Genomic DNA, 56,855 nt, shown 5'->3' on the forward strand with positions numbered 1-56,855 from the left:
ATGAATATGGCACCCACAATTGGTAAAGCAATTTCTGATGTCGATCAGCTGATCATCGGCCAGGCACAGGAACTGTCCGACAAATTGAAGCAGCATCGCCTGGAAATGTTTCCGCCCCGTGCGATGAAAAGCCTGCGCGAATTCCAGCTTGCCGAGGTGGCGCGTTTCCTTGGCGTCACGAGCGGCTATCTTCGCAATCTTTCGCTGGAGGGCAAGGGGCCCCTGCCGCAGGTGACGCCATCCGGGCGCAGATCCTATACCGCCAGGCAGATGGATGAAATGCGGCTGTTCCTGGATCAGAATGCCAGAGGCAGCACGCGTTACGTCCCGCACCGCACGGGCAATGAACACCTGCAGGTCATCGCCGTCGTGAATTTCAAGGGCGGCAGCGGCAAAACCACGAGTGCTGCCCATCTCGCCCAGCATCTGGCGCTGACTGGCCACCGCGTTCTTGCCGTCGACCTCGACCCGCAAGCCTCGCTTTCGGCGATCCACGGCTTCCAGCCGGAATTCGACGTCGACGAAAACGAGACGCTTTATGCGGCAATCCGTTACGACGACGAGCGGCGACCGCTTAAGGAAATCATTCGCAAGACCAATTTTCCCAATCTCGACCTGGTTCCAGGCAATCTCGAATTGATGGAATTCGAGCATGATACGCCGCGCGTGCTTGCCCAGGGCAAAGCGAGCGACTACGGCCGCATCTTCTTTGCCCGCCTTGACGAGGCGCTGTCTTCCGTCGCCGACGACTATGATGTCGTCGTCATCGACTGCCCTCCCCAGCTCGGCTTCCTGACGATGAGCGCCATCTGCAGCGCAACCGCCGTGCTCATCACCGTTCATCCGCAAATGCTCGACGTGATGTCCATGTGCCAGTTCCTGCAGATGCTGGGCGAGGTGTTGAACACGCTGAAAGGCGCCGGCGGCAACATGAATCTCGACTGGTTGCGCTATCTCGTGACGCGCTACGACCCGCAGGATGGGCCACAGACGCAGATGGTCGCCTTCATGCGCTCGATGTTCCGCAATCACGTGCTCACAAATCCCATGCTGCGAAGCGTGGCGATTTCGGATGCTGCCATGACGAACCAGACCCTCTACGAGGTGGAGCGCAATCAGTTTACCCGCGCGACCTATGACCGCGCCATGGAGGCCATGAGCGCCGTAAATGGCGAAATCGCCGAGCTCATCCATAAGGCATGGGGGCGCAGATGACGGCGCACCGATTGACAGCAACCAACCGTTCAACCGCCAGGAGGAGAAAGAATGGCACGTAAGAATATCCTCTCGGGCCTGATGGACGATTCCAAGAAGTTTACTGCCGTAAACAGCGAGCCCGTAAACGACCCCGATAAGCAGCAGATGAACTTCAAGGGAATTGGCGCGCTCGGTGCCGTTACCCGCAGTATCGATGCCCTTGCTGCAAGGGCTGACGCTGCGCGCGAAATCGAAGAAAGGCTCGCCCATGGCGAAACCGTGATTGATCTCGACACGGCACTCATTGAAGATTCCTTCGTCAGCGATCGCCTCGGGCACAATGATGAGCAGTTTCTGGAATTGGTGGAAGCCATCCGCCTGCGAGGGCAGGATTCGCCCATTCTTGTCCGCCCGCATCCGGAAAAGGATGGAAAGTACCAGATTGCCTTCGGCCATCGCCGCGCACGCGCTGCCAAGGAACTTGGGCGGCCGGTTCGCGCCGTCGTCAAGAAGCTTGCCGATCGCGACCATGTGATTGCCCAGGGACAGGAAAACTCCGCACGCGCGGATCTCTCCTTCATCGAGCGGACGATGTTTGCCGACAAACTCGACAAGCTCGGCTTCGATCGAGAGACGATCATGGCAGCGCTCAACGCTGACAAGACGACCATCTCCAAGATGCTATCCGTCACCCGGCGCATTCCGGCCGAGATTCTTTCGGCAATTGGCGCAGCCCGCGCAACCGGCCGCGACCGTTGGCATGACCTTTCGGCGAAATTCGAAGAAGACAACGCTGCCGAGCGGGCGATGCTGTTTATCGAAACGCCAGCCTTCGAAGCTGCCGAGCCGGATGCCCGGTTCGACATGCTTGGCGCATTCCTCAGCAAGAAGCCGGCATCAGCCGTCCAGACCGCAACGCCGTCTTCGGCCGTGACCCAGTGGCAGCGCAGGGACGGCTCCGTCAAGGCGAAGATCAAGGATGACGGGAAGCAATTCACCATCGCGCTGAGGGCAGGGAAGGCGTCGGCCTTCGGCACCTATATCGCGGATAATCTCGATCGTCTCTACGAGGCGTTCGAGGATGGCGGGACGACAGGAAAGAACGGAGATCAATAGCAAAAGAAAAGGCCCCCGAACGTTGCCGTAGCGGAAGCCCTCTCTGATCTAGACACCCAGAGAATCACATTTCCGCACAACATAGTCAAGAGTCTCCGGCACCTATTTTCGGTGAGCTGATATCTTTTGCCTTGAAGAAGGCGAAGAAAATGGAAAGCGGAAGTGTGACGACGCCTTTTGGGCGGCGGCCGATGACACTTGGCATGCTCGCAAGTCAGGTCACCAGCCAAAAAATTGAGCCAGGCGCCTCAATCGATAAATGGAAAGTCTATCGTGCGCTTTGTGAAGCCAAGCCTCTGCTCGATATATCCGACAGAGCGCTCACGGTATTGAACGCGCTTTTGAGCTTCTACCCGAAAGGTGAGCTTGCTGCAGATGACAGTCTTGTCGTCTTTCCCTCCAACACCCAGCTCTCGCTTCGCTGCCATGGCATGGCCGAGCAAACGATCCGGCGGCATATGGCCGTCCTCGTCGCTGCCGGCCTCGTGATCCGCAAGGACAGCCCCAACGGAAAGCGCTACGCTCGCAAGAACCGCAATGGCGGGATCCACGAAGCTTTTGGCTTCTCACTCGCCCCTTTGCTTGCGCGCGCCTGCGAAATCGAACGCCTGGCCGCGAAAGTCTCTGCCGACCGCCTCTACATCCAAACGCTCAAGGAACGTCTCACGCTCACCCGCCGCGACATCTCAAAGCTTGTCCACGCAGCGATCAGTGAAGAGCTTCCCGGAGACTGGCAAGCGGTCAACACACGCTTTCACGATATCCTGAACCAATTGCCGCGCGGAGCTGGTGCCCATGCGGTTGCATCCACCTTGGATCTCCTCGACGCATTGCGCGATGAAATCGTCAAGCGACTGGAAATACAAATTAAAACGGACAATCTGAGCGCCAATGACTCACAAAATGAGCGGCACATACAGATAACAGAATCCGAATCTAATCTTGATTCTGAAGCCGATGTTGAAACTGGAACCCCTGAGTTGACTGCAGTAAACTCGCCAATGATCGATCCGGCAAACGACAGCGACGCTGAGCTCCCTCAACCACAGGCAAGAACCAACACCGTATCGACGATATTTCCGCTCTCCCTCGTCCTGCAGGCATGCCCGGAAGTGCGTAGCTATGGTCCTGCCGGAACTGTCAGAACTTGGCAGGACCTCATTGCCGCAGGAGCTATCGTCAGTTCAATGCTTCATATCAGTCCCTCAGCATACAGGGACGCCTGCAGGGTCATGGGTCCGCAAGCTGCCTCAGCCGTGCTGGCCTGCATTTTCGAACGGTCGGGGACGATAAATTCAGCCGGCGGTTATTTGCGCGACCTCACGCGGCGCGCCCAACGCGGCGAGTTTGCGATCGGATCGATGTTGATGGCGCTTGCAAGGACACGGGAACATCATGACGCCCATCATTGAGTTGACTGCAGTAAACTCACACTTGACCGGCCCCAAAACGATAGCCCCGCAACCTTTGTCGGCCGACGCCGCATCCACGTTACTTCGGCTCTTCCTCGTTTGCCGGCACGCCCAACGCTGCGAGTTCCGGCCCGGTCGGAACGATCAAAGCCTCGTAGGACATAATGCCCGCCGACGCGCTGATCGTCCAGACGCTGCAATCAATACTTCAGATCCAACCATGCTGCTTCCTCGGGTCTGCAATAGGCAAAGTGTTCCCGCCTCCTTGATGCGGCAGGAGCGATCAACGGAGCCGACGGTGCGACCCTAAACAGCCTGAGGCAACTGATGGAGTTGCGATAGGATCGAAATTCGGAAGTCCTGCAGGGGTGGAGAAGCCGCAGGAGGCGCGTCACTCGTTCAAGCCCGAGAAATCAAGGCATCGCAAGGCCTGAAACAGGGGCCGCAGTGACCGAACGAAATGTCGTGATTGTTTCCGTTAGATGTTGAATAGTCTGTGATAACAAACTGTTAGAGATCGACTAAACTTAATCTGATCTCCCGGAAATCATGCTGCTATGGTACCTAAACGGGGCCTTATGGTCAAGGAAAGCATGTCGTCCAGCGCCGGAGATCGGCAAGATGCGACATCGAAGCATCCTTGCGGCAAAACCGGCGGGATGGACAGGTCGGCGCCAGCCTGGAAGCGGACATCGCTCCAGACGAGGGCCGTCCTTAACGGGTGAGATATTGGATGTAATGCCTGCCGTGAACCGCCGACTTCTCGATATGAGCCCGAACCCCGAATACATCCCGAACGAGCTCTTCGGTCAGAACCGCTTCGGGCGGCCCGGCAGCAACCACGCGGCCGCTATGCAGGACGGCCAGGCTATCGCAGAACATTGCCGCCAGATTGAGATCATGCAATGCGATGACGCTGGTGACCGGAAGCGTCGTGACGAGATCCAGCAGTTCCAACTGATGCTGGATGTCGAGATGATTGGTTGGTTCATCAAGCAGCAGTTCGGTCGGCGTCTGCGCAAGGGCGCGAGCGATGTGCGTGCGTTGACGCTCCCCACCTGACAGTGTGCGCCACAGCTGTAAAGCCTTGGCCGTCATGCCGACCTGTTCCAGTGCCGCATTGACGGCGTCTTCGTCCGTCCTATCCCAGGGGGAGAGCGCGCCTCGATGCGGTGTTCGCCCGAGGCGGACAACATCCTTTACCGAAAGGTCCGCATCGGTTGTCGCTTGCTGTTCGATACGCTGGGCAATCTCGCGACGCGCCATTGTGCTGATATCGCTCTCGCCCAGTCTGATGACGCCGCTCTCAACCTGCCGCAGCCGGCAGATGAGACGCAGCAGGCTCGACTTGCCAGAGCCATTGGGTCCGAGCAGACCAAGCGTCTTGCCCGGCGCAACATCAAGGCTGACGCCATCGACGATCACTGTGCTGCCGGCGCACCAGGCGACGTTGCGCATCGATATGCTCATACCGGCCTCCTTGCCTTGTAGAGAATGAGGGCGAAGACAGGAGCGCCGAAAAGTGCCGTGACCACGCCAATTGGAAGCACCTGCTGCGGGATGATCGTGCGCGAGACGATATCGGCAAGTACCATGAAGATCGCCCCGATCAACGCTGTTGCCGGCAGTAACCGCTCGTGAGCCGGACCGACCAGAAAGCGCGCCGCGTGCGGAATGACAAGACCAACGAAGCCGATCGAACCGACGATGCTGACGACGGCAGCGGTCATCACCGCCGTCAGTCCAAGAAGGGTAAGACGCACGCGCCGCACCGGTACGCCGAGCGCCGCGGCAGAGTCCGTACCGAAGGCAAAGGCATCCAGCACACGTGCGTGAAGCATGCAGATAACAAAGCCGCCGCCGGCAATGGGGGTAACGAGTAAAACATCCGTCCAGCGCACGCCGCTGAGGCTCCCGAGCAACCAAAACATGATACCCCTTGCCTGCTCGGCATTGGCCGAGGTCGTGACGATGTAGGACGTCAACGCATTGAAGAGCTGCGAACCAGCAACGCCTGCCAGGATGATCCGATCGGCGCCGCCGCCTGCGCCTGCGGCCAAAAGGGAGACGAGACCGAAGGCTGCCACCGCACCGAAAAAAGCACCGGTGGAAAGCGTCAGCACGCCGGACCCGATGCCGAGGATCATGATGGCGACCGCGCCGGTCGAGGCGCCCGCCGAAATGCCAAGCACATAAGGTTCGGCAAGCGGATTGCGAAGCAGGGCCTGCAGCATGGCGCCCGTCATCGCAAGAGCCGCGCCGGAACTTGCAGAGACCAGGGCGCGGCTCAGCCGATAGTCCCAGATGATACCCTCATGGATCGGCTTGATTGCGAAGGAGGTGCCGAACATTCGATTTGCAATAGCTTGCGCAATCGTCCGCAGCGGTATGACGATCTCGCCGATCGACACGGCGAGGCCTATCGCCAATGTCAGTGCAGCCATTGAAAGCAGGGACAAGGCGGCAAAGCCGCCCCATCCGTTACGTTGCCCGGCGTCTTTGCTCACTTCGCCAGTCCAAACTGCCGTATGGCTACTGCAAGCGTCTCGATGCCGTCGACAAGGCGGATCGATGGGCTCATTGCCTGCGAGTCCATGACGACCACCTGCTTCTTTTCCACAGCGCTGATCCTGCTTGCCACAGGATCGGTGTTCAGAAACGTAAGCTTGATGGCCGGATCGTCGGCAACGTAGCGGCGACGATCCATCCCGGCGATGACGATGATTGCGGGATTGAGGCCGGCGACCGTTTCCCAGCCGACCAACGGCCATTCCTCGTTCGTGGCAATCACGTTCTTTGCCCCAAGGGCCTGCATGATATAGGCGGGCGCGCCGTTGCGGCCGGCCATGAAGGCTTCCCCGTCGACTTCCTTGCTGGAGAACCAGAATACGACCGGGATATCCCTTACCCTTGCCCCGGCAACGGATGCAATCGCCTTATCCTCACGTTCCTTCAGCCTCGCGACCAATGCCTCGCCGCGGTCCTGAACGTCAAAGATCGCGGCAAGTTCGGTGATCTCCTGATAGATGACCTCGGTCTTCAGCATTTCCTTGCGGACACCATCACCACCCGTCGCATTATCCTTGGCGGCGCAATCGGCCGGCGCGACATAGGTGTTGATGCCAAGCTTCGAAAACTGATCGTAGGTTCCAACCGAGCCGTTCGGGCCGACATGCCACTCGAACTCGGCAGCAACCAGGTCGGGGCCGGTTCCGACCACCGCCTCGAAGCTCGGATCATTGTCGGCGAGCCGCTTGATTTTGCTGTTTTCCGCATCGAATTGTTTGAGCACTGGGCTGAACCAGACAGCCGTGCCTGTGATGCGATCCGCAAGGCCGAGCGACAGTAGGATTTCGGTCATCGCCTGGCCGATCGATACCACCTTGTCCGGCACCCTATTGAAGGTGATGGATCGGCCGCAATTGGCAATTGTCAGGGGGTAGGTGGTCGAAGCGGCAAAAGCAGGTGCAGAAATCGCTGAGGTTGCCAATACCGCGAAGGCAAGGCGCAGAATGAACCGCCGAAGTTTTGGATCGGATGACATGGAAACACTCATAGGGAATTGAGGATGCGTCGGCACGGCGGCCTGATCGCTCCGATGTTGATGGGAAACGCGTAAGGTGGTCGCCGGCCATACGGGCGGGCGAGCCGTCCGGCACGACGGGCTTACCTGCAGCGACTATGGTTTATTGAAAAGAGCGATCCGTTCCGTCTCACGCGGAAGGGGTCTGCGCCGATTAGGGGCGGCAAAAGAAATCATCTCGTCTCCTGTTCCGGGCAACCCCGCCCGTTCAATTGGATCTCTCTTTGACGGCAGGTCTCCTGGCTCGCGGATATACACCGGACCATCTGCCTTCCCGTGAGAACGAGCTCACAGTGGCATGGCGCTTGGCGCCACGAGGATGATCGGCAATCCGCTTACAGTTGCGGGGGCAGCCACGGTCTTGGTCCCTTTTGGGTCGTCCGCACCGTGTTCCCTATTAATCCCCTCGGAGTCTACTTCGGGGAACCGTCGCGCTCAGTTATGCCGAGCGCAGCCGTCTCGTCAAGCCGTTGAGACAAGAGCGATCAATGGACGGCGCCTGATCCCCCGACGGCGACGATGCCGAAAGGCAGTCCCTCAACTGGAAGGGTTCGAACCTCTTTCATGGTCTCAATATCGATCATCCGCACAACGCTATGGCGAGGATCGGTGATGGCAATCTGATCGCCTGCAACTGCGAGCCGGGGGCGCGGATCGCGCCAGTGACCATCCTTGCTGTAAGGCTCGGTGACGCTTGCCGACGTCGTGATCTGACCGCTTAGAATGTCGATAAGATGCAGTTGCCCGTCTTCGGTCAGTACATAGGCATTCTTGACCCGAGTAGGATCGAGCGCGAAATCGATACGGCGGGTCGGCAGGTCGACCAAGCGATACGGTTCGGTGCCGTCTGGGTCGATCAGGGCAATCTTGTCCTCGCCGTAGTTGCCCAGGAAAAATTGCATCACCTTACTGCCGAGCAAGGTCGTCACTTTTCCCTTCGGCAGCTTGTCGCCGTATTCCAGCATTTTAAGTTGCACGGTCTGCTCCTTGCCAGGACGGGCAATCAGGACACCTTCCTCGCAGCCGAAGGCAACGAGCTTTGCCGAGAAGGCTTCTCCGTGCAGCGCCGTGCAGGGCGTGACGTCGCCGACCTGTCTTCCGTTTGCGCTTAGAACCCGTAAACCCAGACGTGGCGGCAGTTCATCCGGTTTGGTTTCCGCCTTGGTATCGGGAACCGAGACCAGCATATTCCGCCCCATGGGCACGGCGACGCCATGGTGAGGTGCCGTCGCGTCTATGAGCTTTTCGGATGCTGTGCCTTCCAGAAGACCTTCTTCGGAAACGAGCTTGGCTTTGCCTTCCCGATCGTAAAACAATACCACGTCGTCGCCATGCATGACGGCGTGGACCGGCCGTTTCCCGTCGAGTGTGGCTTGCAGCAGCAAAGGTGCGGATGTTTCCAGATCGCGATGCTCGCCATGGTCGGAAAGCGTCACACCGGTTTTGATCACCTGGACGGTATTGGCTTCTGATTGAACGGCAAAAACAGTCTGGCCGGAATGACTGGCGGCCAGCGCCGCATAACCCTTTAGCCCAAACTCGCCGATCTGCTCACCGGTCTTGACGTCGAATGAACGAACCATGGGAGCCGTGTGGTCGGCGATGAACAGGCGCCATGTCTGCTTTTCCTCTTCAGCGGAGGCCGGATTCACCAAGAGGCTTGCTGCAAACGCTGCGGCCATCGTCAATCTGGGTATCATCGGAAATCCCTTTTCTGATATGTAATAACATTACATTCTCTAGCGGAGTTCCAAAAACATGTCCAGGCCGTCGGGGCCGAAGGCGATGTAGCGCTCGAGCTGCCCCCCACAAGCCTGCTGCGACCTATGTCCGACGCCGGCCGCGCGTTGGCTCGGCTCGACGAGCGCATCGCCCGCTCGCCAGTCGGGCAGGGTTTTGTCGAACGCTCGCATTTCGCCGACGCCTGCGCCTCGCTTTGGATCGACGGCGAGCTGGTTCATCTGGAAGACCTGGTGCTGCATGATGCCAGTCATGACATCCGCACGCCGACCCATGAACTGACCATCGCCCGCGACGTTCTGAAAACCCGCCGGCGGATTGCGGCCCAGCCGCATGGTTGGGCGCTTCAGTCCCGAGGGACTGCGAAACCTGCGCGGCCAGGGTCACATCGTCGCCGACGGCGGTGCCAGCGAACAATTACCGTCGAAGGTGCTGCCGTGGCCGATGGCGAGCCGATACCCTCTGATGAGGCAGTGAACGGAGGAGGGGAGCGGAGCGATGCTTCTGATCCGCTCGCCACAGAGCTGGCGGCGATCGACGCGGTGCTCGCTCGCTCCGAGGCGGCGCTCACACAGGCTAGTGCGCCCAGCCGCCGGCGGCCGCGAAAAGGATCTGTTCGCTTATGATCTGGATTGGGACGAGGACGAACGGCTCGGCGAATGGCGAGCCGTCCTGCGCGAGCTCGACAGTTCTCCACGCGTGCTGCAGGCGATTGTCGCCCTCGATGCCTGGAATGGTTTGGAGGTCCTGCAGCATGCGCCTTGGCTCGCGGCCGCGGGCAGCGTCATTGCTACGTCAGGCCGGCCTGACGACTGGAGGGCATCTGGCCTCGATCAATCTCGGCCTGAAATCCATTCCGGTCGATCGCCGCCGGCATCGCGACCGCGAAACCCGTTTGCTGGCGCTGCTCGCCGGCATCATCGCCGCGGCCGAGCTTGACCTCAATGAACACGATCGGCTGACCCTTGCCCGGCAGTCGATGGAGCGGAGGCTCACCGGACGGCGGACGTCGTCAAAACTGCCGCAGCTGATCGAGCTGGTGATGTCGAGGCCGCTCCTGTCAACCGGCATGGTCGCAAAGGCGATCGACGTCACGCCGCAAACAGCGGTCAGAATCGTCGGCGAGCTGGGCTTGAAGAGATTGACGGGGAGGGGGAAGTTTCGGGCGTGGGGAGTGGTCTGAGTGGTCGGCATAGGGGCGTGGGCAACGCTGTGACAACCGTGAACAGTGAGTTATCGAGCTGCAGGCTGAACATGCGTAGCAGTACCAGCGCACCCTAAACTTCTAAAAAGAAAGGGCATTGATTCTGGACCAAGATATGGTCTAGATATCTTACGTTATTGGACCTTTAAGTGGTCCGGAATAGGGAGCAGGCGATGCAGGTGTCCGTTACTGAAGCGAAAGGTCAATTGACAGAGTTGGTTCGGCGTGCCGAAGCGGGAGATGAGGTTATCTTGACCCGGCATGGCCATGCGGCAGTTCGTCTTGTTCCCGTAAAGACGGGGCCTGACAGAAGATCTCGTCGGGCGCTACTCGAGGCGGTTCGTACCGCCGCGTCCATGAAGGCGACGACCGGACCCAACGCAGCGCGTAGCCAGGATTTTCTCTACGGTGCTGATGGCCTTCCGGAATGATCGCCGTAGATACGTCGGCGCTGATGGCGATCGTGCTAGATGAACCTGAAGCGAATTTCTGCATCGGTGCGCTCGAAACCGAAGCCGACCTTCTAATCTCCGCGGGCACAGTCGCGGAAGCTCTCATCGTGTCTGCTCGGCGGAATGTTGGGGAGGAGATGGCACGCCTTATCGACGGGCTGGGCTTCGAAATTGTATCTCTTACGCCCGCTTCTGCGAGGCGGGTCGCCCATGCATATGAAATGTGGGGTAAGGGCGTCCATCCAGCGGGGCTGAATTTCGGGGACTGTTTCGCCTACGAAGTGGCGAAGGAACATGCTTGCCGCCTGCTCTTTGTCGGCGATGATTTTACGAAGACCGATATTGAAAGAGTTATCTGAGGGGCGATGGTGACAGAAGCGATGATATTGCCAGAAGGGTGGGTGATGACTACCGTCGCCAAGATTTGGGCGGTGCGTCTGGGCCGACAGCGTTCGCCGGACCAACACACCGGACAATTTGCCACGAAGTACGTTCGTGCGGCCAACATCACGGCTAACGGAATAGATGTTACCGACGTATTGGAAATGGATTTTTCGCCAGCGGAGCGTCAGGTATTTCAGTTTCAAGTCGGCGACATCTTGCTTGGCAGAGGCGGCCGGCAGCCCCAAGCAGGTAGGGCGCGCGGCAATCTGGCAGGGCGAAATACCCGACGGCTGTTTTCAAAACACCGTTATTCGCGTTCGTCCTCACGCCGTTGTCCCTGAATTCGCCCTGCTCGTTTTTCGGCGTATGGCGGAAGTGGTGCCTTTGCGGAAGTGGCCCCGTGGGGTAGCCGACGGCTCCTCATCATAGACTCAGACCTTTGGCGACGCCGAAGGAAGCCGAAGTCGACATTCATCCAACATTTGTAGGCGTCAATAGATCGTGTCCCGGCACGTGGTGTAGGTTTTGAGGAGTAAGGTGGCCATCAGTGTTTTCCGGTAGGGTCGGGTTGTTCAAGACCAACCTGACGGAAAGACCACCGATGACCAATGACATGATGAACGTGCGCTCGCTTGTTGAGAAGAGCGCCGATGCCGATTTATTGCGCGAGATGATTGGCTTTGCAGCCGAGCGGCTGATGGAGCTGGAGGTTGGCGGAGCCACCGGCGCTGACTTCGGCGAGAAGAACCCGATGCGGCTCGCTCAACGCAATGGCTACCGTGATCGGGATTGGGAGACGCGAGCCGGAACGGTCGAGCTTCGCATTCCCAAGCTGCGCAAGGGCAGCTACTTTCCGAGCTTCCTCGAACCACGTCGGATGGCGGAGAAGGCTCTGACGGCTGTTATCCAGGAGGCTTATATCCAAGGCATCTCGACGCGCTCAGTCGATGATCTGGTCAAGGCGATGGGTATGAGCGGCATCTCCAAGAGCCAGGTGAGCCGCCTGTGCGAAGAGATCGACGTCAAGGTGAAGGCGTTCCTCGATCGTCCCATCGAAGGCGATTGGCCATACCTGTGGATCGACGCGACTTACCTCAAAGTCCGGCGTGGTGGTCGCATCGTCTCCGTCGCCGTCATCATCGCCGTCGGTGTCAACAGCGACGGGCGGCGTGAGGTTCTGGGTATGGAAGTCGGCACGTCCGAAGCTGAGCCGATCTGGACGGAATTCCTGCGCAGGCTGACACGCCGGGGTCTGCGTGGCGTCAAGCTCGTCGTCTCCGATGCGCATGAAGGGCTCAAGGCCGCGGTCACCAAGGTTCTCAGCGCCACCTGGCAGAGGTGCCGGGTTCACTTCATGAGAAACGTCCTGGCACATGCCGGAAAGAGCGGCAGGCGGGTCGTATCCGCTTTCATCGCAACGGCCTTTGCCCAGGAGACCCCGGAGGCAGCAAGCGCTCAATGGCGCAGCGTCGCCGATCAGATCAGGCCGAAAGTGCCGAAGCTCGCCACCATCATGGACGATGCCGAAGAGGACGTGCTCGCCTACATGACCTTCCCGAAAGAGCACCGGGCAAAGCTGCATTCGACGAATCCAATCGAGCGTCTCAATGGCGAGATCAAGCGACGCACCGAGGTCGTCGGCATCTTTCCGAACGACGAAGCCATCGTCCGTCTCGTCGGCGCACTGCTGCTCGAACAGAATGATGAATGGGCCGTCCAACGCGCCAGATACCTGACACTTGAGACCATGGCGCAAATGAGCGATGATCCCCAAATCAGTCTGCCCGCTGTGGCACGCTGATATCCCTCCGGCCCTATGTCGGAAAGCACGGCCATCAGCCGCGAGCTACACCACTTCCATGGACACGATCGCGTCAATAACAGCAAGCGCGGCAAAACCATCTTTGAGCGATGGTCCCCAGTCACGCGGCTCGATCAAATTGTCCTGTAGAACATCCTCCTGCTGGAAGACCAGAGAGGTGTAGCTAAAGTTCTGATTTGAGGAGCTCGACGAGCTCTGCTGTTTTCCGTCTTGGTCTCATGCTCGCAATTATGGATATATGATCCACAATTGCAAGGTTAACTAGGGTGAGGTGCCTTGCAAATCCAGAAGATATGGATAACTGATCGTTTTGAAAACGTCTCTTATGAACCCACCGAAAGGTCAAGAACTCCAAGTCCGACGACTGGATTTTGCTGTTTTCTCGTCCGGGAAACTGACGCCCCTTGCCTTGCAGGCGCGTGCCGATATTGCCCGTCGCTGGAAAGGATGGCAGACACGCCTCGATCCGGCACGACTGGTCTTTATTGACGCGACTTGGATCAAGACGAACATGGCCCACTCGATGGTTGGGCCCGAAAGGCATGCGTTTGCGCGGCTTTTTGCTGGGCACTTTGACTCTGGCCGCCGCCGCTCCATTGTTCCATTCATGATCTACTTTACGAGTGACACCCATTTCGCCGACCCACGTGTGCTGCGGATCGATCGCAGGCCGTTCCCCGATATGGCAGAGCACGACGTTGCGCTGATCAGGAACTGGAATGCCATTGTCGGAGAAGACGACGACATCTGGCATCTCGGCGACTTCATGTCGGCGAAAGGGGGCGACTGCGATCAGCTTCTTTCGATGCTGAACGGCCGCAAGCACTTGATTATTGGCAACTGTGATCCCGAGACGACAACGAAGGCTGAGAACTGGACCAGCGTTCAGCATTATGCCGAGCTCGTTACAGACGAGCATCTTCTCGTGCTATGTCATTTTCCGTTCCGGACTTGGCATAAGATGGGCAAGAACTCGATCAACCTTCATGGGCATTCGCATGGCCGGCTGAAGCCGATGCCCCGGCAATATGATGTCGGCGTTGATGCGCGGGCTCTCCGACCGGTCACACTTGCGCAGCTGCTGTCATTGCCGTGACACTTGCGGTCTCGATCATTCGATGGCGACTGACAATGCCGAAAGGCGCTGCGTTCCCTCATCCCTGTTGCGGCCGCGTGACACGGATTGCGTTTGGACAGAGCAAATGGTCGTAGCGCATAAATGTCCCGCCCGGGCCTGGTCGAATGAAAGAGCAATCTCCAGCCCGACGCGGGGGCATGCTGGAAGGCCGCGGGAATGGCGGCCCTCCAAGCAATCAGAAATAATGACTCATGCAGCCTTCGTTGCCTTCACATTTGCCGAGGTTTGCGCAAGCTGGGTGAGCTTCTTGTCGGTGGCTTCCTCTTCCGCGAGGCTTGCCTGAAGGAGAGGGATCGCGTCCTTCAGACCCAGCTGCTTGGCCCAGGCGATCAGCGTGCCGTAGCGGGCGATTTCATAATGTTCGACAGCCTGGGCCGCAGAGATTAATCCTGCGTCGAGTGCAACAGAGCCCTTGAACTCTTCGATGATCTCTTCGCTTTCGGCGATGATGCCCTGGATCGCCTCGCAGGTCTTGCCACGAGCGGGCTTGCCGATGATCTCGAACACTTGCACGAGCCGCTCGATCTGACTTTCGGTCTCGTCACGGTGTTTCAGGAAACCCGCTTTGCCTTCCTCGGATTGCGCCGCGCGCGCCATCTTCGGCAAGGCTTTGAGGATTTGCTTCTCGGCGAAGTAAATGTCCTTCAGCGTGTCGACGAACAGGTCGTTTAGCGTCTTTGCAGCCATTCTGCTCTCCTATGGTAGGGGGTAAGTGACCAACCTGAACGCGACGCAGCGCGTGATGTTCCGATCAGCTGACAACAAGCCCATTGCGCACCGACATTCGAAACGCAAAACCTCTGCGAGATGACCCGGCTGCCCGTCGTCCTCGGAATGATTGTCCAAGGGCATCGCGTTTCCACGCGGAACCAGCGCTCACGCAAAGTGTTTCACTGACAACCCATGGAGAGCTCAGATGAAATACTTTTACAGGGTCGTCGGCGCGAAAGGGGAATTGGCAGAGACGAGCTGCGAGTTTGACGGGGTGCAGGCTGCAAAGGCTGAAGCCCGCAACGCTCTTACCGAGACTGCCGCCGGCGGATTGCCTGAAACCCCCGTCCACATGTTGTCGGTCGAACTGTTCGACGAAAACCGCCTGCCAATCACTGAGCTGCGATTAATCCTAGAGGAAATTAGCAAGGAATGACGCCGCTGAGCGAGCATATGCACAGTCTTGGCGAATGGCGTCACTTGTGCGTGGACATGCAGTGCCTGTTCTTCGAGGCGACGCCATGGCACGTCGAATGGATGAAGGGCGTCTTGCCGCTGGTTGAGGAGGTCGCAGGCCATCATGCCGAGCGGACGGTCTTTACGCGATTTATTCCACCGGAAAACGCAGCCGACATGCCAGGCACGTGGCAACACTATTATGAGAAATGGTGGATGATGACGCGCAAGCAGCTGCCGTCCGGTCTGATAGAACTTGTCCCTTCGCTTGCCCGCCTTGTGCCGCCTGCTCGGGTGTTCGACAAGCCCACTTACTCACCTTGGATCTGTGGACGGCTCCATGCGACGCTTGCCGAAGAGGGCGTGTCGACCCTTGTTATCAGCGGTGGCGAGACGGACGTCTGCGTATTGGCTGCGGTCCTGGGCGCAATCGATCTCGGCTGCCGGGTTATTCTATTGACGGATGCTGTCTGTAGCGGTGCAGATGAATCGCATGAGGCGTCATTGGAACTCCTGGGCGAGCGATTTTCAGTGCAGCTTGAGCTGACGGAAACAGATCGATTTCTGCAGTGCATCTAGTCGACGCTCCTCGCGCCCCGGCCGTACATGCACAGGAACACGCAAAGGCTGACGTCGATGCCACGGCTTCTCGTCAGGGGGTTTCGTCGTTCTTTCGGAGAATGGCGCATCAGTTCCGGGATAATGCATTGCCATGCTGCCGCACCTCCTTCAACGGTGGGGCTTAGGGAGGGGGAAACTTGGCCTTTTCGGCTCGTCGGTCGTTCTGGCGCGGTCAAATTTCTTCCCGCCATTGGGTCGTTTCGCGAAGTTGTGCGTTTACCATCGTAGAAACAGAGCCCGCCAGGAGAGAATTATGACCAAGACCTTTGACCTGTCCGACTTGTCCGATGAGGAACTGGCCTCCCTCATCGACGAGGCAACAACCCTGCGAGACACCAGACGTGCCAGCCGTGAAGGTGAGCGTCGAGTAGGTTCGGATGGTTCGATGGGGCAGGATGTGAGGGCCCCGGATCATGGCGTTATTCCCACGCCCACGCCGCGGGAAGTCAAGGATGAAGGTCAGGCACATGGCGTACCCAAATAATGGCGCCGGGAGCCAGTTAGGTCTCGGCACCCACGTCCACGATGCTGGATTTGCATTGCTTGCGCATCGCATCGGCTGACTGACGAACGATTTCAGAAACCTTCAAGAACTGTTGGGCTAAGGGGCTCGTCTTGCGCCAGATCATGCCAATCGTTCGTGAGGGTTGAACGCTCTGAAAGTGAGCGACAGAGACTGACGCCGAGCGCGTCTCTACTCTAACGGCCATTTCGGGGATCAAAGTGACGCCAATGCCGGCGCTGACCATTTGGACCAGCGTCGACAAAGAGCTGCCGTCCAGCAGTTCTCGCGGCAGTGCCGAATGAATGTTGCAGAATGACAAAGCCTGATCGCGAAAACAGTGCCCCTCTTCCAGTAGAAGCAGCCGCATTTCACGCAGGGCCTCGCGGTTGGGTACAGGCTTACCTTCATCCTCGCTTGGTCGGACCAGCACGAAATTCTCCGAAAACAATGGAACCTCGGTCAACGAAGGTTCGGATACCGGCAACGCGACAATTGCAGTGTCGAGCCTGCCTTCCGCCAGTTCATGAACCAGCTTGGAGGTCAATGTCTCGCGTACGTGGATCTCAAGCCCGTCATTAATGCGGGTGAGATTGCCGATGATCGCAGGCAGCAGGTAGGGCGCGACCGTCGGGATCACGCCTATCCGCAACCGCCCCACCAGCCGGTCCTGCGAAGCGCGTGCTAGGTCTGCCAGTTCATCAACAGAACGCAGGATGTCGCGCACGCGAAGCGCAAAGGCTTCCCCGAAGCTGGTCAGCCGGACTTGACGCGCGCCTCTTTCGAAGAGCTCTGTCCCCAGCGTTTCTTCGAGTTCCTTGATCTGCATGGACAAGGCGGGCTGGGAAATCGCACAGACATCTGCCGCGCGTCCAAAATGGCCTTGTCGGGCCAGCGCCTCAAAATAGCGAAGCTGCTTGAGCGTCAAATTTGTCATAACTTCACCTTATCGCTGCAATCAGAAAATCCAACTTATATTAATGAAGCAGCTTGGATATAGTGCCCAAAGCAGAGAGGAGATGCGGCCGCTGTCTGACCCGTTTGTGACCGACGGCGGTCTGCAGCGTGTTGATGTCCAAATATCCGCAACGCCTAACGCCGTAAGCTCTTTTCCTGCAGGGACCGTCTTCCGCTGGGTCACCCAGTACAAGTTATCGCAAGGGATAAAAACATGGATTCAAAAGTCGAGACCGCGGGCAAGTGTCCGGTTGTCCATACGCATACGGCCCATGGCGGTCGGTCGAACCGGGACTGGTGGCCGAACCAGTTGAATCTCAAAATTCTTCATCAGAGTTCCTCGCTGTCCGACCCTATGGGCAAAGGGTTCAACTATGCCGAGGAGTTCAAGAAGCTCGATCTGGAAGCCCTGAAAAAGGATCTCTTCGCGCTGATGACTGATTCGCAGGACTGGTGGCCGGCGGACTTCGGTCACTATGGCCCGCTTTTCATACGCATGGCATGGCACAGCGCGGGCACCTACCGTACCGGTGACGGGCGCGGCGGCGCGGGAGCCGGTCAGCAGCGATTTGCACCGCTCAACAGCTGGCCGGACAATGTCAACCTCGACAAGGCGCGCCGGCTGCTATGGCCGATCAAGCAGAAATACGGCAACAAGATCTCCTGGGCCGACCTCATGATCCTCACTGGCAACGTTGCGCTGGAGTCGATGGGCTTCAAAACGTTCGGCTTTGCCGGCGGTCGCGCGGATGTGTGGGAGCCCGAGGAGGACGTCTATTGGGGCGCCGAGGACACTTGGCTTGCCGACAAGCGCTATTCTGGCGAACGAGACCTCGAGAACCCTCTCGCCGCCGTGCAAATGGGCCTCATCTACGTCAATCCGGAAGGACCGAACGGCAATCCCGATCCGCTTGCCGCCGCCAGGGACATTCGTGAGACCTTCGCGCGCATGGCCATGAACGATGAGGAGACCGTTGCGCTCATCGCAGGCGGACATACCTTCGGCAAGACACATGGCGCAGGCGACGCCTCACATGTCGGTGTAGAGCCCGAGGGGGCTGGCATCGAGGAGCAGGGCCTCGGCTGGACAAGCAGCTTCGGAACGGGCAAGGGCGGTGACACCATCGGCAGCGGCCTGGAAGTCATCTGGACCACGACACCGACGAAGTGGAGCAACAACTTCTTCTGGAACCTGTTCGGTTACGAATGGGAACTGACGAAGAGCCCGGCCGGTGCGCATCAGTGGACACCGAAGCACGGTGCCGGTGCTGCTACCGTACCGGACGCGCACGACAAGTCCAAGCGTCATGCGCCCTCCATGCTGACCACGGACCTTGCCTTGCGCTTCGACCCTGCCTACGAAAAGATTTCGAGGCGCTTCTTCGAAAACCCGGATCAGTTCGCCGATGCATTTGCCCGTGCATGGTTCAAGCTGACCCACCGCGACATGGGCCCCCGGGCACGCTATCTCGGCCCGGAGGTTCCGGCAGAAGAACTGATCTGGCAAGATCCTGTTCCCGCCGTTGATCACGTCCTGATCGATACACAGGATATCGCCGATCTCAAGGACAAGATCCTCGCATCGGGACTGCCCATCTCCCAGCTGGTCTCAACCGCCTGGGCTTCGGCGTCGACCTTCCGCGGCTCCGACAAGCGCGGCGGCGCGAATGGCGCGCGCATCCGTCTTGCGCCTCAAAAGGACTGGGAGGTCAATCAGCCGGCCCAGCTGGCAGCCGTGCTCGACACACTTGAAGGCATCCAGAAGGCGTTCAACGATGCCCAGCCTGGCGGCAAGAAGGTGTCGCTTGCAGATCTCATCGTGCTCGGTGGCGCAGCGGCCGTCGAGAAGGCGGCGGCGAACGGCGGTCATCACATCGAGGTTCCGTTTACACCCGGCCGCACCGACGCGACGCAGGAGCAGACCGATGTGGCCTCCTTTGCCGTTCTCGAACCGATCGCCGATGGGTTCCGCAACTATCAGAAGGGCGAATATTCCATTTCGCCCGAGGAGTTGCTGATCGACAAGGCGCAATTGCTGACGCTGACCGCGCCGGAAATGACGGTTCTCGTCGGCGGCCTGCGTGTGTTGAACGCCAATGCGGGACAGTCCCAGAACGGCGTCTTCACCACGCGCCCTGAAGCGCTCACCAACGACTTCTTCATCAACCTGCTCGACATGGGCACGGTTTGGAAGGCGGCTCCAGGATCAAAGTATGTGTTCGAGGGACGCGACCGCAATACGGATGAGCTGAAGTGGACCGGTACCCGTATCGACCTCGTCTTCGGCTCGAATTCTCAGCTTAGGGCGCTTGCCGAGGTTTACGGTCAGAGCGACACGCAAGAGAAGTTCGTGCACGACTTCGTGGCGGCCTGGACGAAGGTTATGAACGCCGATCGCTTCGATCTCGTCGCTTGAGATGAAACGCGCTCGGGCGCGGCTGAAGTCCAGCCCGCGCCCGAGCGCTAAACAGGGGCAAATTGCCTCCGTGCAAATCTGCGCGCCGGCGTGCACCGACACAGACCGGGACCTGGTCACGATTTTGCTGCCGCGGTCGATCGTTATTGTCGCATGAACGCCTGCATCTCCTCGGGTATGACCTTGCCGTCCTTGTTTGCATCGACCTTGGCGACGATCCGCTTGTGGATCGCGGTTAACTCCTCGAAGGAAAGTGCGCCATCTCCATCGGCGTCAGCGATGGCGAACATGATCTTCATCATATGACCACGCATTGGCCGCATCGTTATTCCACCCATCATCAAACGGCACCATGTCTCGACCCATCATCCCGCGAGGCATCGTCCCTGGCCCTCTCCGGCTGGATTGAAATGGTGGCCTGGTGACAGGAGCTTAGGACGATGGCGGAGGGAAACTATGATATTCGTCAAACTGCAACGGCGGAGTTTCAAACGCCGTATACTCGGATCTTGTAGAGTAGGAGCTATTCGTTCCTGCCTCCCAAGGAGGCTCTTGTCATGCCGAAACGTAGCGCAGGCCTTTTGATATTCCGGCAGACCGCCGGATATCTGGAAGTGTTTCTGGTCCATCCGGGTGGGCCGTTCTGGGCGCAGAAGGACGAAGGCGCCTGGTCGATCCCGAAGGGCCTTATGGACCAAGGTGAGGATGCGCTGGAGGCTGCGAAACGGGAGGTGTTCGAGGAGGTGGGGTCCAAAATCGAAGGCAACTTCAACTGGCTCGGCGAATACCGGCAGCCCGGAGGTAAAGTCGTGCTTGTATGGTCAATAGAGGCCGATATCGCCGCCGACGCAATCGTCAGCAACACATTTCAGATCGAATGGCCTCCGAGATCAGGGAAAATGAGGGCGTTTCCAGAGGTTGATCGAGCCGGATGGTTCCGTCTTGACGAAGCCGAACACAAGATATTGAAAGGTCAGCAACAGGTGCTTCTCGCTTTTGCAGCACGCCGGCAACCCTAGCTGGGCGGCTTTCCACCGGCTCGAGCCAACAGGGACAAGGCGAGCATTGTGCGTGACCATTTGGCGAACGGCAGAAGCGCACCCCTCGCTCGCACTTCGCACGCCTTGTCCCGTCCGTGGCGCGGAGCGAACGGACGGCGTCGATTTCTTTCTCGTCTTCGCTGCGGCGTTGAAGGCCCTATGCTTCAATTGGCATGGCTCTTCACTGCATCTTCAGCAAACAGGAGCTTAATCCGGTCAATCAATGTTCAACGGCTCTTCAAACAGACTGCGCCGGTGCAAACCAAAAGCGCGGCCCTTTGGAGCAGCCGGGACCTCATGTTCCAGGATTTCAGACAGCTTCTTTCACCTTGATTGCGTCCGGATTGTAGACCTGCCCGAAACGGTTGTTCAGGAGAGTTGTAAGATCGACTTCCTCTTGGCGGACGAAGCCCTTGGTGGGCAACTTACCATGCGACAAAAGGTCGAGAACGGTGGCAATGCCGGCTGCGGTGGTGATCTGGATGGCACTCATCTTCTTCCCTCCAACGGTCCCAGCATAGACCTTGTTGGCATAAGTCTCCTGCATGTAGCGGCCCTCGCGCCAGCCGCAGACAGTGACGAAAATAACCACGACGTCTTGCATGGTAGCCGGCAGGGCGTTCTCGAACAGATCCTTCAACACGTCACGCCGGTTCTTTAGATTGAGGTCGTTGAGCAACGCCTTGATGATCGCCTGATGCCCGGGATACCGAATCGTGCGGTAATTCATCGTGCGTACCTTCCCTTCCAGCGTCTTGGCGAGGGTTCCCAAACCTCCGGAGGTGTTGAAGGCTTCATAGGTTACACCGTCGAGCGAAAACTCTTCCCGCTCCTCCAGCGCCGGCACGCTCACCAGCTTTCCTTCGACGATTGCCTCGCAAGGCTCGATATATTCATTGATCAGCCCATCGGTGCTCCAAGTCAGATTGTAGTTCAGCGCGTTGGAAGGATATTGCGGAAGCGCTCCAACCCGCATGCGAACACTGTCCAGACTGTCGAAGCGCTTTGCCAGATCGTTGGCGACGATGGAGATGAAACCGGGCGCCAATCCGCATTGTGGGATGAAAGCCGTCCGTGCGCCTTTGGCCAACGCCTCCACCTTTTTAGTCGTTGCCACGTCCTCCGTCAGGTCGAGATAATGTACGCCGGCTTCGAGGGCAGCCTCAGCCACCAATCCCGTAAGATCAAAGGGTGCAGCGGAAAGCACGGCGAACTTTCCCTTAAGAACAGTGACAAGACTCTCGCGGTCTGAAATGTCGAGGACGACCGTGCAAATCCCGAGGTGACGATCGATCTTTGAAAACTGCGTCTCGCTACGGTCGGCCACCGTAACGCGATAATCGCCTGTCGCTGCAAGCATTGCGGCGACCGCGCCACCTATCTTGCCTGCTCCGATGATCACGATTTCCTTCATTGACGTCCCCTGGTCGTTTGCCTTCGATGAACGTAGATGATGTCAACGCAAGGTCGAATCATAGCTATGAAACGAGCATTTCGCTGTATAATACTAGGCGAAATGACGACTCAGTTGAGCGAAATGTAGGGTGGGAACGATGCAAATCACAGAGAAGGATCGCGACCTGCTGGCTTTGCTGGCGGAGAATGCCCGCCTGCCGGTGGCGACGCTTGCCAAGCGGCTATCGCTGTCTCGGACGACGGTCCAAGCACGGCTTGAACGATTGGAGCGGGAAGGTGTGATCGCGGGCTATGGATTGAGGTTGTCGGAGCGCTACACGGCCGGTCTGGTGCGGGCGCATGTCCTGATTACCATCGCTCCTAAAGCGCTTTCGCAGGTCACCTCGTCCCTTGACAAGATCCAGGAGGTGACGACGCTTCATTCAGTAAGTGGTTCGTTTGACCTGATCGCAATCATTACAGCGCCATCGATCGCCGAACTCGATCAGTTGATCGACCAGATCGGAACAATTGACGGCGTTGAACGAACGCTCTCCTCCATTATTCTCTCGACCCGCATCGCACGATGAAAATGCCAGAGCGTCGCCTTTATTCGCCAGCGCCCGGAAAATATCGAAAGTAGGGACGTCTTCGCCGCGTGGCGGGCAAAGGTTTCGCCGTCGTCGCACAGGAAGTCCGCGAGCTTGAACGTCTTGAGCTCCCGCTCTGATGATCGCTGAGCACAGCAGATCTGCTCAAAACATTTGCGGCGGATCTTCGGTTCGAACTCCCCTTAAAGGGTGTCCGGCCCGGAGACATCTGCAACAGTTTGGCCCTAAGACATGAGCGACAACCTCATGCGGAGCGGGTTGTCGATGATGGAGACCAACCTAGACGAGGTGGTCTCGCGCTTTCGCAACTTTCTCGGCCGAGTTCACCCATCCAACGAGCCGGCATTTCTTGTTGCTGGGCGAACGTAGTCATCTTTTGAGCGCGAGTGAGGGCGCGCAGGAAGGGCAGGGGCTCGTGGCAAGTGCCGGTCATCGACGCAACCGTGAGCCCACTGCCAACCACATTCTTCGGGTGTTTCGCGCGAAGACCAAGACGAAATCCAGACGAGAAGGTTTGGCAACGATTACCGGCAGCAGTCGTGCTTTCCGCCACTTGATGCTTACTCGGCGGCCTGCGCTAGAGAAATGATATCGGCCTTCGGCAAGGCAATCCGGACCAGATATTCGTAATCGTCCACCATGTGGTGGACATCCGATCCGGTTCTGGCGACGGTCCAATAGTCGCGGCCGGCGCCGAACACCGTTGAAAATTGCACGACCTCCCAGGCGCCACCCGCCCCTTTTCGTCTCGGAGAAGGAACGACAGGTTTTTTCGGGATAGCCTGTTGAAATGGTCCGGGCCTTCGTTTTCACCCCCGATTTTGGCCCGTCTCGGAGCGAGTCGCAGGGCAAACGATAGCGCCGTATATTCTCCGTGGAAGCAGGCTGACGACTTGGCGCAATATGCATCGTCGTCGCGACCTGAAAGGGGTCTTAGGCGTCACTGACTTTTACTAATGACTTTTGAATTTTAGCACAAACTGATATTATCGCAGCGCGGCTACTATACGACGAGGCTCAACATGCGGCGTGGCCTGATATATGGTGTCTTTTTGGCATGGGCCGCGATCTGTGTTTTGGCGGGCTTTGTTGTTGCCGACGAAGATGACATCACTACAGGTGAACGGCTCGCTACATTATTGCGCGCCAGCCGGACTGTCATCTCGGGTCATCAAAAGCTTATCAACGACGAATCCCTAGGAAAAAAGGATCTCACGGGCCAGCGTGTCGTCAACGAAGCGTTGCAGATCTTTGCCCAGCGCAAGGGCGATTCCGTATCGGATCAGAATTTCAACCCTCTCGATAAGCAATTGTTCGATGCGCAGGTCGCCGCGATAAAGGAAGTTGTCGACGAACATCAAAGCATGATCGATATGAAGGGTGTAGGCTTCAAGGGGTTCATTCCCTCGACCTTCGGCCGGTTGGTCAATGAACGTTTCGAGGAAAAGGTCGGCGACAAGGCGAAGATGAAGGTGACGGCGCCGGAAGAGCTGATCCGCAATCGCAAGGCGCGGCCGGATGATTGGGAGCAGCGCGTCATAGAGAGCAATTTTCTGTCTCCCGATTGGCCAAAAGGCAAATCGTTTACCGAGGAGGTGGAGGTGGACAGCCGCCAGTCTTTTCGCATGCTGATCCCTGAATATTACTCGGCATCCTGCCTGACGTGTCACGGAGGACCCAAAGGCGAGGTCGATGTAACGGGCTACCCGAAGGAGGGTAAAGCTGAAGGCGATTTGGCCGGTGCGATCAGCATCACGCTGTTCAAATGAGAGCCTCCGTTACCATTCCAATGCGGATCGGCCGCTTGATGGATCGAAAGATTCCGCTTCGCCTTATCTGCCTTTCGGCCGCGCTTTTGGGCGCGCTGCTCCTTAGCGTCGCCTTCATGGCGCATGATTTGCGTGAAAATCAGGGGCGTGTTGAGGAGGCGAATGCGCGCTTCCATATGTTCGACGATGCTGCCAAGGCGCATCGCCATTTTGGCGAGGTCCGCTATTGGCTGACGGATCTATCGGTCAGCCTGTTGACCCTCTCGGAACGGCGCGCGCAAGAAGCCCGCAAAGCGCTGGAACAAGATCTGGCCCGCATCAAGGTCTTCGCGCCCGATGAAGCGAACACGATCCTACAAGGTTCGAACGCCTACTTTGAAAAGGCGATGGAGGCCGTTGACGCCTACACCAATGACAACAGGGTCATAGGCAACTCCCGGCTGGCGGCCGCCAGAAGCTATAGCGATCAAATCGATTCCGTGCTTATGTCACTCGAACAGCGTCTCGAGAACGAAGCCGATCTGGCGCGCGACGCTGCCGATGCGACGGCGCGCAACACCTATATACGAGCTCTGATCGCAGCCGGCGTGACGACATTGGCCTGCATTCTGATGACCTGGCTGGTGCTGCGCTCCATCCTGGTGCCGCTCGGCCGGATCGACAGGGCGATGACGCAGTTGACGAGGGGGCAGGAGGATGTCGAACTGCCGCCAGAAGGCAGCGATGAATTCGGAAAACTTTCAAAGACGTTGCGATTGCTGCGTGACAGCCAGGCCGAGCGTCGAGAGCTTGAAGCGGTTGCCGAGCGCCAGCGCAATACGGTGATGACAGCGATCGAGACCATTCCCGATGGGTTCGCGTTTTTTGACGCGGACGACCGGCTGGTTTTGGTCAACCAACGCTATCTTCAACTGTTTCCGGAGACTGCGGACCTGATGACGCCTGGAAGGGCCTTTGAAGATATCGTTCGTGCGCAGGCAGAACGCGGCACGACCGATATCGGAAGCGGCAGCATTGAGAGTTGGGTCGCTGAGGCCATGCAGCGTCACCGCCAGCCGCAGGGCATGATCGAGCGGCAATTCGCCAATGGAACATGGCTGCGCATTGCCAAGCGAAAGACGCCGGAGGGCGGCACCGTGGCGGTCTACACGGATATTTCGGATTTGAAGAACCGACAGGCGGAGCTGGAGGAGGCAAGGCGTGGCGCAGAGGTCGCCAGCGAAGAAAAGAGCCGTTTCCTCGCCTCCATGAGCCACGAGCTGCGCACTCCGTTGAATGCGATAATCGGTTATAGCGAAATGCTCATCGAGGATGCCAGCGATCTCGGACAGACCGGATTCATTGAGGATCTCAATAAGATCGAGGGCTCGGGACGCCATCTCCTGGCGCTCATCAACGACGTTCTCGATCTCTCCAAGATTGAGGCGGGCAAGATGGAGCTTTACATCGAGCGCCTCAGTCTAAGACAGCTTCTTGCCGACGTTCAAAATACCGTAGCGCCGTTGATCGCAAAGAAGGGCAACCGTCTGATGGTGAGTGCCTCCGTCGAGCAGGATCAGATCGAGACCGATAAGACCAAGTTGCGGCAAAATCTGTTTAATCTTCTCTCAAATGCCGCCAAATTTACGGAGAACGGCGAGATTAAGCTTGCGGTGCGGCGTTACGAGGACGGAGTTGGTGAATGGCTCGAATTTGCCGTCAGTGATAGTGGAATCGGCATGACGAAGGAGCAGCAGCAAAAGCTGTTCCATGCATTCGTACAGGTGGATTCGTCGACGACGCGCAATTACGGCGGGACCGGCCTCGGTCTGACCATCACGCAGCATTTCGTCAAGATGATGGGTGGTGCCATTTCCGTCGAGAGCGAATTCGGAAAGGGCTCGACCTTCCGCTTCACAATCCCTGCGATCACCAAAACAGATATCGCCCAGGAAAATGCGCCGCAAATCGATACCTTGGACAGTGCGAGCGCGCATCCAACAGTTCTCGTGATTGATGATGAGGCGCGGGCTCGCAATTTCGTCTCCGACGCCGTTCGCGGCGCAGGCTTTACCGTGATCGAGGCGACGGGTGGAGAGGAGGGCTTGGCAAAAATCCGTAGATTGCACCCGGACGCAATCGTCCTTGACGTGATCATGCCGGGTCAAGACGGTTGGTCCGTTCTGCGTGAAATCAAGTCGGACAAGGCGATCTGCGATATTCCCGTCATCCTCGCGACGGTTGTCGCCGATCGCGAGATGGGCCTGGCCTTCGGTGCCGTGGACCATCTGATCAAGCCGATCGACCCTCAGCAACTCGTCGATACCCTAAACGCAGTCGCCGGCGAAGCACGCCATGATGTGCTTATCGTTGATGACGACCCCGCAACCCGCGATCTTTTCCGCAGGGTGCTCGTCCGCGAGGGTTGGCGGGTTCGGGAGGCGGCCGACGGTCGCCATGGTCTTGAACAACTCGAGGCCGGACGGCCGACGATTATGGTTCTCGACCTGATGATGCCGAACATGGACGGTTTCACGCTACTTCAGGCGATCAAAGACAGGCGCGACTTGGCAGATATCCCAGTCGTTATCGTCACTTCGAAAGATTTGACGCGAGAAGAGCTGGATTGGTTGGGCGTTCGCGCGAATGAAGTAGTCAGAAAAGGAACCAAAGGTCGCACCGATCTAATTGCAGCTTTAAAGCGGCATCTTCCGCAAAAGGAAGAGGCGTGAGGAGAGATGTTCGGATGGTCAAGATTCTTCTTGTCGAGGACAATGAGATGAACCGCGATATGCTCACCCGCCGCTTGGAGAAACGTGGTTACGAAGTTGTCAGCGCAACGGACGGGCTCGCCGGCGTCGAGGCGGCCGTGACCACGAAGCCGGACTTGGTTCTGATGGATATGAGCCTTCCTGTCATCGACGGCTGGGAAGCAACGAAGCGGATCAAAAGAAATCCCAACACTGCTGCCATACCGGTGATCGCACTTACCGCCCATGCCATGGCCGGCGATCGTGAAAAGGCAATCGAGGCCGGTTGTGACGACTACGACACCAAACCGATCGAACTACCGGGTCTGCTCGACAAGATCGCCCGTTTGACCGGAGGGTAACGATCGTGGCTCAATCTCGGGACATCGGGCATCGGATGTATATCGCCAGAATCGCCCAAAACATCGTCGATCCGGCCCAGGCCATTCTGGGCTATCAGGAACTGATTACGGAAGAGGTGCGTGAAGCGGGACCCAGTGATGCTTTGCCGGACCTTGAAAGGATATTGAGCGCCGCCCGGGAGCTGAATACATTGATCAAGCGGCTTCTCGACATCGAAACGCTGGAGAGTGGGAATGCCCCCTCGCTCGATAGGCTTTTACGGCATGATCTCAGAACGCCCCTGAATGCCATCCTCGGCTATTCCGAGATGTTGATCGAGGACTTCGCCGATACCTTGCCGGCGCGTCTGCTGGAGGATGTGTCGAAGGTCATTCGTGAAAGCCGCAATTTGCTTGCGCAGATTGACGAAACACTTGATGGGTCGCCTCCTGATGCGGATCAGGAATTTCAGCCTAAATTCGATGGAACGATTGCCGCCGATCTGGCTAGGACAATGGCGACCCGCTCTTCGGCCGTCACGGAACGCGCAGGACGTATCCTCATCGTCGACGACACGGCGTCAAATCGCGATCTCCTGTCCAGACGGCTCCGCCGCGATGGACACACCGTCGTAGCGGCAAGCTCCGGCGAAGAGGCGATTCGTATCTTCGATCAGCAGGAATTCGACCTCGTATTGGCCGATATCCTGATGCCGGACATGAACGGTATAGAGCTTCTCGGCCAGCTTAAATCGGACCGACACTTTCGCGAGATCCCGGTCGTGATGATTTCCGGCCTGAAGGATGACGACGCCGTTGCCCGTTGCATTGAGGCGGGGGCCGAGGACTATCTCCGCAAACCAATCAATCCCGTCCTGTTCAAAGCCCGCATTGCCGCCTGCCTCGAGCGTCGTCGTTGGCGAACGCGCGAAAAGCAATATCTGGCGCAGATAGAATTCGAGAAGGAGCGGGCAAACGCCCTGCTTCATGCGATTCTTCCGAAGCAGGTGGTGAAGCGGCTTGCGGACGGAGAGGAAGTGATCGCCGATCGCATCGATATGGTGACTATTATTTTCGCCGACATCGTCAACTTCACGGAATTTGCAGCGCGAACGCCGGCTGCAGCGCTAGTCCGGAGACTGGGAGACCTGTTTAGTCGTTTCGACGAACTTGCTGATCAATATGGCATCGAAAAGATCAAGACGATCGGTGATGCCTATATGGCCGCGTCGGGACTACTGGACCCTCGCGTGGATCACGCCGTCGCCGGCGTTGCATTCGCCAAGGCACTGCTGGCCGAAATGTCTGGACGAGTCGATGATGGATCAGCGCTCACCTTGCGGATTGGCATTCATAGCGGGCCGGTCATCGCTGGCCTAATCGGTCGGAAACGCTTTGTCTATGATGTCTGGGGACATACGGTGAATGTTGCAAGTCGCATGGAGTCTTGCGGCGCACCAGGTCAAATTCAGATATCGCAAGCGACGTTCGATGCAATTGGCGAAGGGCGGATGCCCGCCCGCCGGGAAATCATCAATATTCGCGGCATCGGGAGATGCACAACCTACCTTTTGGAATAACACATCCTGTCGCCGTGCTCCATGCGTCTCTGTTGCAAAGAACGACGGCTGGTGCACAACGGTTCGTGGTTGCTGTTTCAAGCCGTGTAGACGCCGAAATGCGTGCTGATGAGACGCACATCCCCATCACGCTGTGGACGAAATGCGTATCAGGCTTCCCTATACGCTTTATGACAACCGTTGCGATCAAGAAAAACATGGGGGCATAAATGGCAAATCCCGCTGCGAACCGTAAGCTCCGGAGCCGGGGTGTAAACTCACCTATTTGGCGTAGCAGCTCCCGATAGCGTGGAAACGCCGTCACTGCGCGGCGGGAGCGCGCCCTTGCAAGACTAAATCCGGGTGACTGATGCCGACCCCGCAATCCGGCATGATGCACTTGGCGTAGATTCTCAAAGTTGCTCGATTTGCCTTGAATGTGGATAGGCAAAATTATGTGAGACCGGTTCAAAGGACAGCTGCAACTGCATCGCATCCACAGAGCCCAAAATATTAACTCAGGAGTTTCGGCGCCAATTGCCAGGCGTCAGGCCGGCGATACTCGAAAAAACCCGCGTGAAATGGCTCTGATCCGCGAAGCCGCAGGCGATGGCCACCTCTGCAAGCGGCGCGTTCGAGGCCCGAAGCAACTCCCGGGCGCGATTTACCCGCTCGCTGAGAAGCCATTGATATGGTGTCATCCCGGTCGTTTCCCGAAAAGCGCGAATGAAATAGCCTCGAGACAGGTTGCAAACCTTCGCGACCTCCGAAATCGAGATGTTGCCGTCGAGGTTTTCGAGAAGCAGACTTTTCGCCAGATGCTCATGCGAACGCGACAGGCTTCGTGATCTGTTGGAGGCTGCGATGGGCCGACCGCCATAGCGTTGGACCAGATAGGTCCCGATGGCAGTCGCCATTTGGTCGACGAACAGCGCGCTTGCTTCCTCGGGTTTTTCGAGTGCCGGGATCAACGCGCGAGCAAGATTGGCAAGCACGATATCTTTTGAAGCGGTTTCGGCTGCCAGCGACGTCACACCGGGAAGTTCGGCGCCTTCGGCAATCCTGATGAGAGACGCAGGCGAAATTTCAAGCAGAAGGAAATCGAAAGGACCGCTAAGATCTGCCTTGTAGCCTTCGGAGAGATCGCGGATATAGATCGAGTTTTCCGTAAAATCGTGGTTGGTCGCATGATGTTGATGATAGATGCGCCGCGTATGGCCACCGAGCGAAGATACGCCGACAACGAAACCTCGATCGCTTGCCGATGTCTTGACCTGATCGAGCTGCATGACGCTCGTTCCCTTGCGGAAGACCGCGATATCCGATCCTGCCAGAGCCTGGTTGATCGACAACTGCTTCAGAGGACATCCAAAACCATCCGTCGCCGGTCCAGCGGGTGATTTGATGTGACGATCGGAAATAGGAACCAAGACGCACAGCTTTCATTTTGAGACGCTGGAGCTGGGTTCTGACCCACTTTGGTGGCTCAGGCCTTCCGCGCCGACTTCTGGTAGGTCGCCGAATCTCTTCGACGAGGATGCTTTTGTTCAAGATAGACGTTTGAAAGGTGTATAGGAACCTTCAAGGCGTGGCATCTCAGCGGACGGCTATACAGTCCCCAGCCCGGATGATCGAGACACATGTGAGTGAAACGTTGGCGGCCAGTGAGAGAATTGCGGCATGTTTTGGTGTCGAGGCAGCGAGGGCGCTGGCGATCAGGCCTCTTCGCGAGGCGAAGCTCTCTGTCGTTCATCTTGACCACTCCTATGAAGACGGCGAGCATCCTGTCTTCCTTCCGGCCGATGACGCCTTCCTGGTCATGCTTTATCTCGTCGATGTCGACCATTGCGACATCTGGCCAGACCGACCTCCGGCACCTTTCAAGAGGTATCCCAGGGGCTCGATTTGTCTAATCGGCCTGAAGGATGGAGCCGCAATCTCCATTCGCGGTCGTTTTGAGGTCCTTGCGTTTCATATCCCGAGCTCGCATTTTGCCGAGCTGGCGAAGGACGCAGGAGAACCTCGCGTCGATGACCTTGCGACCTGTCGCGGGGTTGACGATCAGGTGATCCGCAATATTGGTGGAGCACTGATGCCGATGTTCGATATGCCGGAAGAGGTGAGGGATACGCTGCTTCCGCATATCGGGTTGGCGTTAAACGCCCATCTCGCGCATCGTTACGGACGATCGCCCGCCCAGCGCCTGTTGGCCAGCGGTCAGCTGTCTCCTATGCAGGAAAAGCGTATCAAGACGTACATAGCTGCGAACTTATCGGGCAACATACCGGTCGATAAGATTGCCGACGCGACCGGTTTTTCATCGGATGAGCTCCGTTCCGGCTTCTTGAATACGACTGGGCAGTCCGTTCTCGAATGGATTTCGGCGTGTCGGATGAATAAGGCCCAATCACAACTGAGCCGGACCGGTGAGACCATCGCCCAAGTGGCTGAAACGTGCGGTTTTGCGGATGAGAACACATTCGTCGAGACCTTCACGAAGGCCGTGGGAGTCACTCCGCGGGAGTGGCGTTCACGCAACCGGCACTAACAGATTTCACGATCGAGCGGCGCTGCGCTACGATCTTTCCCACGTCCATTCCCGTCGATCTCGGCTTTGAGGAAGAAGCCTAGGAATGTTCTGACGAGGACCATTTTGGATGGGATTGTTTCCCGCGAATCCGGATGCGACGCTAACAGCCGCACCCGGACTTACTAATCAGGCCTCGACGAACTTCAAGAGATCGGCGTTCAGGACATCGGCATGGGTTGTCAGCATGCCGTGCGGATAACCCTTGTAGATTTTGAGAGTACCGTTCTGCACCAGCTTCACGGACAGCCTGCCGGTGTTGTCGATCGGCACGACCTGGTCGTCGTCGCCGTGCATGACGAGGGTCGGAACGGTGATTGCCTTCAGGTCTTCCGTCTGGTCGGTCTCCGAGAAGGCCTTGATCCCATCGTAATGGGCCTTGGCGCTGCCCATCATGCCCTGCCGCCACCAATTCTGGATGACGCCAGGATAAACCTTAGCGTCGGGACGGTTGAATCCGTAGAATGGACCGGTGGGAAAGTCGACGAAGAGCTGCGCGCGGTTTTCGGCAACGCCCTTGCGAATGCCGTCGAAGACTTCCATCGGAAGGCCGCCCGGATTTGTCTTGGTCTTCAGCATCAGCGGCGGTACGGCGGAGACCAGAACAGCCTTGGCGACGCGGCTGGAAGGCTGACCGTATTTTGCGACATAACGGGCGACCTCGCCGCCACCTGTCGAGTGCCCGATATGAACGGCGTTCTTCAGGTCGAGGGCTTCAACGAGAGCGAAGGCGTCGGCGGCATAGTGGTCCATATCGTGACCGTCTGCGACCTGCGCGGAGCGTCCGTGACCGCGTCGGTCATGGGCGACGACGCGATAGCCCTTGGATAGGAAGAACAGCATCTGTGCGTCCCAATCGTCCGACGAGAGCGGCCAGCCATGGTGGAAGACGATCGGCTGGGCATCCTTCGGACCCCAATCCTTATAGAAGATTTCGACGCCGTCCTTGGTGGTGATGTAGCCCATTGTGTTGTCTCCGTTAATTGAGATTGTGGTAGAAGCAATGTTGGCCGCAAAGCCGAACGATGAGGGGAGCACCATGGCCGCGGCGGCGGCAGCTCCGGAAAGCAATGCGCCGCGGCGCGTGATGGAAGGGTAGTTCTCAGTCATTTTCGCGTCCTGCGATCCCTGTCTTGTGCCCTGAGGCTGTGTTCGTCTGTTGCCGAGATATTGCCGTCGAGAGCCAATGCCGACAATTGCACCAATAGTTTCGATTTAATTGCGATTTTCGCACCAATGGAGGGTGCGGCCCGGCCGCTCTCTACTGGCCATCTTAAGCCGCACCGGGCCGGTTGATTGCCAGGAAATGCCGGACGACAGGCTTGTCCGTCCCTGAATGATAGGCAAGCAGCTGACCTTGAAGATCGGCGTCGGCGTTCGATACCCGCTTGTGCTGTCGGAGATGTTCAGCCCAGGATTCCACCATGAACCATTCGACGATCTTTTGCGGATCGGCAGAGTCTTCCGTCACACCCCATCCGTAGGCACCGTCACGCCGCCGCTCGTGGGACATTTTGTCCAGCGCATGCAGGAAGGCGGTGCGATGATGTTTTTCGACATTGTATTCGATCAGGATCAGGACCGGGCCTCGATCATGCGGAACCGGTTCTGCGACGAGTGGTTCGGGCCAGTGGTTTGACGGGACCAGATCGGCATCGCCCGACGGCAGCTTGATACGGTGCATGATCAGTCCAGCCACGAGCAGTCCGCCCGCACCGATCACCAATGTGCCCGACACGCCAGCAACTTCGCCGACAGCACCCCAGCCGAGACTGCCGGCCGTCATCGCACCGTTGAAGACAGTCAGATAGACGGCAAGGCCCCGCCCCCGCACCCAGTTCGGCAGGATCGCTTGCGCGGCGCCGTTGAGAGTGGTGAGGGCGGTGATCCATGCTGCACCGAGGAACAGAAGGATAACGACCGCCAGCCATTGCGGTGGAGCCAGCGACAGTGCCGCCATGACCAACGCCGTCACGAGCGCAGATCCGAGTTGCAGGCCGTCGGCATCGAAACGCTGCCGCAGCCGCGGCATGACGAGCGCGCCGCCGATTGCACCTGCACCGACAGCGCCGAGAAGGATGCCGTAGAAGCTGGCGTCACCGCCCAGGAGTTGGCGCGCGACCAACGGAAGCAGCGCCCAGACAGCACTGGCGAACGCAAAGAAGATCGTCGCTCGAAGCAGCACGACATGAAGCGTCGGGCTGGCGCGGGTGTAACGCAGTCCTGCCCGGAAGGCGCCGAAAAACCCTTCCGACAACGCGTCGTTGGCATCCTTGGCGCGCGGCCACCAGATCAACGCCGCGATGACGAGGACGTACGTCGCAACGTCGACGCCGTAGGTAACGGCGGCACCAAAAGCGGCAAGCAGCAAGCCACCAGCCGCAGGACCGATTGAGCGCGCAATATTGATGCCCAGCGAATTCAGAGCGACGGCACTCTTCACATCTTCGCGAGGCACGAGTTCGGGCACAACCGCCTGCCATGTCGGTCCCATGAGCGCCGCACCGATACCGCCAAGGAAGGTCAGTCCGATCAGTGAACTGATCGTAAGCAATCCTGTATGGGCAAGAGCCATCAACGTGAGACTGACCGAGGCAAGCAGGATCTGCACGGCAATCAGGAACTTACGACGATCGAGGATGTCCGAGAGAACGCCTGCCGGGATTGCCAATAGGAAGATCGGCAGCGTGCCGGCCGCCTGCACCATGGCGACGGCCGCAGGGGCAGCGGAAAGATCCGTCATCAGCCAAGAGCTGGCGACGTCGCGCATGAAACTGCCGGTGTTGCCCAGAACCGTAGCCGCCCATAGCACCGCGAAGACGGGTTGACGGAGCGGTGCGAAGCTACCGGAGGATTTTGTGACGCTCATTTGCTCGTTCCCTTGGCGATATCGATTGTTGCTACGATCACGAACGCGCCAGCGAGACCGAGATGTTCGAAGAAGGCATTCGTCGCCATCATGCGATCCACCCCGGAAGGCATTTCCCAGAATCGAAGCGCAACGAGGGTCGCGAGAAAGGTGAAACCGGCGAGAGCCAGAGCACCCGCCCAGCGCCCGAAGCCGGAAACCACCATGGCGGAGGCCGCAAGCTCGAAGACAATGACGGCAACGGCGAAGAACGATGTCGGGTGAAGCCCGAAATGCTCCATTTCGGCAATGGCGCCGTTAAAGTCGAAGATCTTGGTTAGCGGACCCTGGATGTAGGCGGCGCAGAGAGCAAGAAGCGCTAGGGACCGCGTTGCCGGCGCCGCGACGGCACCCGCGAGAAGCGCGCTTAGGCGGCCCGTGGACGAAGAATGATCAATCATGTCTGCTCCTGTAGTGTTGGCCGGTCGAACCGAGCGGCACTGTTTCGGCTTGTGGAGCGATATTGGCCGGAAAGATTGCCGCCAACAATTGCATCAACAGTTTTGAATTAATTGCGATTATCGCAATAAATCTGCGCTCGTAGGTCGAACGGGCAGCGCAATCCGCTACCCATTCCATTCGCTGAGCACGATGCGGGCGTCGCTTCACACCGCCCAGCACGAGCAACCGAGAGCTCCGAAGAAGCCTTTGAGGTCGGCTATCGGCAGTTTCGATGTCCAGGCGCTGGCATGGTCGTGACCATGTACGCCGCAATCGCTGGCACAGCCACAGGAGGCGATGGCAGTACGACGCAGGGAATGGCGACCAGCCCCTTCCGGTTCGCCCCAGCCGGCATAACCGCCGAACTTGCGCACCGGCGACCAGTCCGGCATGGCGGGTGGCACGGCGTTTTCGTCCAGCGTCTTGAAGTCGCCGGCGCCGTAGACGATCTTGCCGCCGACCATGGTTAGGGCGGAGGTGAGGAAGGAGATCTCGTCCTCGGCGCAGGAGAGGAAGTCCTTGTCGGGCACGATCAAGTCAGCGAACTGGCCCTTTTCGATGCGGCCCTTCTTGCCTTCCTCGTTCGAGAACCATGTAACCTTTTCAGTCCACATGCGCAGCGCCGTTTCACGGTCGAGGCAATTGGAACGCGGATAAAGCTGCATGCCGCCGATGGTCTTGCCAGTCACCATCCAGGAAAGCGAGACCCAAGGATTGTAGGAAGCGACGCGCGTCGCGTCCGTTCCGGCCGAAACGTTGACACCCTTGTCGAGTATGCGCCTGATCGGCGGCGTCGCCTCGGCGACCCCGTGGCCGTATCGCTCGACGAAATATTCGCCCTGATAGGCCATGCGATGCTGCGTGGCGATGCCGCCGCCAAGGGCCGCGATGCGGTCGATCGAGCGATCGGAAATGGTCTCGGCATGATCGAAGAACCAGTTCAGGCCTTCGAGCGGGATGTCCTTGTTGACCTTCTCGAAGACGTCGAGCGCGCGGCTGATCGTTTCGTCATAGGTAGCGTGAAGACGCCAGGGCCAACGGTTCTCGGCGAGAATGCGCACAACACCCTCAAGGTCCTCTTCCATTTCCGGGGCCATGTCCGGGCGCGGCTGGCGAAAATCCTCGAAATCGGCGGCGGAGAAGACCAGCATTTCGCCGGCACCGTTGTGACGGAAATAATCGTTGCCCTGCTTGTATTTGACCGTCTGCGTCCAGTTGAGGAAGTCCTGCTTCTCCTCCTTCGGCTTCTGCGTGAAGAGATTGTAGGCAAGCCGGACAGTCAGCTGATTTTCATCCGACAGCTTCTGGATCACCGCATAGTCGTCCGGGTAGTTCTGGTAACCGCCCCCGGCATCAATGACGCCGGTGACGCCGAGCCGGTTCAGCTCGCGCATGAAATGGCGGGTGGAATTGACCTGGTAGTCGAACGGCAGTTTCGGCCCCTTGGCGAGCGTCGAATAAAGAACGCCGGCATTCGGCTTTGCCAGCAGCATGCCAGTCGGGTTGCCATTGGTATCGCGGGTAATTTCCCCGCCCGGCGGATTCGGCGTATCGCGGGTGTAACCGACGGCACGAAGTGCGGCGCCGTTCAGGAGCGCCCGGTCATAGAGATGGAGCAGGAAAACCGGAGTATCCGGCGCGATCGCGTTGATCTCTTCGATCGTCGGCAGGCGCTTTTCGACAAACTGATGTTCAGTGAAACCGCCCACGACCCGCACCCATTGCGGGGCTGGCGTGATCGCCACCTGCCGCTTCAGCATGTCCATGGCGTCGGCAAGGCTGCGGATGCCATCCCAACGCAGTTCCATATTGTAGTTGAGACCGCCACGCACGACGTGGGTGTGGTTGTCGATCAGGCCGGGCAGCACACGTTTGCCCTTTAGATCGATCACCTTTGTATTCGGTCCGGCAAGCGCCATGATCTCGCTGTCGCTGCCCACTTCCATGAACAAGCCATCCTTGATGGCGATCGCCGTGGCATTCGGGTTGGTGCGGTCGAGCGTGGTGATCAATCCATGATGAAGGACGATATCTGCATACATTGGAGCGACTCCGGTCTTGACGGGATCGGCGGCATGGGCCGTAGAAAACAGATTTGAAAAGGCGAGGCTCGAAGCTGCGCCCAGGAAGGTGCGGCGCGTCGTCATCAGCTTTTCCCCGAGGTTGGATGTTCGCGGGGGGAGGTCACCTCCACCACGTTCGGACCGCCTTGCGGGAGGTGGCCGAACATGTGCGGCTTTACCTGATGAAGCCAGGAAAGGGCAGCAGGCTCGCGAGTCCAGATGCTTTTTGCCAGCGGCACGAGCTGCTCGCCGACGAGGATCCCAAGCAAACCGATGAGAGCGACGACAGGCGGGGCGGGCGAACGGACATTGAGCAGGCTGTAGATCACGCCCACCAGCAGGCCGGCACCGAGTGACAGGAGATAGATTTTCATGGAGGAGACCCTTCGCTTTGGAGGAAGCAATCGCTCCGGCAGGTGGCGTCCTGCCGGAGCGATGCCGGGTTTACTTGGCCGGATTGGGGCCGATGCGCCTGCCGTGGCTGACCCGCTCGGAGCCGCCGTGAACGTGGGTGACGGCATAATCGATACCCATGCCGTAAGCACCGGAATGCTCCTTCACCAGAGAGGTAACCGCCTCGTAGGTTTCCTTGCGGGCCCAGTCGCGCTGCCATTCCAGCAGGACCTGCTGCCAGGTGACCGGAACGACACCCGCCTGCACCATGCGGTCCATGGCGTATTTGTGCGCATCGACAGACGTGCCGCCGGAGGCATCCGCGACCATGTAGATTTCATAGTCGGTATCGTTCATGCAGGAGAGGGCGAACGTCGTGTTGCAGACCTCGGTCCAGAGACCAGCGACGACGATCTTCTTGCGGCCGTTGGCGGCGTTCTTGGCAAGTGCATCGCGGACGTTCTGATCGTCCCAGGAGTTCATCGAGGTGCGCTCGAGAATGTCGTTGTCGGGGACGACGGCGAGCAGTTCGGGGAAGGTGTTGCCCGAGAAAGAGTCGGTCTCGACGGTGGTGATCGTGGTCGGGATGTTGAAGATCCTGGCTGCTTTGGCAAGGCCCACGACGTTGTTCTTCAAAGTCTGGCGATCGATCGACTGGACGCCGAAGGCCATCTGGGGCTGCTGGTCGATGAAGATGATCTGGCTGTTTAGCGGGGTCAGGACCTGAAGCTTATTAGACATCTCGTGTTTTCCTTCTAGTTGGATTGAAGATAGCAAATGGGGCAGGGATCGCTGCGCGTCTTGAACGTTGGGACGCTGGATTGTCGGAAAGCGACCTGGCTGGAACATTAGGCCGCAAGTGGCGCAAGCTCGGCCTCGATTTGGGCACGGTAAGGCTCGTAGCGGCCCGGTAACTTCAGGGCCTCGCCAAGGTGCGCTGTGTCTTCGTCGCGGTTGAAACCGGGTTCGTTGGTGGCGATTTCGAACAGCACGCCGCCGGGGGTGCGGAAGTAGATCGCCCAGAAGTAGTCGCGGTCGATGACCGGGGTGACCTGGTAACCCGTATCCATCAGCGCCTTGCGGACTTCAAGCTGTTTTGCGCGATTCTCGACAGCGAAGGCGATGTGGTGAACCGAACCTGCGCCCTGCCTTGCGAAGGGCGTCTGTGGAAGGGCCTCAAGGTCGATCGTGTCGGCACCATTGCCACCGGGGATAACGAACCGGGTGACGGCACCTTCGGTTTCAGTGCGCTGGTAGCCCATGAACTCGAGCAGCTCGGCGGTGGCAGCCGTGTCGTGGAGACGAAACCGTGCCCCGGAGAAGCCCCGGATGGCGACGCTGTCATCAATTCCGGCACCATTCCACGCTGTACGGACGTCGCCGGCCGTTTCGATCAGGGCAAGACCTTCACCATCCGGACCGATAAAGCGCAGGCGGTTGGCGCCGAAGGTTTTATCTGCTTCGAGGAGGTTCGTATCTTTCGCGGTCAGGCGATCCTGCCAGAAGGAGAGCGAGCCTTCCGGGACGGCGAACTGTGTCTCGCTGACTTCGCCAACGCCGGCCCGGCCGCGCATCGCGTCAGGGAATGGAAAGTAGGTCACGACCGTGCCAGGAGTGCCGTTCTCATCGCCGTAGTAGAGGTGATAGACAGCCGGGTCGTCAAAGTTCACGGTCTTCTTGACCCGGCGCATGCCCAGGGTCTCAGTGAAGAAGGCGTTGTTCCGGCGGGCTTCCGATGCCATGGACGTGATGTGATGCAGTCCCTTGATATCTTTGATCATGATGCTTGTCTTTCCGTCGCTGCGTTGTTCGTGTGGTGTGATTAAAAATCTACGCTAGTTGATCAGCGGTCGGAATTGCAATAAAACTTGCGAGTGAATTGTCCGGGATGAAATAATAGATGAACGACTATAAGGCTCTGAGGACCTTTCTTCTGGCTGCCGAGAAGCGAAACTTTGCGCAAGTCGCGCGCGAACTGGACATGACGCCCGCAGCGGTCACCAGAGCGATCGCCGCCTTGGAGGAAGACCTTGGGGTGCAGCTCTTTGTCCGGACCACGCGTCAGGTGTCGCTGACCACCGACGGGGCGATCTACGCTGCGCAGATCCAGCCAGCGATGGCTGCGCTGGAGAATGCCCGCAAGGACGTGATGAACACGCACAAGGCCGATCACGGTCGGCTGCGGATCAGCGCGCCGACCTGGTTCGGCCAGCAGGTGCTTCCTCCCATCCTTTCAAGCTTCCAGGAGCGATTTCCCAAGATCAGCTTTGAAATCTCCCTCGCGGACGGTCTCGTGAACATCATCGACGATGACTACGACCTCGCTATCCGCATCTCGGCTGCACCGTCCGACAAGTTCACAATCTGGCGGAAGATCAGTTTCGTGCGCCGTATCCTCGTCGCCGCTCCAGGGAGCCGATTCGCAAACATGAAGCATCCCAGCGAGCTGACCCCTGACGACTGCCTTGCATACAGCGGCGAGAGCAAGCGGGAGAACTGGACGTTGTCGGACGGCAGTGGCAGTACCAACATCTCAGCAGGGCGCGCGTTTAGCGCCAACAGCGGCGAAGTCCTCGCAAGTATGGCTGCCGACGGGGCGGGTGTCGCCATGCTGCCGAAGTTCCACGTAGCCGAGCAACTGCGCACCGGAAGGCTGGTCCATGTCCTGCGGAACTGGTCGCCGCCGGACTTGTGGCTGACCCTATATTACCCCCCATACCAGGCGCTGCCACCGCGCATTGCCTCGTTTTCGAAATTCTTCGAACAACAAGTACCGGCGTTTATGACGGCGATGGAATGACCTTCGCCGTGATAAAGTGGACTCCGCTGCTATTACAAAAGCCTTTTAAGACAATATTACAGCATCCTGGGCGCCAGGTTTTGGATAGAGGTTTTGCCGCATCCCATCACGGGCCGTCAGTTCGATCCCTTTCAAGGCGAAGGACTGCGCGGCCGATAGCTTCTGTCCACCGTCTCCGGAGCCATGCCGGCGGCAAACCTGCCGAAGAGATTCTTAGCGTTTGATCTTTGCGCTCTTACCCTTAACTGCGACCAGCTTCTTCGCATTTCCCTCGACACGCGACACGCCTTCTCTAAGCTCAAGGCGCTTCTTCGGGCCAAAGCTGAGCGATCCGTCGACGCTCTCTGGAAGACTGTCGGCGACATCATCAAACTCTTCGAGGCGCAGGAATGCGCGAATTACTTCGCTGCTGCGGATATGACCCCGATTAAAGTGGATGCGCTCTAGATCACCAATCTTGCTGCCCCGACTTACGTTCCGCATCATTGTGCGGGTCATCGAGCGATCACCACGGGCTGCGTTCGTGAATTTTGTTGTGTCCAGGAGAATGATCTCACGTCAGCGGTAATCGCGTCGGTCAAATGGAACATAACCCAGCGCTAAACGTTGAATGACGTCGGAGTGTAGTTACGAGTAAATGCACCGTGCTAGGCACTCCTAGGAGACGTATATGGATATCACCACGCTTCTCATCATAGTTCTGATCGTTGTTCTGCTTGGCGGCGGCTGGTACGGCCGAGGACGCTGGTATTAACGACGCCGCGGAGACTTGTCCACGCAGGGACTCCCCGAGATATAAAGTTACTGGCAAACTGAAAAAACGCCGCAACGGCCTCCCTATTCCGGAGCCACCGCCAGTAATGGCGCTTATCCTGCGCTTTGTTGGACCCGAGTGCCGGAGGCGGGAGTGTGCTGTCCTCTGGTCCACTCACGGAAGAGGCCGTAGGCGACCGCAGAATTGGCCCAAGAAAGGTTCCATTGAAATCAAAGGCGATGACGCCGCCAAGGAGCCCGAAGAGGGCAGGTGGTGGTCTTGCCGAGGACGGTAAGGTCTGATGAGATTGTCAATGCTGCTGACGAGGAGCATGCCCCACGCTGCGACGAAGATATTCCACCAAACGGTCGCAGGATAAGAAAACCATAGCGCCACCGAGCCCCCTGGCCCACTTTAGACCATGCCATCAATTCAGAATTGATCACTTTGTCCGGCAACGGACCAACTGAAATCAATTGGATTTGACGCAGGGATTAAAACGGACGGCATCCATCGCGCCAAGCCTGATCGAATGTTCTTCAACAAAATGTCGGTGTGGACTCGATAGGACAAACTCGCAGCCACAATTGCTGGAATCTCGGAAGCACCGGCCCAAAATCGCTCCTAGCCCAGGAGTATACTATACGTTGAAACTAGAACCTTCATTGCGAACAAGCCATGATCGACTTTCAGAACATTGAAGACGCGCAGACACTGGCGCAAGCGATTGTGAATACCATTCCAGAGCCCTTTATTGTGCTCGACGACCGGTTTTGTGTGCTGGCTGCCAGCCGTTCTTTTTATGAGATGTTCAAGTCCGATCCCGAAGATACAAGAGGGCGTCTGCTTTACGCGCTCGGTGACGGTCAATGGGACATTCCCGCCCTGCACGTTGTTCTGGAGACGATCATTCCCGAACATGCCTCGATGGAGGGCTTTGAGGTTACGCATGATTTTCCAGATCTCGGCCGCCGGATCATGCTGCTCAACGCTCGACAGGTCACCTACGGGGATAGCGCCCGCTCGACGATCCTCCTGGCATTCACCGATGTCACGGAGCGCCGCAAGATCGAGTGCGAAAAGGAAGAGCTCCTTAAGCAGACAGAGCAGTTGCTACATCAGAAGGAAATCCTGCTGCAGGAAATGCAGCACCGCGTTGCCAATAGTCTCCAGATCATCGCCAGCATTTTGCTGTTGAAAGCGCGGGCGGTCACGTCCGAGGAAACACGGCGCGACTTGCGGGATGCCCACCAGCGCGTAATGTCGGTCGCCGAGGTGCAAAGGCACCTCCACGTATCCGGCATTGACCAGATCGAGGTCGGGTCCTACCTGGCGAAGCTTTGCGGCAGCCTGGCATCTTCGATGATCGGCGAAAGCCAGCCCATTGCGATCAATGTGATAGCGGACGAAGGAAGGATCGGGTCCGACAAGGCTGTCGGCCTGGGTTTGATCGTCACCGAGCTCGTGATCAATGCTGTAAAATACGCTTTCCCTGTCGCCAGGGCGGACGCCGTGATCCTCGTTACCTATGAGATCAGGGGGGCGGATTGGAAGCTTATCGTTTCCGACAATGGCGTAGGAAAGCAAGCCGATGGTGCAGCCGAAACAAGCGGCGGCCTGGGGACGGCGATTGTCCAGGCTCTTGCGAAACAGCTCGACGCGCGAGTGGACATGGTCAGCAGTCGCTCCGGCACGAGCGTGTCGGTTACGCGCGCGACCTTCACGTCGCAATTGCAGCGCGGGGTGTGAACTTTTTTCCGTGATCCGGGCGACCGCTCCTTCATCAAACGCCGGGTGCCGATGAACGGAACCCATGCTAGATATGACCCGTTACCGCCCGGTCAGCGATCCGGGTCAGGCTCTCCAGATAAGGTCCGGGTTACTTTGTCTCCTGACCTGATTGTCGAAATGGAGTGATCTGGCCATGACTTCCTTTCCGGGAATCTCGACAGCCATGGCTACAGTGGTTATAGTTCCACAGGACCGGCGAGAGTTGTAAATCGCAGTCTTTCGAGAGGATCCGCAACGTTTTATCGAAGTCAACGGGATCTTTCGGCGCATTGTCGCTCGTCGCAAGGGTGTTCGATCATTGCGAGAAGGTGCGCCAAAGGCATTCGATCGGCGATCAGAGCTGAGGACTTGCCGCATGCTGTTTCCTGCAATCCTAAAATCAATCGTCCGGACTGGCAGTGTTCGGTTGATCGATGGGGCGGGCAAGGTTCACGAGTATGGAGACGGCACCGCACCTCACTGTACGATCCGGCTTGGCGCTCGCCATCTTGACTATACGTTGGCCCTGAACCCCGAATTGTCGATAGGGCAAGCCTACATGGATGGCTTGCTGACCATCGAGGAGGGAACCCTTTTCGACTTTCTCGAAATCGCTGCCAAAAACTACCGCAACTTCGAGCAGATGGCTTGGTTCTCGCTGTTGTCCCGCATCATGCGTCGGCTGAAGCAATGCAATCCGATCGATCGCGCACGGCGCAACGTCGCCCATCATTATGACCTGTCCGGCCAGCTCTACGATCTCTTCCTCGATAAGGACCGCCAGTATTCCTGCGCCTACTTCACGAGCGCGGACGATGATCTCGAGGCGGCGCAGGAGCATAAAAAACGCCACATCGCCTCAAAGCTGCTCATCGACCAACCGGACCTTAAGATACTCGATATCGGCTCCGGCTGGGGCGGCCTCGGTTTGTACCTAGCCAAGGAGACGGGAGCTGACGTCACCGGCCTGACCTTGAGCGTCGAGCAGCACAAGGTATCGGAGGGGCGCGCTACGGCTGCGGGCCTCGCTGATCGCGCACGTTTTTGTCTCCGTGATTATCGTGAGGAACTTGGTCAATATGATCGGGTGGTTTCGGTCGGCATGTTCGAGCATGTAGGCAAGAGGAATTACGACGAGTTCTTTGCCAGGCTCGGCGATTTCCTGACCCCCGACGGCGTCGCGTTGCTGCATTCGATCGGATATTCCGATGCGCCTGCTCCGATCAATCCGTTCATTCGCAAGTACATTTTCCCAGGAGCGGATATTCCGTCGCTTTCCGAGGTCTTCGCGTCCGTAGAGCGTGCGGGCCTAGTTGTCACTGACGTCGAAATCCTGCGCCTGCACTATGCGGATACCCTCCGCCACTGGCGTGAGCGCTTCATGACTAACCGTCAGCGCATTGCGGCGCTCTATGATGAACGGTTCTGTCGCATGTGGGAATTCTATCTCGTTCTGTGCGAGATCGGCTTTCGCTTTCGCTCGATGATGGTGTTTCAGATTCAGCTTGCCAAGCGGGCAGACGCCGTCCCGTTCACCCGTGATTACATGGTGAACTGGGAGCAGGCCCATAGGATGATGGCAAACTCTGGTGTACGGGCTGCGGAATGAGGTAGCACCACCAACAAGACGTGGGCCTGAGATCACCGGTAGCCCGAGCGCTAAACAGAAGCAAATTGCCTCCGTGCAAATCTGCGCGCCGGCGTGCACACACAGACCGGCACCTGGTCACGATTTTGCTGCCGCCCCACGATCAGGATGATGGAGAGCCGGGAGGTAGTTCCCTTCGACGTCGCCGACCAGATCGCGTTCGCTGGCAAACTCACATCCGGCGCGTTGGTAACCAGCCATTTCAGAGGCGGGCTGTCGCGCGCCACGAACTTTCACATGGAGATCAACCGTGAGCGCGACGAACGCCCCACCTTACCTTTTGTGATTGAGGCCGCGAGATAAGCTCCTTCATAGACAGGAGTGGAACGGGATGGTTGGAGATCGCGCTGATGCCATGCTTGAAGTCATGGATGAAGGCATGCATGAAGCCAGGCATGAGGGAAAATATCGTCGGATTGAGGTGATCACCGGTCGGCACCAGCGGCGGAATTGGACTGACGAGAAGGCGCGGATCCTTGCCGAGAGCGCAGAACCCGACGTGAACATCTCGGCCGTCGCCCGACGCTGGGGCGTCAACCGCGGTTTGCTCAATGTCTGGCGCCGCAAAGCCGGGCTGACTTCTCGACGATCGGCGAAAGCCTGCGCGCAGCAGGCGATGTTCGTGCCGGTGACGGTGGTTGGCGATCGAGCGGCTTGCCAGGCTCTTCGTCGGATATCGCCCCCTTTGGAGTTGGTCGAATTGAGATCGAGATTGCCGGGGCGCGCATGACCGTGATCGGCTCGGTGGCGCCCGAGTTGGCGCAGGCGATGGTGGCGGCGTTGCGAGGACGCCGGTGATTGCAGTTTCGCCGAATGGCGTGAAGATCATGGTGGCGACGCAGCCTGCCGACTTCGGCGCGGCATGAATGGTCTGGTGGCACTTGTGGCGTCGGCGCTTGCGGCCGATCCGTATTGTGGCGACGTGTTCGTGTTCCGCGCCAAGCGTCTCGATCGACTTCGCTGCATTTACTGGGATGCGTCAGGCATGAACCTGGCGACGAAGTGGCTCGAGGCGGGCAAGTTTGGTCATCGCGCGCTTGAAGCAGGAAAGACATTGGGGCGCGTCGTATTACAAGTATAGGTCTGCATAGCGAAAAACATGCTGGAACAAGGGAGAGATGACGGTTGAATTCGGATCAAGGTGATGAAAATTGCCGGCCCGGACCGGATCGCTGTCGCGAGGCCAAATGGCTCAGGCAAAACGACCACTTCTGTCCGTGATCACCGGTATGTTGCTGCCGTCGAGGATTGTTCCCGTCGAAGTTCGATTGCCGCTCCTAGACCGGAAGATTCATCAACCCCAGCGAATGCGATAAACAGCGCATTGGTTGAGGCGGCGCGGCAGCTCAAGAATCTGAATGAGCCGTATACATGTTCGCGGCCCGAAATGAGGGGGCCGCGATTACTACGTGTTAGCTGATATTATCGGACAGACTTGAACGCTGCACGCAACTCTTCCGCAAAGAGCCGGGGCTGCTCCCACGCAGCGAAGTGTCCACCTTTCGCTACCTGATTATAGTAGTACAAAGTCGGATACGCTTGCTTGCTCCAGCTCTCAGGTGCTTTGTAGATTTCCTTAGGAAAAACAGAAATGGCGACCGGTATCTTGATTTCTTTGGTCTTTTGCGCATCGGCGCTGAAGTTGTTGTTGTTGTTTTCCCAATAGAAACGAGAGGATGACGCTCCGGTGTTCGTCAGCCAGTACAAAGTGATGTCATCGAGCATCTCGTCCTTGGACAGGACACGCTCAGGGACGCCATCACTGTCGCTCCACTGGGCAATTTTTTCGTACATCCATGCGGCAAGACCCGCGGGCGAGTCTGACAGCGAGTAGCCAATGGTCTGCGGGCGGGTCACCATCATCGCACCGTACGCGGCATTGCGTCCAAAAAATGTGCTGAGCGACTGGAAGGCTTCGCGTTCTGGTGTCTTCAGGTCAGACGGAGCGGGGTCGCCGCTATTGATCGCTCTAATCAGTTCGCCTGGAACCGTCGCGGGCATATTGAGATGTACCGCACGCAAACCCTTTGGTGCCTGGCGAGCCAGCGCATCGGATACTACCGAGCCATGATCCCCACCCTGGGAAACGTAATGCTCATATCCGAGCCTTTTCATGAGGGTGTCCCAAGCCCGTGCAGTGCGATCAGGACCCCAGCCCAAATCCGTCGGCTTCCCCAGAAAAGCCGTAGCCGGGGATGGAAGGGATGACAACATCAAATGCATCCTCGGCGCGGCCGCCATAAGCTGTGGGATCGGTAAGAGGGCCGATGGACTTAATGAACTCGAATGTTGAACCCGGCCAGCCGTGAGTGAGAACCATGGGCAGGGCGGTGGGGTGACGGGAGCGAACATGGATGAACTGGATCTCGACCCCATCGATCGTTGTGATGAATTCCGGCAATGAATTAAGCTGCGCCTCGGCTTTACGCCAGTTGTAATCAGTGCCCCAATAGCGAACCAGTTCCTGAACTTGCGCCAGTCGAATACCTTGCGAGGAATCATCGACGGTTTCCTTGTCCGGCCAGCGTGTCTCGGAAATGCGCTTGCGTAAATCATCGAGTTGGGATTGTGGGACGTTAATATGGAACGGACGGATACTCTCATCCGAGCTGGCGCTTTTTGCTGACGTGGCCGAAATGGCATCGGCGGCGATCGCCGGCAGGACGTATCCCGCAGGAACGAGCATGAGGGAGCCAACCGCAACTGCGATCAGGCGGCCAGCGAAATGCACCCGAATAGAGGCGATTTCAGTTCTAGTCATAAGATACTCTCCGTTGTTTTGCCTGTTGGTGACGGAGAGCAGGCTAGAGGGCGGACCTATCCAGCATGTTTTGAAAATTGCCGGAAGTGTATCAGAGCGTAGCATCGCGATCGTGAGCCCGCTCCACGCATCGGTCGCAAAAGCCTTTTTGTATCAGGTTCTTGACAGTACGGTGAACACTGCGGTTCTGCCGGGGATCTGTAGGGCAAGGGATCGACTTGTTTGCTTGATCGAATGTGCTCGCGAAGCGGGTTAAGAGCGATACGGCATCGCTGAGGCAAATCTTGTCCTGTCGACCCAGACGTAATTTTTGGCGAAATGTGTTCTGGCAATGCCGAGCGGCGATAGCTGTCGTGTCTTGGACAGTGCCGACATGCGCAGGCAGCGCCACCGCTCCCTGCGCATGTTGCCGGATTAGTCGTTATTTTGACGGTACGACCAGGGTCTGGCCTTTCTGGACGATATAGGTGGCAAGCTCCGAGGCTTTGACAGTGCCTACATTTTGCGCCGAATGAGCAACGCCGGTCGGAATAAAGAGTGATTGACCTGCGGAAAGGGTGACCGGCTCGCGTCCGTCCAATTTATACTCAAGCGCCCCTTCGATCACATAGGCTATCTCTTCACCGGGGTGAGAATGCCTGGCGGCCAGTACACCCGGGAGAAAATCGACACGGACCTGCACAACTTGGTGGGCGGGCACGTCGATATCGCTCTTGATGAGATCCGTGCGTAGCAGGGGTTCATCGGCGAACGCCTGCAACGGCGTCATTCCGCTGCTGAGAAACAGGAGGGCTGCGACAAATGCGTTGATCGGTTTCATGACTGTGTCCTTTCAGGATACTTGTGGAGGAGATCGTGGGTGCGGCACTAGGGGATGCGCCTACTTGCTCTTTGCACCAACTTGCCGCGCCGCTGTTTCGATGACGTCGGCAACCTTCTCGGCTTGCGACGCGAACACGGCGTGGCTTGACTTGATCTCGGTCACCACGCTGCCCGCGCGCTTAGCCATTTCGCGTTCCAGTTCAGGATTGATTGAGCGGTCTTCGGAAGCAACAATTGACCAGCTCTGTTTTGTCTTCCAAGCGGGATCCCCGACCTTGGCGGAAAAAGCTTCCTTCGAGGCGTAGACCTGCGATCTCGCCAGAAACGCTGCGTCGTCTTTCGGCAGGTCCGCGGCGAAGTCGTTCGCGAACGCGGCGGGGTCGAGATAGAGATATTTGCCATCCTTCGTTTCGCGAATATTCATGCCGCCGGCTGGCTTGGAGCTTGCGAGGCTGAGGAGGCTTTCTCCACGGTCCGGCTGAAAGGCTGCGACATACACGAGACCAGCGACAATGGGACTGTGGCCAGCTTCGGTGATCACCATGCCGCCATAGCTGTGACCGACGAGAAGCGTTGGGCCGTCCTGCAGGTCGAGCACCCGATTGGTTGCGGCGATATCCTCGGAAAGCGACGTGATCGGCTCCTGTACAATCGTGACATTGAAGCCTCGCTCGACGAGGATATCAGATGCCTTGCGCCAGCCCGAACCATCGGCGAGCGCACCATGGACGATAACGATGTTTTTCACGTCGGCGGCCTGTGCCGCGAAGGCAATCACGCTCGCGGCGAAGGCGAGTGCTAGGGTCGAGATGTAGTGGCGGTTCATGGGTTTGACTCCTGTCTGTTGTGGGTGGTTTTGGTAAGGGAGATGAAGTTTCAGCCGAAGGTGAAGGCGTAGGCTTCGACGCCTGGATCGAGGAAACGGATTTCGAACGTCCGTTCCTCCACGTCGCCGGACTGGCGGACGAGTTGGTAGAGCTTGGTGGACATCACCGTGCCCTGGCCGTCGGCGTCGGTATCTGCGCCATGGTTGGGTCCGGGAGCCTTGCCGTCGATCGTCACCTGGAAGCGGACTGGCTTGCCGGCAGCACCGGGTCCGAGAACCAGATGCAGGTCGCGGGCGCTGAATCGGCAGACGATGCTACCATCCGGCCGGTTCAGGACGGCCTGCTCAGCGCCAACCGTCCAGGTTCCGGAGAGGCCCCATTCATTCAGGCCCGGTTCGTCGATAGAATACGCGTTGGCGGCGTCGGCACGGAGGTTTTCCGGAGAGGCGAAGCTGGTGGCGCGTTTGTATCCGAGATAGGTTTCGCCCGAACGGACGTTCTTGAGGTCCGGGCTGGCCTCGGCTCCTTTGGCGTCCGGCGTCACTGACGCAGTCGAGGGCATCTCGCTGCCGGCTTCGCGCAGAAGGTCCTGGATCGCCTGCTCGGTCTGGCGGTAGTTGCCTTCGCCGAAGTGGTGGTAGCGGATATTGCCCTTTGCATCGATCAGATAGTGCGCCGGCCAGTAGCTATTCTCGAAGGCGCGCCAGATCTTGTAGTCGTTGTCGATCGCAACCGGATAGCCGATCTTAAAATCCTCGACCGCCTTTTTGACGTTGTCGATCTTTTTCTCGAAAGCGAATTCGGGGGCGTGCACGCCGATCACGACCAGGCCCTGATTCTTATATTTTTCGGCCCAGGCGCGGACGTAAGGCGCGGTGCGAATGCAGTTGATGCACGAGTAGGTCCAGAAATCGACGAGGACGACCTTGCCGCGCAGCTGTTCAGTCGTCAGCGGCGGCGAGTTCAGCCACTCGACGGCGCCATTTAAAGACGGCGAACCACCTTCGATAGGCAGGCTGCTGCGAAACGGTTGATTCCTGTCAGCGAGGGCAGCCGTCGCGCCACGATCGGCAGCTTCTGAGGACGAGTTCGCCACAGGCCTCTCGTGCAGTTGGTCAAGCACGGTCTGTTCGAAGGCGGCTGTGCTGGCATAGGAAAGCCGTGCCAGGAGGCCGGTATCGAGACCGAGCGCAATGACGGCAACGCCGGCCAGAACCGCGGCACCCAGCACCTGGCGAATACGCTCGCTTACGCCGAGCGACCGCTTCATGCCGGCAAAGATCTTGCCTCCGACAAGAAGGGCAATGGCAAGCGATGTCGCGGCACCAGCGGCATAGGCGACGAGCAGGAAAGTCGTCTGGAGATTGGCGCCTTGCAATGCCGCACCCGTCAGCAGGAGGCCAAGGATCGGCCCGGCGCAGGGCGCCCAGAGCAGACCGGTCGCAATGCCGAGGATGAAGGAGCTTGCGGCAGTCGGTACGGAGCCGGGTTTGCCCGACGCATTCAGCAGCCTGTTGCCGAAGTCGACGACCGGCTGGGTGATGACGCTTGCAACGCGTGGCGAAAGAAGGCTTACCCCGAAGACTGCAAGTAACAGAATTGCGGCGAAACGCCCGTATTCATTGGCATCGATCGCCCAACTTCCGCCGACCGCTGCAAGCGTCGCGACAAGTGCGAAAGTACCACTCATGCCGATCAGCATGGGCAGCGTGCTTCGGATAAAGGGCTGTCCCGCGCGGGCAAAGACGAAGGGGAGAATGGGAAGGATGCACGGGCTGAGTATGGTCAGCGCTCCTCCGAGATAGGCAATGATGAGAAGTGTCATCGTCGTTTCCTTGAAACCGGTTGGTCGGGTTCTGGACGGCGATGGGGCACGACCAGCAACGGGGCCAATCTGGTCGGCGCGACGTATCCCGGATGTGTCCGGCTTCCATAAGAAATGTACCGCAGTGTAGGGAACCGCCGGGTGCACTACAGAGTGACACAAATCGTCGGCGGCCCGGGTTCGAGACGCAGGGCAGATTGTATCAGAACGTATCAAGGCGGCCGGATGCTACATCTGCATTCAATTGCGGGCTTGGCGGGACACATTGGGGATACATGCGGCCGGCTCTCTTCAGGTCACGATCAATCGAGATGGAGAGAACGATGTCCCCTGAATTCAACCACCAGCGCCGCCGCTTCTTCGGTGTCGCCGCCATGGCCGTGGCCGCCGCCGAATTCGGCATGACCGCGATCGCAAACGCTCAGTCGTCCGCGGTATCCTTAGCAGCGGTCAAGGCGGGAGGGCATACTTCGTTCGGAGCGCTGAAGCAGATCAAGGCAGGTGTGCTCGATGTCGGATATGCAGAAGCCGGTCCGGCAGATGGTCCCGTCGTCCTGCTCGTTCACGGCTGGCCCTACGACATCTACAGCTATGTCGATGTCGCACCGATCCTGGCCGATGCAGGCTACCGCGTCATCATTCCCTATCTGCGCGGTTATGGCACGACGCGCTTCCTTTCGCAGGAGACACCGCGAAACGGCCAGCAGGCGGCACTGGCGACCGACATGATCGCCTTGATGGACGCACTCGGCATCGAAAAGGCGATCCTCGGCGGATATGACTGGGGTGCGCGCACCGTCAACATCATGGCGGCTCTCTGGCCGGAACGCTGCGAGGCAATGGTTTCCGTCAGTGGCTATCTCATCGGCAGCCAGGAAATCAACAAGAAGCCTTTGCCGCCGAAGGCGGAGCTGTCCTGGTGGTACCAGTTCTACTTCGCCACCGAGCGCGGCCGGCTTGGCTACGCCGCCAACACGCATGAGTTTGCACGGCTTATCTGGCAGACGGCCTCGCCCACCTGGGCCTTCGACGACGAGACCTTCAACCGTTCGGCAGGCGCGTTCGACAATCCAGACCATGTGGAAATTACCGTCCATAACTATCGCTGGCGGCTCGGTCTCATAGAAGGCGAGGCGAAATACGATGCCTACGAGAAGCAGCTGGCGATGGGGCCGATGATCACGATCCCGACGATTACCATGGAAGGCGATGCCAACGCCGCGCCGCATCCGGAACCATCCTCCTATGCGAAGAGGTTCTCCGGAAAATACGAGCATCGAAATGTAATGGGCGGTATCGGGCATAATCTGCCGCAGGAAGCGCCGCAGGCTTTTGCCCAGGCCATCCTTGATGTCGCGAAACCCTGACTGGTCAGGCTGCCGTGAAAAAACTCCTTTACTCGCGGCTGCCGACACGGACAAATAACGGCTGCAGAGCAGCCAACCGATATTGTTTGAAAGACAAAAGATGGAGCATGTCGACCACATCCTGATTGTCGATGATGATCGTGAAATTCGCGAACTGGTATCGAGCTATCTGAAGAAGAACGGTCTTCGGACGACGGTTGCCGCCGACGGCCGGCAGATGCGCAGGTTCCTCGAGACCAGCACGGTCGACCTGATCGTGCTCGACGTGATGATGCCGGGCGATGACGGGCTGGTCCTTTGCCGGGAACTTCGCGCCGGCAAGCACAAGGCGACGCCGGTCGTCATGTTGACGGCGCGCGACGACGAGATGGACCGGATCATCGGGCTTGAAATGGGGGCCGACGACTATCTTCCGAAGCCTTTCGCGGCGCGCGAGCTTCTTGCCCGCATCAAGGCGGTGCTGCGGCGCACGCGAATGTTGCCGCCCAACCTTCAGATCAGCGAGGCAGGACAGCTGCTGGCTTTTGGCGAGTGGCGGCTCGACACGGTTGGCCGGCATCTTCTTGACAGGGACGGCACGGAGATCGCGCTAAGTGGTGCCGAATATCGGTTGTTGCGGGTCTTCATCGATCATCCCCAACGCGTGCTCAACCGAGATCAGATCCTGAACCTGACGCAGGGCCGCGATGCCGAGCTCTTCGACCGATCGATCGACCTTCTGGTCAGCCGTCTGCGCCAGCGGCTCGGCGACGACGCACGCGAGCCGACTTACATCAAGACGGTGCGGGCTGAAGGCTATGTGTTCTCCGTACCGGTCGAGATTTCGGTGCCCAGGACATGAGTGAGGGCGGCAAGTCCCGTTTCGGCTGGTGGCCAAGCACGCTACGCTCGCGCCTCTTCCTGATCCTATTTGCCGGACTGGCGATCGCCTATAGCCTCTCGTTCAGCATCCTTTTTGCCGAGCGCTACATGTCGGCCAAGGCCGTCATGCTTGGTACGCTGGAAAGCGATCTAGCGACGTCGATCGCCGTGATCGACCGACTGCCCGCCAACGAGCGGGCCGAATGGCTGGACCGCCTGAGCCGTGGCAACTATCGCCTTGTTCTTGGGCCGGGTCTTCCCGGTGTGCCGGACATGTCGGGCCGCGGAGCGGAGATTGCAAAACGGATAGAGGAGGCGGCAGGCAACAGGTTTCCGCTCCGCGTCGAAGCCATTCCAGGTGACGGCAAGCGGCTGCAGGGACATCTGACGCTTTCAGACGGTGCACCGCTCACCATTGACGTGACGCCGCGCGGCGTCATGCCGTTGGCCGAATGGCTGCCATATGTCTTTGCCGCACAGATGGTGCTGCTGATCCTCTGCACCTGGTTTGCGGTGCGCCAGGCAGTTCGCCCGCTTGGCGATCTCGCGGCCGCCGCCGATGCACTCGATCCCAACAAGAAGGGGTCCCCATTGAGCGAGAGCGGGCCGAGCGAAGTCGCCAATGCGGCGCGCGCCTTCAACGCCATGCGCGACCGTATCGCCCATTACCTGGAAGAACGCGTGCAGATTCTCGCGGCGATCTCGCATGACCTGCAGACGCCGATCACGCGCATGCGCCTGCGGGCCGACTTGGCGGACGATACCCCCGAAAAGGACAAGCTGGTCAGCGACCTGCGGGAGATCGAGCGGTTGGTTCAGGACGGAATTGCCTATGCGCGCAGTTCTCACGGCAACGGCGAAACGACATCTCGCATTGATCTGTCTTCCTTTATCGACAGCATCGCCTACGACTACCAGGATACTGGAAAGGCGGTCACCGTTGCCGGCATCGTTCACGGCACGGCCGTGACGAAACCGCACGCGTTGCGGCGTATCCTGACCAACTTCATCGACAACGCCCTCAAGTTTGCGGGTGCTGCCGAGATCAGCGTCGAACGGAAGGGCGATGGAAGTACCATCATTACGGTCACCGACCGTGGGCCAGGTATTCCGGACGGCAAGCTGGAGGCCGCCATGCAACCGTTCTACCGGCTTGAGACTTCGCGCAACCGCGCCACCGGGGGTACAGGGCTTGGATTGGCCATCGCTCAGCAGCTTGCGGTCTCGGTTGGCGGCGCAGTGAGGATCTACAACCGCCCCGGCGGAGGCCTCGCCGCAGAGATATCGCTGCCCTGAAGAATGCCCGGTTTTGTTGTGCATTTTTTATGAAAAAGTAGCCCCGCACGCGGACTTCCGGGGCTTAATCCGGAACTTGCGAGCGCGCTGATCGACGAGGCCCACCAGACCTGCCCCTATTCCAAGGCGACACGGGGGAATATCGCGGTCGAGTTGAGCTTGCCTGAGCGTCTCGCAAATCCAAGGAGTGTTTGATGAAACGCCTGATCGTTGGCATGCTGGCGCTCGCGGTTTTGGCAGCGCCTTGCGTCTATGACGTGCTCTCGCCGGAACCATCCCCCATGGCCGCGCTGGCCACAGCCGTTGGTCTTCAAGGGATTGGCGTGCCCTAACGGGGCGCAGGATGACTTGCACGCCAGCTCCGATAGTCATGGCGCCACGGAAGCCGCTTCTGCTTGTCGGATCGTCTCGATGGAATCGGCTGACGGCAAGTTGATTTCGGCAATGAAACCCGTTGGCGTGACATTCTCGAGCCTAAGCGTTCCAAAATGGCTTCCAACGATGTCGTTTACGATGGATAGACCCAAACCGAATCCGCCCCGGTCGTTGCGCGCAGAATCCAACTTGTAAAACGGTTCCAGGACGTCAGTATGGAACTCGGGGGGAATGCCGGGTCCGTCGTCGCTGACGCCGATGCTGATCGCCCCATCCGGTTTGACATGAAGTTCGACATTCACGTGCCGGGCAAACTTGGTGCCGTTGTCGATGAGATTGGCGATAGCGCGCTTGAGCGCATGGGGTCTGCAGGGGTAGGCGAAGCGATCAGGTCCACGGTAGATCACCGAGTAGCCCATATCAGCAAAATCATTGCAAGCCGTGTTGATGAGGCTCGGCAGGTCAACCCTGAGATGGATTTCTTTCGATGTGTCTTTTCTCAGGTAAACCAATGTCTCCTCGACCATCAGCGTCAGGGCGTCAATGTCTGCCAGCAAGGCGTTGCGCAGCGAGGGCTCATTTGAGCGCTCGGCTCTGAGGCGTAGACGCGTCAAAGGCGTTCTCAGATCGTGACTGATAGCGCGCAACATGCGCGTGCGTGCTTCGATCATCCCACGGACCCGGCTCCGCATATCGTTTAGCGACTTCGCAAGCGTCCGTATTTCTGGAGGACCCGTTTCCTCGAAGGGGCGCTCGGACCCCTTGTCCGGATCAAGATCCCGCGCTGCTTGGGAAAATCGTTGAAGCGGCGAGGCGATCATGCGGCTTCCATAGAGGGACAACAGGATGACTGGCACGAACATGGCCATGGTCGCGAGGAAATCGCTGATTTCACGATCTGTAATAGGGGAGTCAGGCAGGGCGGACGGCGGTGCAAAAGCCAAAGCGCGGTCCTGATCGATGCCAACGACCAGCACCTGCTGCAGGTGACCGGCCACGGTTCCAGCGCTAAGCTTGACGTTGACATCTGGCCGCGACAGGTTGTTTTTAATCTCGGAACGAAAGTCGCCCATTTCCGTCGGCTGTTCGGCGCGCTGGAGTTCCGTTGCGGATACTTCTTCGACCTGAAGCCCGGTCCTTGTCACAGCGCCGAGGATGGTCGCCTCTTGATCCGCTGTCTCGGCAGATCGGATCATGTCGACGACGAGCTCGATGCGCATGGCAACGGAGCGCGCCTGTGAAACGCTCTCAGGCTCCTTGATCGTCAGGTGTTCACTAATGATGCCGAGGATTGCAAACAGGGCCACTGGCATGACAGCAAGCAGAGCAATCTGTCGGTGGATGGAACCCGCAAAAAATCGCACCAGCATCATCAATCCTTCTCATGGGTACGGCAACAGCCGCTAGGGCTCGCCGCTGACCGAGATTTCGTTCCCCTGTCGGCAGACACCGCAAACCGGAATCAAATATCGATCGCAACGATATCTATTTCAGCCGGAAAGATGTTTTTATTTGTTATTACATACCGTTCATCGAGCGGAGAGATGGGCACTGCCGCAATTCCTTCGGCAATCCGTCGCCAGGAACGAAGCAACTGGCGTGCGAGAACGAAGAACGAAGGAAGGTCGGCGAAGGATCAATCCGTTTGAAGATCCATGAACACATCCGCGCGATTTTCTCACGGCGACACCCAAAGGAATGACGTCGCTATTGCTTATGCGCCTACCGTCTCATAGCTTCATTGACATCCTTGCGGACGCCCTGAGTGAGGCGACGTGCCCGATCGGACTGCCAAAACTAGGCGCTGAAATCGGCGGATGACGACCTAGCGGAGCGATCATAAAGAGCAAAGGCGACCCGCTTTCTTCGGCGACTGTTCCCGAGCGATGATCAATTAGGGAATCTCACCGCACGCGGACAATCATCGCGTGCTCTGCCGAGACATCATGCGAGCACCGGCATCGAGCGTCACATGTAAGCCGACACATTTACAGTCGCTTCTCTTCCCAGCCACCGCAGAAGATATCGCCTCTTCAGGCATGTTGTTCGGATTTTCTTGCCCGCGAGCAGCGCCAGCGATCGCGCGCTTCAGACCATCCCGGAACAACGCTCAGCTTGCGAAAACCATAACCGATCCTATAGAAGAACTGACCGGCGGCAGCCCTGTCTTTATACACGGTGCGCCTTTCAACTGGGCCAATG

The 56,855-nt window shown here is 58.3% G+C and carries 48 protein-coding genes, 7 pseudogenes and 1 riboswitch (1 of these 56 running past the window's edge); of the genes and pseudogenes, 30 read left to right on the plus strand and 25 right to left on the minus strand.

The genetic code is table 11. The annotated features are described in order from the left end of the window. The 3 genes from repA (at position 1) to repC (ending at position 3,725) form a co-directional block, all read left to right on the plus strand. Positions 1-1,215, plus strand: coding sequence for a plasmid partitioning protein RepA (repA, locus tag QA644_RS21205; RefSeq protein WP_040116398.1), 1,215 nt, complete (start codon positions 1-3; stop codon positions 1,213-1,215). A 51-nt stretch (positions 1,216-1,266) separates the two neighbouring features. Then, positions 1,267-2,313, plus strand: coding sequence for a plasmid partitioning protein RepB (gene repB, locus QA644_RS21210; RefSeq protein ID WP_283073243.1), 1,047 nt, complete (start codon positions 1,267-1,269; stop codon positions 2,311-2,313). A gap of 149 nt (positions 2,314-2,462) precedes the next feature. Continuing rightward, entirely contained in the window at positions 2,463-3,725 is a 1,263-nt protein-coding gene (gene repC / locus QA644_RS21215; RefSeq protein WP_283074087.1) for a plasmid replication protein RepC, read from the plus strand. A gap of 714 nt (positions 3,726-4,439) precedes the next feature. Here repC and QA644_RS21220 read toward each other — a convergent pair. From QA644_RS21220 to QA644_RS21235, 4 genes are all read right to left on the minus strand, one after another. Next, entirely contained in the window at positions 4,440-5,195 is a 756-nt protein-coding gene (locus QA644_RS21220; RefSeq protein ID WP_283073244.1) for an ABC transporter ATP-binding protein, read from the minus strand. Beyond that, positions 5,192-6,169, minus strand: a complete 978-nt coding sequence (locus QA644_RS21225) for an iron ABC transporter permease (protein ID WP_083636042.1) — start codon at positions 6,167-6,169, stop codon at positions 5,192-5,194. The genes QA644_RS21220 and QA644_RS21225 overlap by 4 nt, the downstream gene beginning before the upstream one ends. A gap of 59 nt (positions 6,170-6,228) precedes the next feature. Next, entirely contained in the window at positions 6,229-7,269 is a 1,041-nt protein-coding gene (locus tag QA644_RS21230; RefSeq protein WP_283073245.1) for an ABC transporter substrate-binding protein, read from the minus strand. 250 nt (positions 7,270-7,519) lie between these two features. Continuing rightward, positions 7,520-7,754, minus strand: a riboswitch (cobalamin riboswitch). Between the two features lie 39 nt (positions 7,755-7,793). Continuing rightward, on the minus strand, positions 7,794-8,990 hold the full coding sequence (locus QA644_RS21235) for a hypothetical protein (protein WP_283073977.1): 1,197 nt from the start codon (positions 8,988-8,990) through the stop codon (positions 7,794-7,796). Positions 8,991-9,134: 144 nt separating this feature from the next. On the opposite strand from QA644_RS21235, the pseudogene QA644_RS21240 reads away from it, so the two are divergent. The 7 genes and pseudogenes from QA644_RS21240 (at position 9,135) to QA644_RS21270 (ending at position 14,006) form a co-directional block, all read left to right on the plus strand. After that, positions 9,135-10,231, plus strand: a pseudogene (locus QA644_RS21240) (RHE_PE00001 family protein). A 194-nt stretch (positions 10,232-10,425) separates the two neighbouring features. Further along, positions 10,426-10,683 (plus strand): type II toxin-antitoxin system prevent-host-death family antitoxin, encoded by a 258-nt coding sequence (locus QA644_RS21245; protein ID WP_239602403.1) that lies wholly within the window; start codon positions 10,426-10,428, stop codon positions 10,681-10,683. Beyond that, the gene (locus QA644_RS21250; protein WP_194730290.1) at positions 10,680-11,063 is read left to right on the plus strand and encodes a type II toxin-antitoxin system VapC family toxin; all 384 of its coding nucleotides are present in this window, start codon (positions 10,680-10,682) and stop codon (positions 11,061-11,063) included. Before QA644_RS21245 ends, QA644_RS21250 begins: the two co-directional genes overlap by 4 nt. Before the next feature lie 45 nt (positions 11,064-11,108). After that, positions 11,109-11,429 carry a hypothetical protein gene (locus tag QA644_RS21255; protein ID WP_283073246.1) on the plus strand — a complete coding sequence of 107 codons (321 nt, stop codon included), beginning with the start codon at positions 11,109-11,111 and terminating at the stop codon, positions 11,427-11,429. Positions 11,430-11,689: 260 nt separating this feature from the next. Beyond that, positions 11,690-12,889, plus strand: coding sequence for an IS256 family transposase (locus QA644_RS21260; RefSeq protein ID WP_283070916.1), 1,200 nt, complete (start codon positions 11,690-11,692; stop codon positions 12,887-12,889). A gap of 427 nt (positions 12,890-13,316) precedes the next feature. Then, positions 13,317-13,470 (plus strand): annotated as a pseudogene (locus QA644_RS21265) (IS630 family transposase); the annotation flags it as partial. A 47-nt stretch (positions 13,471-13,517) separates the two neighbouring features. Then, positions 13,518-14,006, plus strand: a complete 489-nt coding sequence (locus QA644_RS21270; RefSeq protein WP_283073247.1) for a metallophosphoesterase family protein — start codon at positions 13,518-13,520, stop codon at positions 14,004-14,006. Positions 14,007-14,237: 231 nt separating this feature from the next. On the opposite strand, the gene QA644_RS21275 is transcribed toward QA644_RS21270, so the two are convergent. Next, on the minus strand, positions 14,238-14,735 hold the full coding sequence (locus tag QA644_RS21275; protein WP_074071038.1) for a ferritin-like domain-containing protein: 498 nt from the start codon (positions 14,733-14,735) through the stop codon (positions 14,238-14,240). A 229-nt stretch (positions 14,736-14,964) separates the two neighbouring features. Between QA644_RS21275 and QA644_RS21280 the strand changes: the two genes are divergently transcribed. The 3 genes from QA644_RS21280 (at position 14,965) to QA644_RS21290 (ending at position 16,320) form a co-directional block, all read left to right on the plus strand. Continuing rightward, positions 14,965-15,195: a hypothetical protein gene (locus QA644_RS21280; protein ID WP_194730293.1), complete on the plus strand. Its 231-nt coding sequence runs from the start codon at positions 14,965-14,967 to the stop codon at positions 15,193-15,195. Positions 15,196-15,212: 17 nt separating this feature from the next. Continuing rightward, positions 15,213-15,794 carry a cysteine hydrolase gene (locus tag QA644_RS21285; RefSeq protein ID WP_283073978.1) on the plus strand — a complete coding sequence of 194 codons (582 nt, stop codon included), beginning with the start codon at positions 15,213-15,215 and terminating at the stop codon, positions 15,792-15,794. A 295-nt stretch (positions 15,795-16,089) separates the two neighbouring features. Next, positions 16,090-16,320, plus strand: coding sequence for a hypothetical protein (locus tag QA644_RS21290; protein WP_283073248.1), 231 nt, complete (start codon positions 16,090-16,092; stop codon positions 16,318-16,320). Positions 16,321-16,336: 16 nt separating this feature from the next. Here QA644_RS21290 and QA644_RS21295 read toward each other — a convergent pair whose 3' ends face one another. Further along, positions 16,337-17,275 carry a hydrogen peroxide-inducible genes activator gene (locus tag QA644_RS21295; RefSeq protein WP_283073249.1) on the minus strand — a complete coding sequence of 313 codons (939 nt, stop codon included), beginning with the start codon at positions 17,273-17,275 and terminating at the stop codon, positions 16,337-16,339. Positions 17,276-17,509: 234 nt separating this feature from the next. On the opposite strand from QA644_RS21295, the gene katG reads away from it, so the two are divergent. Next, positions 17,510-19,711 (plus strand): catalase/peroxidase HPI, encoded by a 2,202-nt coding sequence (katG, locus tag QA644_RS21300; protein ID WP_283073250.1) that lies wholly within the window; start codon positions 17,510-17,512, stop codon positions 19,709-19,711. A 143-nt stretch (positions 19,712-19,854) separates the two neighbouring features. Here katG and QA644_RS21305 read toward each other — a convergent pair. Then, positions 19,855-20,034: pseudogene (locus tag QA644_RS21305) on the minus strand (hypothetical protein); the annotation flags it as partial. 234 nt (positions 20,035-20,268) lie between these two features. On the opposite strand from QA644_RS21305, the gene QA644_RS21310 reads away from it, so the two are divergent. Further along, complete coding sequence (locus QA644_RS21310; RefSeq protein ID WP_194730297.1) at positions 20,269-20,730, plus strand: NUDIX domain-containing protein; 462 nt, start codon at positions 20,269-20,271, stop codon at positions 20,728-20,730. 331 nt (positions 20,731-21,061) lie between these two features. Here the strand turns inward: QA644_RS21310 and QA644_RS21315 are convergent, their stop codons facing one another. Then, positions 21,062-22,165 (minus strand): saccharopine dehydrogenase family protein, encoded by a 1,104-nt coding sequence (locus tag QA644_RS21315; protein ID WP_283073251.1) that lies wholly within the window; start codon positions 22,163-22,165, stop codon positions 21,062-21,064. A gap of 139 nt (positions 22,166-22,304) precedes the next feature. Here QA644_RS21315 and QA644_RS21320 point away from each other — a divergent pair, with 139 nt between their 5' ends. Next, on the plus strand, positions 22,305-22,736 hold the full coding sequence (locus QA644_RS21320) for an Lrp/AsnC family transcriptional regulator (RefSeq protein ID WP_283073252.1): 432 nt from the start codon (positions 22,305-22,307) through the stop codon (positions 22,734-22,736). A 581-nt stretch (positions 22,737-23,317) separates the two neighbouring features. Here the strand turns inward: QA644_RS21320 and QA644_RS21325 are convergent. Then, positions 23,318-23,473: a hypothetical protein gene (locus tag QA644_RS21325; RefSeq protein ID WP_283073253.1), complete on the minus strand. Its 156-nt coding sequence runs from the start codon at positions 23,471-23,473 to the stop codon at positions 23,318-23,320. Positions 23,474-23,779: 306 nt separating this feature from the next. Here QA644_RS21325 and QA644_RS21330 point away from each other — a divergent pair, with 306 nt between their 5' ends. Genes QA644_RS21330 through QA644_RS21345 form a run of 4 tightly spaced genes read left to right on the plus strand, consistent with a single transcriptional unit; the run spans position 23,780 to position 29,176 of the window. After that, positions 23,780-24,526, plus strand: coding sequence for a DUF3365 domain-containing protein (locus QA644_RS21330; RefSeq protein ID WP_283073254.1), 747 nt, complete (start codon positions 23,780-23,782; stop codon positions 24,524-24,526). A gap of 38 nt (positions 24,527-24,564) precedes the next feature. Next, positions 24,565-27,237 (plus strand): response regulator, encoded by a 2,673-nt coding sequence (locus QA644_RS21335; RefSeq protein ID WP_283073255.1) that lies wholly within the window; start codon positions 24,565-24,567, stop codon positions 27,235-27,237. A 14-nt stretch (positions 27,238-27,251) separates the two neighbouring features. Further along, complete coding sequence (locus QA644_RS21340; protein WP_283073256.1) at positions 27,252-27,617, plus strand: response regulator; 366 nt, start codon at positions 27,252-27,254, stop codon at positions 27,615-27,617. Between the two features lie 35 nt (positions 27,618-27,652). After that, positions 27,653-29,176, plus strand: coding sequence for an adenylate/guanylate cyclase domain-containing protein (locus tag QA644_RS21345; RefSeq protein WP_283073257.1), 1,524 nt, complete (start codon positions 27,653-27,655; stop codon positions 29,174-29,176). Between the two features lie 497 nt (positions 29,177-29,673). Here QA644_RS21345 and QA644_RS21350 read toward each other — a convergent pair whose 3' ends face one another. Then, positions 29,674-30,507: an AraC family transcriptional regulator gene (locus QA644_RS21350; protein WP_283073979.1), complete on the minus strand. Its 834-nt coding sequence runs from the start codon at positions 30,505-30,507 to the stop codon at positions 29,674-29,676. A 290-nt stretch (positions 30,508-30,797) separates the two neighbouring features. Here QA644_RS21350 and QA644_RS21355 point away from each other — a divergent pair, with 290 nt between their 5' ends. Continuing rightward, positions 30,798-31,703, plus strand: coding sequence for an AraC family transcriptional regulator (locus QA644_RS21355; RefSeq protein ID WP_283073258.1), 906 nt, complete (start codon positions 30,798-30,800; stop codon positions 31,701-31,703). A 168-nt stretch (positions 31,704-31,871) separates the two neighbouring features. Here QA644_RS21355 and QA644_RS21360 read toward each other — a convergent pair whose 3' ends face one another. The 7 genes from QA644_RS21360 to QA644_RS21390 form a co-directional block, all read right to left on the minus strand. After that, positions 31,872-32,852 (minus strand): alpha/beta hydrolase, encoded by a 981-nt coding sequence (locus QA644_RS21360; protein ID WP_283073259.1) that lies wholly within the window; start codon positions 32,850-32,852, stop codon positions 31,872-31,874. A gap of 163 nt (positions 32,853-33,015) precedes the next feature. Further along, positions 33,016-34,611, minus strand: a complete 1,596-nt coding sequence (locus QA644_RS21365; protein ID WP_283073260.1) for an MFS transporter — start codon at positions 34,609-34,611, stop codon at positions 33,016-33,018. Continuing rightward, positions 34,608-35,048 carry a DoxX family protein gene (locus QA644_RS21370; RefSeq protein ID WP_239603704.1) on the minus strand — a complete coding sequence of 147 codons (441 nt, stop codon included), beginning with the start codon at positions 35,046-35,048 and terminating at the stop codon, positions 34,608-34,610. The genes QA644_RS21365 and QA644_RS21370 overlap by 4 nt, the downstream gene beginning before the upstream one ends. Before the next feature lie 207 nt (positions 35,049-35,255). Further along, a complete protein-coding gene (locus QA644_RS21375) occupies positions 35,256-37,238 on the minus strand; it encodes an amidohydrolase (protein WP_283073261.1) in 1,983 nt (660 codons plus the stop codon). Next, complete coding sequence (locus QA644_RS21380) at positions 37,238-37,528, minus strand: XapX domain-containing protein (RefSeq protein WP_283073262.1); 291 nt, start codon at positions 37,526-37,528, stop codon at positions 37,238-37,240. Before QA644_RS21380 ends, QA644_RS21375 begins: the two co-directional genes overlap by 1 nt. A gap of 70 nt (positions 37,529-37,598) precedes the next feature. After that, the gene (locus QA644_RS21385) at positions 37,599-38,288 is read right to left on the minus strand and encodes a hydrolase (protein ID WP_283073263.1); all 690 of its coding nucleotides are present in this window, start codon (positions 38,286-38,288) and stop codon (positions 37,599-37,601) included. A gap of 107 nt (positions 38,289-38,395) precedes the next feature. Continuing rightward, positions 38,396-39,328, minus strand: a complete 933-nt coding sequence (locus tag QA644_RS21390; RefSeq protein ID WP_283073264.1) for a ring-cleaving dioxygenase — start codon at positions 39,326-39,328, stop codon at positions 38,396-38,398. A gap of 119 nt (positions 39,329-39,447) precedes the next feature. Between QA644_RS21390 and QA644_RS21395 the strand changes: the two genes are divergently transcribed. Next, the gene (locus QA644_RS21395) at positions 39,448-40,347 is read left to right on the plus strand and encodes a LysR family transcriptional regulator (protein WP_283073265.1); all 900 of its coding nucleotides are present in this window, start codon (positions 39,448-39,450) and stop codon (positions 40,345-40,347) included. A gap of 213 nt (positions 40,348-40,560) precedes the next feature. Here QA644_RS21395 and QA644_RS21400 read toward each other — a convergent pair whose 3' ends face one another. Both QA644_RS21400 and QA644_RS21405 read right to left on the minus strand, forming a co-directional pair. Beyond that, on the minus strand, positions 40,561-40,845 hold the full coding sequence (locus QA644_RS21400) for a hypothetical protein (protein WP_283074090.1): 285 nt from the start codon (positions 40,843-40,845) through the stop codon (positions 40,561-40,563). Between the two features lie 369 nt (positions 40,846-41,214). After that, positions 41,215-41,470, minus strand: a pseudogene (locus QA644_RS21405) (AI-2E family transporter); the annotation flags it as partial. 309 nt (positions 41,471-41,779) lie between these two features. Here QA644_RS21405 and QA644_RS21410 point away from each other — a divergent pair. The 4 genes and pseudogenes from QA644_RS21410 to tnpB form a co-directional block, all read left to right on the plus strand. Then, entirely contained in the window at positions 41,780-42,850 is a 1,071-nt protein-coding gene (locus tag QA644_RS21410) for a histidine kinase dimerization/phosphoacceptor domain -containing protein (RefSeq protein ID WP_283073266.1), read from the plus strand. Between the two features lie 397 nt (positions 42,851-43,247). After that, a complete protein-coding gene (locus QA644_RS21415) occupies positions 43,248-44,480 on the plus strand; it encodes a cyclopropane-fatty-acyl-phospholipid synthase family protein (protein ID WP_283073267.1) in 1,233 nt (410 codons plus the stop codon). Between the two features lie 370 nt (positions 44,481-44,850). Continuing rightward, positions 44,851-45,317 (plus strand): annotated as a pseudogene (locus QA644_RS21420) (transposase). After that, positions 45,314-45,543: pseudogene (gene tnpB / locus QA644_RS21425) on the plus strand (IS66 family insertion sequence element accessory protein TnpB); the annotation flags it as partial. The pseudogenes QA644_RS21420 and tnpB, both read left to right, overlap by 4 nt. 398 nt (positions 45,544-45,941) lie before the next feature. Here tnpB and QA644_RS21430 read toward each other — a convergent pair. The 4 genes and pseudogenes from QA644_RS21430 to QA644_RS21445 form a co-directional block, all read right to left on the minus strand. Then, positions 45,942-47,280, minus strand: a pseudogene (locus QA644_RS21430) (epoxide hydrolase). Positions 47,281-47,701: 421 nt separating this feature from the next. Continuing rightward, positions 47,702-48,100 (minus strand): cupin domain-containing protein, encoded by a 399-nt coding sequence (locus QA644_RS21435; protein WP_283073268.1) that lies wholly within the window; start codon positions 48,098-48,100, stop codon positions 47,702-47,704. Between the two features lie 60 nt (positions 48,101-48,160). Continuing rightward, entirely contained in the window at positions 48,161-48,928 is a 768-nt protein-coding gene (locus QA644_RS21440) for an alpha/beta hydrolase (RefSeq protein WP_239602311.1), read from the minus strand. Positions 48,929-48,978: 50 nt separating this feature from the next. Beyond that, entirely contained in the window at positions 48,979-50,754 is a 1,776-nt protein-coding gene (locus QA644_RS21445; protein ID WP_283073269.1) for a cytochrome c biogenesis protein DipZ, read from the minus strand. Positions 50,755-51,077: 323 nt separating this feature from the next. Between QA644_RS21445 and QA644_RS21450 the strand changes: the two genes are divergently transcribed. The 4 genes from QA644_RS21450 (at position 51,078) to QA644_RS21465 (ending at position 54,610) form a co-directional block, all read left to right on the plus strand. Then, positions 51,078-52,121, plus strand: coding sequence for an alpha/beta hydrolase (locus tag QA644_RS21450; RefSeq protein WP_283073270.1), 1,044 nt, complete (start codon positions 51,078-51,080; stop codon positions 52,119-52,121). Between the two features lie 100 nt (positions 52,122-52,221). Next, positions 52,222-52,962: a response regulator gene (locus QA644_RS21455; RefSeq protein WP_239603699.1), complete on the plus strand. Its 741-nt coding sequence runs from the start codon at positions 52,222-52,224 to the stop codon at positions 52,960-52,962. Continuing rightward, complete coding sequence (locus QA644_RS21460; protein WP_283073271.1) at positions 52,959-54,278, plus strand: HAMP domain-containing sensor histidine kinase; 1,320 nt, start codon at positions 52,959-52,961, stop codon at positions 54,276-54,278. The genes QA644_RS21455 and QA644_RS21460 overlap by 4 nt, the downstream gene beginning before the upstream one ends. Before the next feature lie 194 nt (positions 54,279-54,472). After that, a complete protein-coding gene (locus QA644_RS21465; protein WP_283073272.1) occupies positions 54,473-54,610 on the plus strand; it encodes a hypothetical protein in 138 nt (45 codons plus the stop codon). A gap of 36 nt (positions 54,611-54,646) precedes the next feature. Here QA644_RS21465 and QA644_RS21470 read toward each other — a convergent pair whose 3' ends face one another. Together QA644_RS21470 and QA644_RS21475 are read right to left on the minus strand one after the other, a co-directional pair. Next, positions 54,647-56,026, minus strand: a complete 1,380-nt coding sequence (locus QA644_RS21470) for a HAMP domain-containing sensor histidine kinase (RefSeq protein WP_283073273.1) — start codon at positions 56,024-56,026, stop codon at positions 54,647-54,649. A gap of 660 nt (positions 56,027-56,686) precedes the next feature. Beyond that, positions 56,687-56,855, minus strand: the 3' portion of a protein-coding gene (locus QA644_RS21475) for a hypothetical protein (protein WP_283073274.1). It continues 110 nt past the right edge of the window; only the last 169 of its 279 coding nucleotides appear in the window; the start codon falls outside the window, past its right edge — the gene reads right to left on this strand; its stop codon occupies positions 56,687-56,689.

The organism is Rhizobium sp. CC1099 (assembly GCF_029714385.1).
Taxonomy (GTDB): domain Bacteria; phylum Pseudomonadota; class Alphaproteobacteria; order Rhizobiales; family Rhizobiaceae; genus Rhizobium.

What these genes read in the sequence shown, in the direction of transcription:
- repA (WP_040116398.1), top strand. Translation starts at nt 1, where the DNA reads ATGAATATGGCACCCACAATTGGTAAAGCAATTTCTGATGTCGATCAG.
- repB (WP_283073243.1), top strand. Translation starts at nt 1,267, where the DNA reads ATGGCACGTAAGAATATCCTCTCGGGCCTGATGGACGATTCCAAGAAG.
- repC (WP_283074087.1), top strand. Translation starts at nt 2,463, where the DNA reads ATGGAAAGCGGAAGTGTGACGACGCCTTTTGGGCGGCGGCCGATGACA.
- QA644_RS21220 (WP_283073244.1), bottom strand. Translation starts at nt 5,195, where the DNA reads ATGAGCATATCGATGCGCAACGTCGCCTGGTGCGCCGGCAGCACAGTG.
- QA644_RS21225 (WP_083636042.1), bottom strand. Translation starts at nt 6,169, where the DNA reads ATGGCTGCACTGACATTGGCGATAGGCCTCGCCGTGTCGATCGGCGAG.
- QA644_RS21230 (WP_283073245.1), bottom strand. Translation starts at nt 7,269, where the DNA reads ATGTCATCCGATCCAAAACTTCGGCGGTTCATTCTGCGCCTTGCCTTC.
- QA644_RS21235 (WP_283073977.1), bottom strand. Translation starts at nt 8,990, where the DNA reads ATGGCCGCAGCGTTTGCAGCAAGCCTCTTGGTGAATCCGGCCTCCGCT.
- QA644_RS21245 (WP_239602403.1), top strand. Translation starts at nt 10,426, where the DNA reads ATGCAGGTGTCCGTTACTGAAGCGAAAGGTCAATTGACAGAGTTGGTT.
- QA644_RS21250 (WP_194730290.1), top strand. Translation starts at nt 10,680, where the DNA reads ATGATCGCCGTAGATACGTCGGCGCTGATGGCGATCGTGCTAGATGAA.
- QA644_RS21255 (WP_283073246.1), top strand. Translation starts at nt 11,109, where the DNA reads ATGACTACCGTCGCCAAGATTTGGGCGGTGCGTCTGGGCCGACAGCGT.
- QA644_RS21260 (WP_283070916.1), top strand. Translation starts at nt 11,690, where the DNA reads ATGACCAATGACATGATGAACGTGCGCTCGCTTGTTGAGAAGAGCGCC.
- QA644_RS21270 (WP_283073247.1), top strand. Translation starts at nt 13,518, where the DNA reads ATGATCTACTTTACGAGTGACACCCATTTCGCCGACCCACGTGTGCTG.
- QA644_RS21275 (WP_074071038.1), bottom strand. Translation starts at nt 14,735, where the DNA reads ATGGCTGCAAAGACGCTAAACGACCTGTTCGTCGACACGCTGAAGGAC.
- QA644_RS21280 (WP_194730293.1), top strand. Translation starts at nt 14,965, where the DNA reads ATGAAATACTTTTACAGGGTCGTCGGCGCGAAAGGGGAATTGGCAGAG.
- QA644_RS21285 (WP_283073978.1), top strand. Translation starts at nt 15,213, where the DNA reads ATGCACAGTCTTGGCGAATGGCGTCACTTGTGCGTGGACATGCAGTGC.
- QA644_RS21290 (WP_283073248.1), top strand. Translation starts at nt 16,090, where the DNA reads ATGACCAAGACCTTTGACCTGTCCGACTTGTCCGATGAGGAACTGGCC.
- QA644_RS21295 (WP_283073249.1), bottom strand. Translation starts at nt 17,275, where the DNA reads ATGACAAATTTGACGCTCAAGCAGCTTCGCTATTTTGAGGCGCTGGCC.
- katG (WP_283073250.1), top strand. Translation starts at nt 17,510, where the DNA reads ATGGATTCAAAAGTCGAGACCGCGGGCAAGTGTCCGGTTGTCCATACG.
- QA644_RS21310 (WP_194730297.1), top strand. Translation starts at nt 20,269, where the DNA reads ATGCCGAAACGTAGCGCAGGCCTTTTGATATTCCGGCAGACCGCCGGA.
- QA644_RS21315 (WP_283073251.1), bottom strand. Translation starts at nt 22,165, where the DNA reads ATGAAGGAAATCGTGATCATCGGAGCAGGCAAGATAGGTGGCGCGGTC.
- QA644_RS21320 (WP_283073252.1), top strand. Translation starts at nt 22,305, where the DNA reads ATGCAAATCACAGAGAAGGATCGCGACCTGCTGGCTTTGCTGGCGGAG.
- QA644_RS21330 (WP_283073254.1), top strand. Translation starts at nt 23,780, where the DNA reads ATGCGGCGTGGCCTGATATATGGTGTCTTTTTGGCATGGGCCGCGATC.
- QA644_RS21335 (WP_283073255.1), top strand. Translation starts at nt 24,565, where the DNA reads ATGGATCGAAAGATTCCGCTTCGCCTTATCTGCCTTTCGGCCGCGCTT.
- QA644_RS21340 (WP_283073256.1), top strand. Translation starts at nt 27,252, where the DNA reads ATGGTCAAGATTCTTCTTGTCGAGGACAATGAGATGAACCGCGATATG.
- QA644_RS21345 (WP_283073257.1), top strand. Translation starts at nt 27,653, where the DNA reads ATGTATATCGCCAGAATCGCCCAAAACATCGTCGATCCGGCCCAGGCC.
- QA644_RS21360 (WP_283073259.1), bottom strand. Translation starts at nt 32,852, where the DNA reads ATGACTGAGAACTACCCTTCCATCACGCGCCGCGGCGCATTGCTTTCC.
- QA644_RS21365 (WP_283073260.1), bottom strand. Translation starts at nt 34,611, where the DNA reads ATGAGCGTCACAAAATCCTCCGGTAGCTTCGCACCGCTCCGTCAACCC.
- QA644_RS21375 (WP_283073261.1), bottom strand. Translation starts at nt 37,238, where the DNA reads ATGACGACGCGCCGCACCTTCCTGGGCGCAGCTTCGAGCCTCGCCTTT.
- QA644_RS21380 (WP_283073262.1), bottom strand. Translation starts at nt 37,528, where the DNA reads ATGAAAATCTATCTCCTGTCACTCGGTGCCGGCCTGCTGGTGGGCGTG.
- QA644_RS21385 (WP_283073263.1), bottom strand. Translation starts at nt 38,288, where the DNA reads ATGTCTAATAAGCTTCAGGTCCTGACCCCGCTAAACAGCCAGATCATC.
- QA644_RS21390 (WP_283073264.1), bottom strand. Translation starts at nt 39,328, where the DNA reads ATGATCAAAGATATCAAGGGACTGCATCACATCACGTCCATGGCATCG.
- QA644_RS21395 (WP_283073265.1), top strand. Translation starts at nt 39,448, where the DNA reads ATGAACGACTATAAGGCTCTGAGGACCTTTCTTCTGGCTGCCGAGAAG.
- QA644_RS21400 (WP_283074090.1), bottom strand. Translation starts at nt 40,845, where the DNA reads ATGACCCGCACAATGATGCGGAACGTAAGTCGGGGCAGCAAGATTGGT.
- QA644_RS21410 (WP_283073266.1), top strand. Translation starts at nt 41,780, where the DNA reads ATGATCGACTTTCAGAACATTGAAGACGCGCAGACACTGGCGCAAGCG.
- QA644_RS21415 (WP_283073267.1), top strand. Translation starts at nt 43,248, where the DNA reads ATGCTGTTTCCTGCAATCCTAAAATCAATCGTCCGGACTGGCAGTGTT.
- QA644_RS21435 (WP_283073268.1), bottom strand. Translation starts at nt 48,100, where the DNA reads ATGAAACCGATCAACGCATTTGTCGCAGCCCTCCTGTTTCTCAGCAGC.
- QA644_RS21440 (WP_239602311.1), bottom strand. Translation starts at nt 48,928, where the DNA reads ATGAACCGCCACTACATCTCGACCCTAGCACTCGCCTTCGCCGCGAGC.
- QA644_RS21445 (WP_283073269.1), bottom strand. Translation starts at nt 50,754, where the DNA reads ATGACACTTCTCATCATTGCCTATCTCGGAGGAGCGCTGACCATACTC.
- QA644_RS21450 (WP_283073270.1), top strand. Translation starts at nt 51,078, where the DNA reads ATGTCCCCTGAATTCAACCACCAGCGCCGCCGCTTCTTCGGTGTCGCC.
- QA644_RS21455 (WP_239603699.1), top strand. Translation starts at nt 52,222, where the DNA reads ATGGAGCATGTCGACCACATCCTGATTGTCGATGATGATCGTGAAATT.
- QA644_RS21460 (WP_283073271.1), top strand. Translation starts at nt 52,959, where the DNA reads ATGAGTGAGGGCGGCAAGTCCCGTTTCGGCTGGTGGCCAAGCACGCTA.
- QA644_RS21465 (WP_283073272.1), top strand. Translation starts at nt 54,473, where the DNA reads ATGAAACGCCTGATCGTTGGCATGCTGGCGCTCGCGGTTTTGGCAGCG.
- QA644_RS21470 (WP_283073273.1), bottom strand. Translation starts at nt 56,026, where the DNA reads ATGATGCTGGTGCGATTTTTTGCGGGTTCCATCCACCGACAGATTGCT.